This window comes from Salibacterium aidingense DSM 18341 (genome assembly GCF_000429685.1).
Classification (GTDB): domain Bacteria; phylum Bacillota; class Bacilli; order Bacillales; family Marinococcaceae; genus Salibacterium; species Salibacterium aidingense.
The window spans coordinates 1-41283 of sequence record NZ_AUCI01000029.1; the positions used below are offsets into that span (position 1 = coordinate 1).

Genomic DNA, 41283 nt, shown 5'->3' on the forward strand with positions numbered 1-41283 from the left:
AAAATCGCCAGTTCTTCTTCTTTATCCGCCAGTTCCTTTTCTTTGGCTTTCAACTGGCGTTCCAGGTCTTTGACGTGTTGGTGGTCGACAACCGGTTCGTCGTCAAATTCGCGGTATTGCTTCATCCATTCATACAACGCGCTTCGAGGAATCTGTAAGTCCTCGGCAATGTCGGTGATGTTTTTCTGTTGTTTGTGCTGCTGGACATAACGGACCGTGTCCTTTTTAAAAGCTTCGCTGTACTGTTGACGCTGTTCACCCATGGGGGAACCCTCCTTGTTGGTTTTATCATGCCATGTCCATGAAGAAGGTGTCCACTTTTTATTCTAAATTTATTTGTTCCGTTATTGCCTTAATCGTAAAAAAGGCGCTCTGATGCCCGGATAGCGGAATAGATGTCCGAAAAAGCCGCCGAAAGCCCCTGTTTCTGCCATGTAACGGAACAGATGTCCACAAGGGTACTGCCTGTAGTACACGATTGAACATCTGGCGGAGACCCTTCCTTTTTTTGCTACGGTTGAATCCACCTTTTGAGCCGGTCGAAGAATTTTTCCTCCTGTTCGGGGAGCTCGTCTTCTTTTTGGTTTTCCGGGCTGCCGGCCCCGGAGGATTCTTCTTTTTCTATTTCCTCGGTGCAGGAACGCTGCGGCTGGGTTCCTGTTTCAAAAGCAACAGTGCGGGAGGCGCCGCATTCTTCTGAAGCAAGAAGTCCGGTTTCTGGATCTATGTCCACTTTGACGATATTATCCGGCGGAGAAAACGCTAATTTTAATTCATCCTCTAACCCTTCCTCCATAAACTGGGCCCAAATTCTCTTCGAAATCTGCCCTTCCTGCGAATGATTCATCTCTCTGTTATCATCGTAGCCGACCCATACAGAGGTGACAAGCTGCGGGGAAAAACCGACCATCCAGCTGTCAAAGTCCGTTGATCCGCTTTTGCCGGCAAGCGGCCGGTCGATTAAATGAGCAACAGAGCGGCCGGTGACGGAGGTATAACTGTCCATGGACACATCAAAAACTCCCTGCATCATATCGGTGACGACATACGTTTTTTGAGGGTCAAACACCTGTTTCGTTTCGGGCTCGGTATCTAACAGTACATTCCCTTCGGCATCGACTATCTTCTGGATGAACCGGGGTTCTGCTTTTTTGCCGCCATTGGCAAAGGGAAGATAACCGGCAGCAAGATCCATTACTTTTACGTTTTGGGTGCCGAGGGCCAGGGAGGGAATAGGGGAAAGCTCTGCCGTTATACCGGCTTGTTTCGTTGTTTCCACGAGCGCCTCCGGTCCCAGGTATAAATGGGTTTTTACTGCAAAAATATTGTCTGATACCGCTAATGCTTCATACATTGGAATAAAGTCATCGGCGTATATTTCTCCATAATTACCAGGGGCGTATACATTGTTATTTTCTCCAACTTTAAATTCCGTGGGTTGACTGCGGAATGAAGTAAGAGGGGTGAACCCATCCTCCAGGGCGGCATAGTATAAAAATGGTTTTAACGCAGAACCTGGAGAGCGCGAGGCGTTTATTACTCTGTTAAATGTACTTTCTTCGTAGCTCTTTCCACCCACTAAGGCACGAACGTCTCCACTTTGTGGATCCATGGCAACAAGCGCACTCTGCAGCTCCGAATCCTTAGGAATTTCCAGTCGCACCCATTTTTCCGCCTTTTTCTGCAGCTCCGGGTCCATGGTTGTATATATCCGCAGCCCTCCCTTTTCCAATAATTGTGGATCGATATCGTATTTCCTTTCCAGCAGTTGTTCTATATAATCCTGAAAGTAAGGACCAGTTCTGTCATCCGCCAATTGCCCCGGCGGCTGGAGAGAGAGCTCAGCGTTTTCCGCCTGTTCTCTTTCTTGCGTTGTAATCATTCCTGTGTCTTCCATGGAGGCCAGCACAAGCTTTTGTCTTTCCTTGGCCCGTTCCGGATAAGAGAAGGGAGAATAATAAGCAGGGCCTTTTGGTACCCCGGCCAGGAGAGAGGCTTCTGCTAAAGACAAAGAGTCAACCGATTTATTAAAATAAAGACGTGAAGCGGCTTCAATGCCATAGGCACCGTGACCGAAATAGATAGTATTTAAATATCCTTCCAGTATCTCTTCTTTTTCGTAATGCACTTCCAGCCGGAGAGCATAAAATGCTTCCTCCAGCTTCCGGGACCATGTTTTTTCATGAGTTAAAAACAAATTCCGGGCATATTGCTGCGTAATGGTGCTGGCTCCCTGTGATTTAGATAATGTTTTAATGTTGGTTGCGACCGCGGAAGCGATACGGGAAAGGTCAAAACCATTATGTTCATAAAACTCCCTGTCTTCAATGGCAATGGCAGCCTGGACAAGATAGGGAGACATGTTTTCAAGATCCTCCCAATACCGCTGCTGTCCATTATGGTGTTCCCCAATGACGGAATGATCTGCACCATAAAACACGGTGGACTGTTCCACCTGGATAGGAGGCGGCTTGAGCAGAAACGCGAAGCAAATGGCCGCAAGCATTCCGCTTATTCCCAGTATCCCGAGCAACAGCATGCTTCTGAAAAACAGCCGTATGATTCCTGGTTTCCGCCGGTCGCTCCGGCGCACCGCTGTGTTCATTTTTTCCCCTCCTGCCTTAAAACGTGTTTTTATCCATTTTGGGTTATTTTTTTCTCTTTTAAACTTAAATCATCGTTCTGCCCCTCATAAGTTCTAATTTTTGGTGTATACTGGAAAGAGAAATGATGATAAAGGAGTAGTATAATATGGCGCAATGTATCGCTCACCGCGGATGGTCCGGCCAAGCACCGGAAAATACATTAGCCGCTTTTGAGCGGGCCTGGTCTTCTCCAATAGTAGATGGCATCGAACTGGATGTTCATCTTTCCAGGGATAAAGTTCCGATTGTCATTCATGATCAAACGGTAGATCGAACGACAAATGGACACGGCCTGGTTAAAAGCTATACGGTCAATGAATTGAAAGAACTCGATGCCGGATCCTGGTATAAAAGCAGCTTCGCCGGGGAAACCATTCCGACATTGGAAGAAGTGCTGCGGGAGATGGATGGGAGCACGTCTTTGACGATAGAACTCAAACAAAGAAGAAACATCTACCCGGGGCTGGAGGAAAAAGTAAGCCATCTGCTGCGAAAATATGATATGGCCGAAAAAACATTGGTAGGTTCTTTTGATCATGTCGCTGTCCAGAAAATAAAACAGATGGATCCTGCGCTTCATACGGGTTTAATAGTAATGAGCAGCCCCCTCCTTGTTCTGGAGCAGATGTTGACGGCAGATGCCGATCATCTTATGATCTATCATGAAATGCTGACACAGGAATTAGTAGAGAGGATACATAACCAGGGCGGCCGGGTGAACGCCTGGACAGTAGACAAAACAGCAGCCGTCCAGCGGCTGTATGAGCTGTCACCGGAGCTGCTTATTACGTCCAATCATCCGGATATCGTCTGGGAAGCTGTAGAACAAGGAAATAACGACAAAACAGACGTTTAGCACAGGCCAGGTCTAAATTAAGGTTCTTTTTCTGCCCGTTTTTTAAAGGTCTTAGCGGTGAAAAAAAGTAAGGAAATGCTGGGAGAAACATTTTCTATAGATTGTAATCTTTCTATTTTCAGGATCAAAAAACCGCGCTATCGGCTGTGTGCCATTTACCAATAGCGCGGTTTTATTTGCTTTATTTAGCTTTACGAACCTTAATCCCTCCAGCTATAACGTCCCATAATAAACCAAATATCAAAAGAATCAGCATCCAAAATGTAAGTTGTTCCCAGATCAGACGAATGGTCTCATAACTTTCGCTGCCCTTTATTACAAAACCATGCTGTACAAGCTCGTTCATGAAATTCGGATTCCAGAATAGAGCGTCTGTCATGATGAAAAGGACTAGTACAATGGAAAATAGATTAACAGCAGCAGTGAACCCGACCAATGAATACGTCCACTTTTCATAGAAAAACTTTAAACATTCCTTCACAATACCAAACCCAAAAACAATGAGAATAACCACCAGGAACGAACCGTATGTGTCTTCGTTTAAAAATGAAACAATACCGGCAAACCTATCTTCACGAAAGATCCAGATGCCAAAATAATCATTTGAAAACGCTAGTATCACAATAACCAGCACGTAAAATACAATCCCTGCAATTGGTTCCCTTCTTTTAATCTGTCTTTTCGGGTCGGGAACCGGCGGCAGATTTGATGGCTTCCATTCCTTATCTTGCTGCAGTTTTTCCAACGCCCCGTTACCGAAATATTCTGCCAGGGCAAATCCTAAGGTGATCCAGCCAAAGACCATGGGAAGGATAGTAAAAAAGGAAACGAGGTAGTTGACAAAATAATCAACAATGTTAATTGGATTTAAAATCACCTGGATAATGAAAACAGCAGAAAATGCTGCAACCGTCGAGATCAAACTAATCTTTAGAACCATCGTATACAAATCGTACAGTTCCGGGCCGATGACATACTTTTTTGTGCCTCTGTATTTCCGTGCTAAATTCTTTGGAGGACCAAGTTCCAACAATACGTCTTCCACATCTTCTTCTGTAACATCCCTGTCTTGGACACGCTCATAGACCATATCTTCTATCAAGCTGCGAAGTTCGTCTGCAACATCTTTTCTTTGCGCGTCCGGCAGTCTTCTGGTGACCGCATAAACGTACCGGTCAATCGTTTTCATCTTCTCCGCCTCTTTTCATCATTAGATTATCCATACTTGCGACAATGTTTAGCCACTCGACTCGCACCAAATCTAACACTTCTTTTCCAGTATTACTTAATACGTAATATTTCCTCGGTCGTGCCTCATTCGTATCCCAATTGCTTTCCAAAAGACCTTGTTTTTCCAGTCTTCTCAGCAGCGGATATAAGGTCCCCGCTTCCACCTGAATTCCTTTCTTTTTTAATGTTGTGATAAGGGAGTACCCATATCGAGGCTCATAAAGCTGACTCAGAGCTCCAATTGTAATGGTCCCCCGCCTCAGTTCCTGCATCAATTTGTCTATATGATCATGTGCATCGCTCATAGCATCAACTCCTGAATTTATTATACTATATGACACACACTATTGTAAGTGATAAATTATTATTTATGTAACTTTATATTATGACTCAAATAGTAAGATGCTTGATGAGTCTTTTATTTTGGCGGGAAAACAACGTCACTCATTGCAATGCGGAATAAGGCGGATAATACAAGAGGATAGTGTGAACCAGCTGATGGTTTCCATTGACTTGAAAGAGGAAGACGGGATAAAATTGGTTTGAACATAAGTTTATAATTAAAACAAATGTTTAGGGAGGTGAGGGGCGTGACAAATGAGGACCGAGAACCCTTGACAGGGAACGAACAAAGAATTTTACAGCTTATAAAAAAAGACCCATATGTCTCCCAGCAGGAGTTGGCAGAGGTGATGGGGCTGTCCCGGCCTTCGGTGGCTAACATCATTTCCGGTCTGGTACGAAAAAATTTTATTTTGGGTAAGGCGTATATTTTAAACGAATCTGAACCGATTGTATGTATTGGCGGGGCTAATATTGACCGTAAGTATTACGTGAAAGATTCACTTCAATGGAGTACATCCAATCCGGTAACGTCCACAGACAGTGTAGGAGGTGTCGCTCGGAACATTGCAGAAAACCTGGGCCGTCTCGATATGGAGACGATCCTGCTCACTGCTGGAGGAACAGATGCCGCCTGGACTCATATCAAGGAATCTTCGTCTTTATACATGAATGTGAGTTATGCTGCATTAATTCCCGAGATGACGACTGGCTCTTATTCAGCAATACTGGATGCGGACGGTGAAATGATTTTTGCTCTGGCGGATATGGATGTGTATGAAGCAATCACCCCGCAGTACATTTTGAAACATGACCGGCTGCTCAGCCGGGCAAAATGTGTAGCTGCGGATTTAAATTGTCCGAAAGAAACACTTCAATTACTGTGCCATAAAGCCAATCAATATAATCTGCCATTAATGCTGGTTACCGTTTCAGCCCCTAAGATGACCCATCTTCCTGAAGATTTAAACGATGTAACCTGGTTGATTACAAATCGGGAAGAATCCGAAGCTTCTCTCGACAGAAAGATTACGGATAATGAAGAATGGAGAAAGGCAGTAACGCGATGGTTGGAAAAGGGTGTATCCAATGCTGTCATTACCGATGGAGGAAAGGGTGCCATGATTGGAAATGAAGAAGCAGGAATCTACCACGTCCCAGCCGTTCCTATGGAGAACGCTGTCGATGTTACAGGAGCCGGGGATGCTTTTTGTTCTGCTGTCCTTTATGCATGGCTTGAAGGAAAAGATTTACCCGCAATTGCCAAGGCTGGTATGATAAATGCCGCTGAGACCCTTACTTCTGCTTATACCGTTAGAGAGAATTTATCAGCAGCCCAGTTAAAAAAGGAAATGGAGGAAAGATCTTGAATAAATATATTAGATTATCAGAAGAAGTTCAACGAGCGAAAGAGGAGGGAAAACCGGTCGTAGCCCTGGAATCCACGATCATTTCCCACGGGATGCCGTATCCGCAAAATGTCACCACCGCCCGGGAAGTTGAACAGATCATCCGCGACGGCGGAGCGGTTCCGGCAACCATCGCCATATTAGAGGGAGAAATTAAAATAGGACTTTCCCGGGAAGAACTAGAAATACTGGGCCGTGCTGAAAATACGGCAAAGGCCTCTAGAAAAGACTTGCCGTATTTGATGGCAACGAAACAAAATGGAGCTACAACGGTGGCAGCGACGATGATTTGTGCAGCCATGGCCGATATTCCTGTTTTTGTAACCGGAGGAATCGGCGGAGTACACCGGGGCGCCGAATATTCGATGGACATCTCAGCAGATCTAGAAGAGCTTGCCCATACGAACGTGGCGGTAATATGTTCCGGAGCAAAATCCATTCTAGATCTTGGATTAACGATGGAATACCTGGAAACGAAAGGTGTCCCGGTGATGGGCTATCAAACGGATAGGCTGCCGGCCTTTTTCACACAATCCAGTGAATTTCCTGTTCACTTTAGAGTGGATGATGCAGCCACCGCAGCAGCCACGCTGAAGGGCAAATGGGAAATGGGAATGAACGGCGGAGCGGTGATAGCGAATCCAATTCCGAAAGCGTATGCGATGAAAGAAGAAACGATCGCTGCCGTCATTGATGAAGCTGTCAGAGAAACAGAAGAACAGGGGGTCACCGGAAAAGAGGTTACGCCGTTTCTGTTACAGAGGATAAATGAAGCCACGGGCGGGCAGAGCCTGGAAGCAAATATTGCCTTAGTAAAACACAACGCAGCGGTTGGAGCCGAAATTGCTGCAACCTTGAATCAAAAACGATAAAAATAAGAGAGGACCATTTCATCATCAGCTGTGAAATGGTCCTTCTTTCGCTTGATTATGCTGCTTTCGATTTTTTTGCCTTACTTTGTTTTCGTTCGTCGCGGACGGTTTTGAAGAAGGAGCCTCCCATTAGCAGCACTACGACGGAAAAGGGCAGGGCGGCAATAATCAGTGTATTCTGAAGGCCCTGGGTTCCGCCGAAATACATGACGACAGCTGCCACAAGTGAAAGCGCCACGCCCCATGAAATTTTTACGATACCGGCAGGGTCGATAGAGCCGTTGCTGGAAAGCATGCCAAGAACGAACGTGGCTGAGTCAGCAGAAGTGATAAAGAACACAGCGATGACGACAATGGTCACAAGGGACATGAGAAATCCTAATGGGTATTCCTGAAGTACAGCAAAGGTCGCCGTTTCCATTGGATACTGGGAGATTTCTGCAATACCGTTTTGTTCCAGATTCAACGCGGACACGCCGAATACTGTGAAGAAAATAAAGCATACAAGGGACGGTACAAACAGCACGCCGAGCATGAATTCCTTGATAGAACGCCCCTTAGAGATACGGGCGATAAAGATCCCGACAAACGGGGACCAGGAAATCCACCAGGCCCAGTAAAAGATCGTCCATGCATCGATCCAATCCCGCGTTCCTTCATCGAGCGGGGCACTGCGGAAGCTCATATTGAAGAAATTGGAAATATAATTTCCGGTCGTACTTGTAAACATGTCTAAAATATACAATGTGGGCCCGACGATGAACAGGGCGATCAGTAAGATAAAAGCCAGCCACATGTTTAAATTACTTAAGTATTTAATTCCTTTGCTGATTCCTGACCAGGCGGAAATAATAAACAATACGGTGGCAATAACGAGCACAATCACCTGTACAAAAAACGTATTCGGTGTGTTAAATAAAAAGGCAAGTCCTTCGTTGATTTGAGCCGTACCAAACCCAAGGGTGGATGCAACCCCGACAACAGTAGCGAACACAGCGAGGGAATCGATCAATGTCCCGGGCAAGCCGCGCATGCTTTTTTCCCCAAAAAGCGGTACAAGGGTAGCGCTGATAAGACCAGGATAGCCTCGATGGAACTTGAAATAGGCCAGGGTTAACGCCACTACAGCATAAACAGCCCAGGCATGAATACCCCAATGAAAGAAGGCATACTGCAGGGAGTCCTGTATGGCCTGGTCCGTGCCAGCTTCTGCCTCCGGAGCATTGATGAAGGCATGGGAAATAGGTTCAGCGGTCGTCCAGAATACCATTGCCATTCCCATACCGGCAGTAAACAACATAGCAAACCAGGTAGGCAGATTGAATTCGGGTTTTGTATCTTCCTCCCCTAATTTAATTCTTCCGTATGGAGAGAAAATTAAATATACACAGAATCCAAGCATAAATACGACAATAATTAAGTAATACCAGCCAAAACCAGTGGAAAACGTTGATGTCAGAGTGTTCGTCACTGACTCCAGCTGATCAGGCGAAGATGCCCCCCAAATAACAAGGATGGCACAAATTGCAATCGAAATCCAAAATACTAACGTTACATTCTTCACATTTTCACCTCTTACTTCTGCTTAAAAATAAACTCTTTTAGTATTTTCTAATTTAACTTAAAACTCCATTCTTAAATGAAAAATAGAAAACCCCTGCTATGCTTTCAATAGTTTATATCGTAATAATATCTCATGAAATTTTCAACACCGGTAGGCCGGGAAAAACTGAAGGAAGAACGCTCTAATGCGCGTCTGAAGGGATATTTAATAGTTTAAAAAAATTAAATTTTTTCTTTATAAATTGAACACCGATGTTGAAATTTGGAATAATGTGTTAAAATCAGAGATGAGTTTTTGTAGTGGAAAGGGGAAAGATATGTTTTTGGATAGGTCTCCTTATGAAAAATCAGAGCAGGAGAAAGAATGGAAAAAGAAAGGCATACAGGACAGGCCGCCAATGACCGGGAAAGGCAATAAAAAAAGGAAGTCGGGCGTGCCGGCTTCCTAGTTTAAATCGATTCTGTAACCGGATGAATCCTCCAAAGAATCTCTTGTTTTTGGTATTTTTAAGGTGAGTAGTCCATTGCTGAAATTACCGTCAATGTTTTCTTCATTCACATCACCTACATAAAAGCTTCGTTGGAATGAGCCGTACGAACGCTCTTTTCGAATATAATTATTATTCTCATCGTTCGTTTCTGTAGACTGCTCTTTCCTGCCTTCCAGCGTAATATAGCCATTTTTGTACTCTACGGTTACATCATCTTTGGAAAAACCAGGAAGTTCTGCTTCGACCAGATAATGATTGTTTTCATCTTTCACATCAACTTTCGGGTACTGCAATCCAAACGGCCGTTCAAACAAATCGGTAGTACTGTCTTTGTCAAATAGATTTGGCAGCCAGTTGAAAAAGTCACGGTTGCGTTTAGGGAATAAATCAGCCATATTAAACACCTCCAAAAGTTCATGATGTGTTGTTTTCATTTATACTATACCAAGCTGATTTGACTTTTAAACATCATTTTTACGATACTATATGAAAATTTAAGTCTGAACGTTTCACGTGAAACAAAATAAAAGAAATAAAGAACTTTTCGTATTTGCATTAGAGGAGCGCTATGCAGGACTTATGTTGACGCAGCGATAACAAGACGCAAAAATTTTCAAGCATAGAAGAAGAAATGTCATTAATCGCGCAACACAGGCTTTCCCTATTCTTTTTTAATTCAGCAGATTTCCTCATAACAATAATAATCTTTTATTCACTTTAGGGTATAACATCCGGCTTTTTGCACATATAAAAAATATCGCTTAAACTGAAAAGAAAGTCAATAAAGGGGGAGGAGCCATGGAAGAGCGGTATCAGGCAGCTGAAACAACGAAACTGGAAACGGCGGTCTTCGGACTGGGCTGATTCTGGGGACCGGATGCCCAGTTCGGGCAGCTGTCAGGTGTTTATCGGACTCGTGTCGGCTATACCGGCGGCACTACCTCTGAACCAACATATCGGAATATGGGGGATCATACGGAATCGATTCAAATTGTATTTGATCCGGAACAGATCAGCTATGAGGAATTGCTGCATAGGTTCTGGAACAGTCACAATCCCACGATAAAAAGCTTGTTCAGAGACCGCCAGTATATGTCTCTGTTGATATATCATGATGAAGTGCAGAGAGAGAAGGCGCTGGCTTCTAAGCAAAAACAAGAAGAAGCACTGGGAGTTTTGATAAAAACGGAAATGACCAAAGATGCTGAGTTTTACCCGGCCGAACATTACCATCAGAAATATTTTCTGCGACGCTATAAAAAAGCGGTGGAAGCGCTCTCCAGGCTGTATCCAACGGAGGAGGGGTTCCGTGATGCTGCTGTGACGGCAAGGCTGAATGGGTTTGTGCGGGGACGTTCCTCCATGCAAGAACTGAAGCAGGAAATACAAACCTGGGGATGGAGTACGGAAACCGAAAATCAAACCATCGAGGTATTGGACTCAATCCGCTGGTAGCGCATTTAGGGGCGCACTTTTAAATCACATGCTTTGCTTGCGCCCTTGTTTATCGATTCTCCCATATACCCAAAGAAATCAAGGCCAGCTGCATTTGCAGCTGGCCATTTTTTAGAAGATAAGAAATTGTCATGAAGAATAAAGATTGAAAAATTCCGGCAAACGTAAAGAAAATGTTTGTGAATAAAAAAAAAGAGGAAGAAGCTAAAATAGATACTTACTGATAGAGGGTTGTATCCACAGACCCTCTGGTTCTCTAATAAAAAAAGGAGGAAAACATAGTGAGTCAACACGTTTTATTTATTGGAGCCGGACAGGCGAACTTATCTGTATTAAAAAACTGGCAGAAAAACGCCCCAAAGAATGCGGAATGGACATTGATTTCTCCTTCGAGGTATCAATATTATACCGGGATGTTCTCTAGATTTATGGAAGGCCGCTGTGAGTTGGAAGATATCCGTATTGATTTGAAAGATTTCTGTCAAAAGCATGAAGGCCGTTTTATTGAGGAAAAAGTCACCGCGGTGGACAAAAACAGAAAGTTTGTTTTGACAGAAAACGGAAAATCTGTATCATATGATCTTCTCTCCGCCAACATTGGTTCCCAGCATGTCGACGGGTCGACCCCGGGTGTACGGGAGCATGCTTTGTTTTTGAAACCAAATGAAGAATTTCCAACTGTGGCGGCGAGTATGCAGCACACGGAATATCCAGTTATCGCCGGCGGAGGTATTACCGGAGTAGAGCTGGCCTTATCCCTGCAGGCATGGAGGCAGGCGAACCATAAGAAAACTCCGGTTACACTAATCACGGAGGAGTCCATTCTTCCGGAGGAAAAGAAAGAAGTTCGGGAGAAAATGCGGACGCTGCTGGATGAACGCGGGTTGCTTGTATATGAAAATACACCGGTAGAGAGTATAGATGCTGATGTGGTTTATGCAGGCAGCGAAGTGATTCCGTACGGGGAAGTGCTGTGGGCAGCAGGTCCTGAACCACCGCTGATCTTTGATTACGCTAATCTTCCCGTTGATGAAACCGGATTTTTACTTGTATCCTCTACGCTTCAGTCCATTCATGAGCCCTCGATATTCGGAAGCGGGGATGGCGTCACCATAGATGAATATCCAGACCTGCCCAAAAATGGAGTTATTGTTGTTCAGGAGGCAAAGGTGTTAGAAACGAATATTTATCGTAAACTTCAGGAGAAAAAATTAAAAGCCTTTAACCCCCCAAAAAAATACAGACAGATAGTAAATATCGGCCGCAAGCAGGGGCTTTATCTTCACGGCAGCCAGTACAATATCGGAAAAAGAGCGTGGAAAATAAAAAAACGGACGGATAAGAAATTTATGAAACAGTTTGAATGACATTAAAACAGCCCTGCAGGATCTCGTTATCCTGCAGGGCTGTTTTTATGCTCAGTTGAAATTATATTTTTAAGAATGCAGGTAAGGGGCCACAGCCTGGTAATGTTCCCGCACGCCAATACTGTTTCCAGTGACCACAACGACAGCCGGCCCTTCCGGCTGAACGGCGCCATCAAGAAGGGCACTGACTCCTACTGCAGCAGCTCCTTCCACGACAAAACGGTGGGTTTCATATAAAAATGCCATGCCCCGTGCAATCGATTCCTCCGAAAGACGTAGACGTTCATCCACATACCTGGTGATCATAGGCAGGGTATAGCGGTTATTGAGACCGATTCCGCCGAGAAGACTGTCGGCATACGTAGGATGTTCCGGCGATTCGACCGGTGTTCCGGCTTGAATACTGTCATCCATTGCTGCGCCTTTTTTTACGGACAGGCCGCTGATACGAATCGAAGGATCGGTTTCTTTTAAAGCCAGGCCCATTCCGGAAAGCAGTCCTCCGCCGGATAATCCGGCGAGTACGTTTTTCACTTCCGGCAGTTCTTCCAGTATTTCCAGGCCGATGGTGCCCTGACCGGCAATGATTTCCGGGTGGTCGAAGGGAGGTATGAGAATAAACCCTTTTTCCTGCTGTAATCTCCGGCAGACTTCTGCCGCTTCATCCTGACTTTCCCCTTCAATATGAAGTTCCGCTCCACTTGCCTGAAGGGCTTCTATTTTTGCCGGCGGCACGTATTCCGAGACACAGACCACGGCACGTAACCCAAGCTCCGCCGCTGCATAAGCCACAGCAAACCCATGATTGCCTGTAGAAAAGGTAATAACACCGCGGGCCCGTTCCTGGGGTTCCAAAGAAGCCATCATATTAGCAGCGCCCCGCAGTTTAAATGCACCGGTGGGCTGCATCTGTTCCAGCTTCAAATAGACCGGGACCCCTGTTTTTTCAGAAAGAACGGGAGAGGAGACTAACGGGGTTTTCGGAAGCAACTCCTGTAGTCGTTTCTTGGCAACCCATATGTCGCGGACTGTCATGGTCTTCATAAAACCCGCCCCTTTATTAAATATTTAGTCATGAATCCCTCTCTTCTTAGAATAAAGTGATTAATAAGCAAATGTCTATCATAATTTGACAGACGAACCTGGCAGAAGCAGCACGGAGTTTGTCGGAAAAAGGGGAGATGGAGGGTGCGGTCCTTAACATTATTTTCGAAAAACGAATACCTGGAACGTATCACTAAGGTGAAAAAAAAGATGGAGGAAAAAGGGCTGGATGTCCTTTTTATCAGTGACCCGGCCAATATCAATTATCTTACCGGCTATGATGGCTGGTCCTTTTATGTACCGCAGATGGTTATTCTTTTTTTAGAAGAAGACGAACCGTATTGGTTCGGAAGAGCACAGGACGTAAACGGGGCCCGGGCTACCTCCTGGCTGTCTCCATGCCGGCTGCTTTCTTATGATGATGAATATGTGCATTCCAGGATAAAGCATCCCATGGAAGTGCTGGCTTCGTGGATGAAACGATATAAAACGAAAGTGAAGCGGGCCGGGGTGGAGATGGAAGCCTATTATTTTTCTCCTCGTGCGCTGCAGCGGTTAGAAAGAAAATGTTCCTGGCTGCGCTTTAACGATGCACATTTGCTGGTAAACGAAGTACGTATGATAAAGTCCAATACGGAAATTATGTATATGAAAAAAGCTGGAAACATTGCAGAACTTGCCATGGAAGCGGGATACAATGCCGTACAGGAAGGAGCGCGGGTATGTGATGTAGCAGCTGCTATTTCTCAGGCGCAGATCAGCGGCACCGCAGAATTTGGGGGGGATTATCCTGCGATTGTTCCACTGCTTCCAGCCGGTGCTTTAACGTATGCGCCCCACATCAGCTGGACCGATGAAGCATTAAAAAGCGGAGATCCGGTTATTATAGAACTGGCAGGTTGTTACGGCCGTTATCATGCTCCTCTTGCCAGAACTGTTTCCGCAAACAAACCGAATGACATCATGACACGGTTAGCTGAAGCGGTTACAGAAGGGATCGAGACCGTGCTGGATCAAATCAAACCAGGACTAAGCTGTGAAGAAATTGAGCAGTTGTGGCAGGAAACGATTGCCCGCCGCGGGTATTGTAAGGATTCGCGCATTGGCTATTCCATCGGTGTCAATTACCCACCCGACTGGGGAGAACATACCGCTTCCCTTCGTCCCGGAGATAAAACCATTTTAGAACCTAATATGGCTTTTCACCTTATCCCGGGCATTTGGCTGGAAGATGTAGGAGTAGAAATCAGTGAAAGCTTTGTCGTAACCGAGGATGGCTGCGAACTGCTCTGCCGCTTTCCCCGTTAATAATAACCTGTCCTTCCGCTACACGCTTTATGCTTCCTATACGCATCTTTGCCTGTGTCTTTCTGCAATTACCAAAAAGTGTGCAGAAAATGTGAATCCGTATGAAGCATACTAAGGCTAAAAGGAGAAAGGAAGAGTCAGGTGAAAACAAACGATTTTTTTCAAAATATAAGAAAACAATTACTCGAACAGTTGAAAGAGCTCCCGGATTATGAGGAGCGGGATACGGAATTTGCTCAGGAAACCATAGGGGAGTTATCCAATTACGACAATCATCCCGCAGATCAGGCGACAGGGTTATATGAAAGAGAAAAAGACATGGCACTCGAACAACACTCTGACAGGGAAGCCATGCGGATTAAACAGGCCCTGCAGGCGATAGACGAGGGCACGTACGGAACCTGCGAAACGTGCGGGGAAGATATCCCGTATGAACGGCTGGAAGCTGAGCCCACTGCTCTTCAATGCATTCAGCATTCGTATGAAGAAACAGGCTGGGACGACCGGCCGGTGGAAGAAGAACGGCTGATTCCAGGAAAGGGCGGGTTTACGGAGACTGAGATGGAAGAAACAACACATGATCGTTTTGATGCAGAGGAAACCTGGGAACAAACCGCTTCCTATGGTACGTCGGATACCCCTCAGGATACGTATAATCCCGCGGAGGAATTCGAAGGTCTTTTCGGTAACAACCAGGATGAAACTGGGGCGGAAGAAATGCTGGACGGCTTTTCCATGACAGACAGCGAGGGCAATCCCATTGATTTTGATCATGATGTAGACTTTTCCAAGGTGTATCTGCGCAGGTAGAAAAAAACGGAGGTGGGGATATCCCCATCTCCGTTTTCTTAAAAAATAAAAAAGTATTTGATTTTTCGGGATTCTTATTGATTTTCACAGCCTTGTTTCAGCTGTATCTCCTGCTGGTAATTGGACAAATGCAGCGGCTTTCCAATGCACAGCTGAAGGGCTGGGTCTTCTCTCTGATTTTCGTTTCGTGTGCCGTGCCGGCGGACATTCCGTTATCGTCTTGATTTTTTCCATGTGGAAGGGAGAGTGACATGTGTTTTGTTATTTCCCTTTTCAGCGTAAAAGGTCCAGAGTCGGAGTACGGAACAAATGTCCGTGAAAACCGTCCCAGCTCCCTCATTCGGCCATTTAACGGAATATATGTCCCTACGCCAAGTCCGCTGTCTATCATCACCCCTTGGAACCTGACGAAAAGCATTTGCCTGAACCGGACAGCAGCCGTGGTGGAGGACACAAACCCCTGGAACGAAGCTCTTCGGATCCTCAACTTAGCTTTTGCCCCCATTAGCAAAGGGAGAAGAAAAAGGCTCGGCCTCCAAACGTTTTTCGGAGCCACGCAAAACAAAAACGGAAAGCGTAGTGTACTCCATCCACTGGATACCACGAAGGCAATATAACACTGCGCTGCTATCCGTCACTTCCCCTGCCTCTTTTCCGTCAGCATGGCAATCGGATGGCTCCCCTGTGCTGACAGCTTTGGAAAACACAGCAGAAAGCTTCAGCCTGCAGCAGGATATGCCTGCAAGAAAGGACTTAGCCTGGAACTGGGCGGGTTTCCGAGGTTAAGTTTTTCTTAATACCTGATTTCCCTTCTTACTGTATCCATTCGTTTACGAGGTCGCGGTTCTCTTCAATCCATGCCTCAGCGCCGGCTTCCGGGTCATCCATTTCATTAATGGTTGCCATCAGAGAGCCAAGTGAGTCATCATCAAACTGCCAATTGTTCATCCACGTGACAACTTCCTTATTTTCATCTTCAAAACCCTCTTTTGTAATATAAACAATATCATCGGCTTCGCCATACACGTTATCTGGATCCTCCAAATATTTCAGGTCATATTCAGAGAAAGCCCAGTGCGGGCTCCATAACGTCGTAACGATGGGCTCTTCATTTTGGTAGGCTTGATCCAATTCGGTCATCATTGCCTGTTCTGAAGAAGGCTGCAGTTCATAATCAAGCTCGTAATGCCCGATTACATCTTCCGTTAATTCCATAAGGCTTGCGCCTGGTTCGATGCCGACAATATTGCCGTCCAGTTCTTCTGTATGATTATTTAAATCATCGATACTGTTTACCTCCTCCATGTATGCCGGTACGGTTAAGCCAAGCTGTGTATTTTCATACCAAGGTTCTTGAATAGTGAAATCTTCTCCATACTTGTCAACATAACTTTTATCTGTATGAGGGATCCAAACCTCCATGCCGATATCTAATTCTCCATCCGCTACTCCTGAAAACAATGCCGCTTTTTCTAAATTAACCAATTCCACCTTATAGCCTTCTTCTTCCAATAAAATTTTCCACATGTTTGAAGATGCTACATTTTCCGCCCAGTTGTTATAACCAATTTTAATGGTGTCACTACCACCAGAGGATTCTATTTCATTGTTCTCTTCCTGTGCATTTTCTCCGCTGTTTTCATCATCTTCTTCTCCATTTTCCGGGTTTTCTCCGCCTCCGCAGGCAGAAAGCAAAAGCGCTCCTGTTAACATTGCGGTAATACCTGACGTAACGTTGATTTTCATTCATCAATTCCTCCTTTTACGCTTGTATTTTATCGAAGCAGCTCTTCTTCATATGGAAAGTGAGAAAGGGCTGCTGCTCCATCTTTTGTGATCAGCATCTGTTCTTCCAGCTTCACGCCTTCTGTTCCATTTTTGGCTCCAATATAACTTTCTATGCAAATGATCATATTTTCTACAAATTCTCCATCGTACCCTTTTTGTTCGAAGTCTTCCGCATGGGCAATGATCGGATATTCGCCCGTGAAACCGGATCCGTGGGCGTTGCAGAAATAACGATTTGCAAAAAATTCTTTCGGAATCTTCCAGCTTTTTTCGGCATATTCCCGAAAGCTCACTCCGGGCTTGAGCAGTGCTTTATTGGTCATAACCTGTTCATAGGCTGTTTGATATAAGCGTTTTTGTTCTTTGGTTGGTTTGTCTCCCACGACGAAGCTTCGGGAAATATCGCAATAATAACCGAAAGGGCCGCAGGTATCCGTATCGAAACTCAGCATGTCTCCTTTCTGAATGGTCCGGTCACTGCATTCCTGGAACCATGGATTGGTACGCCGGCCGGAGCTGAGAAGCCTGGTTTCAATATAATCTCCTCCCATGGCAATATTTGACTGATGCAGGATAGACCATAATTCATTTTCAGTCATACCGGGTTTTGCTGCTTCATACATGTTTCGTATGCCTATTTCTGAAGCTTTGATTGATATTTTAACTGCTTCAATTTCATCTTCGGATTTTACTGCCTTTGCATGCTCTACTGGGCGCTGGGCATCGACTGTTTCCAGGCCGTATCTGCGTAAAGCGAGATGTCCGGAGACCGGGAGCTGATCAACGGCGAGTTTTTTTTCTCCTCCTGCATATTGCTTCATTAATGCTGTAATTTCAGCAGCAAAATGACCTGCGTCCCGGTTCAGGTTATCTCCTGCTGCAGCATAAGACAACATATACGCAGGCCTGATTTCATCCACTGTTTCTACTCCTTCAAACAAGTGTTCACAGTTATCGAAATCAAATAAAATCACCGGTCCTTCTACCGGTATAAATACATACCGTCCTGGATTACGACGTATGTATACCTCCATGTTCCGGGTCCCTGTAGCATAACGAATATTCATGGCATCAAATAAAAGACAGGCCGGATATCCGTTTTCCCGCAGCTGTTCTTTAATGCGGTGCAGCCGGTACTGACGCATCCTTGCAATATTAATTTGTGATTTTTCATATTGCAGCTGTGTCACTCCCGGGGTGTGTTGATCTGTAAACAATATGTTCACCTCCTGCTGAATTTTTGTTTGGTATTAGAATTCTTGTATGGTTTTAAACTTAACATAACAAGTTTTAAATTAATAGGGATAAGTTAAAATGTTTTTTAAGATTTTTGGGTTTGCCATATTCCGATTATGAACCATGCCCTTTCTTTTTCCTGCCGCGGTATTTTTTGATAAGATAGAAAAATAGGGACAGCAGGGAAGGAGAAGTTTGATGGAAGATCAAAACAAAGAGACAGGACGAATTCCTTTATACCGGCAGATTAAGCAGTTAATTATTCATAATATCCAGACAAAGCATTGGAAACCCGGTGATTTCATTCCTTCCGAATCCAAATTGCTTGATGAATTTAATGTAAGCCGCACTACTTTAAGACAGGCTATAAACTCATTGGTACAAGAAGGAGTGCTTGAAAGCAGGCAGGGGAAGGGAACCCAGGTGAAAATTCACCCGCCGGGCAAATTGGGGGAGCATTCTACTATTATGTTCCAGGAAGAAGGAGACCAGTTTTACTCCAGAATTCTGCGTATGGAATTTTCGTTTACCTTTTTTCAGGCTCAAAAACATTTAAACGTCCCCGAGAATGAAAAAGTTTTCCTGTTTGAACGGGTAAGAATGGCAGATGGTGATCCGATCGCGATTCTCCAGTTTTACACCCCGCAGCATATAGGAGAGCTGCTGATTAAAAGCGATCTTCATGAACATGAACCTTATGCTGTGATAGAAGAAAATAATGGGATTCTTAAACAGGCCACAGACTGGGTCTCTGCTGTTAATGCAACTCCACATGAAGCGGATCTTCTGGGTATCCGGGGCGGGGAGTCTTTAGTAAGCATCTCCCGTTTAAGTTACGGCATCGATGAAAAGCCGGTTGAATTTTCCCGGACGATTTACCGGGCCGACCGTTTCAGCTACCGAGTGGAACTCGCCCACAATTAAACAACAAATTATTGATTCTCTTGACAGTTTGGGAGGAATCGAATGCCTATCTATCGTTATTGGAGAAGGATTCGTCTATAGGTGACGTTATAACACCGTCCCGAATATGGTAAAGACCTGGCTCGATGGTGTTAATATTGCTTTGCGGATCGAGGCAGCTTTGCATCTCGGGTGTCATTTCTAACACCATAAGATAGCCGGAACGGTTGAGATCTTCGCGTAAAGTCTGTTCTTCCTCTTCGGACGTACACATCGTGTGAATGTAAGTATTTGCCGTCATGCGTTCATAACGCATGACATGTCGTAAAAATCCTCTATCGGATTCGCCGATAGCGTGAATGAGGGTCAGCCGCGTATTCCCGGAGATATTCTCCTGCTGGCGCAGCTCAGTCAACATGGAAGCAGCAGGGGGCCTGGAAGATGCTGCTGTATTTTCCTGGTTGAAAAATCCCTGGGCCCCGCCTGCAAACGGCAGCAATACACTGATTCCAATAAGTACGGGTGCTGCCTTCTTTAGAACCCTCGATAAGGCAGGATGCTCGTTTTCCATCCATTCTTTTAATAGAAAGACCATCACGACCCCGAGGAAGAAAATGACGGCGGACGATTGATATCGGTCAAATCCTGCCAGGTATTCGGCCTCCACTTCTGGCATTAAGTATAAGTAAAGGAGATATAAAAGGCCCGTATATAAGAAATAAAATATATTCATAAAAACCGCGGCACTCAGAAGAGAGGCCGGCCATTGTTTAGAAAAGCTTCTTACGGCTGTAATCGTGAGAATAGCAAAAATATCGATCCATATGATCCCTTGAAATAAGGGGGAAGACAGATCAAAAGACGCGTGAAAAATCATAGGCAGCAAGTTTTCAATAAATTCCGGAGATTTATTAATATCCGTGAGTGTATCCCTTGTTATGGCAAATTTACTATCCTCGTATTCCGAAGTATAAGCTTTCGCGATATAACGGGACCATAACAGATTCACAAATAACGGGACCAGCAGTGTACATATTCCTGCCCGGCCGGCGGAGGCAAGTTTCTCTGTCCATGAGTGATCTTTGCGCAGGTATCGGAAAAACAAGCCTATAATCCAAAGGATGCTGAAAGCCAAAAAGATTTTGCCGCTGTCTTTGAGAAGGACAAGCGTTGATAGTATCGGCAGCAGCAGAAACGCCATTTGTCCCCAATTGTCTCGATAATACCAGGCGGTGACAAAAACGGCTGCTGAAATATACCCAAGCAGCGGATCTACCAGCAATGTATAAATACTTGTGCTGTTTACCAATAACAATACCGCTGGAATAAATAAAAAAGCGGCAGCATGGACCGGTTTTTTCCAGGAACAGAAGATAAACAGGGGAGCAAGGGCCCCTGCAATAAAAATCCCCTGGGCGATGAGGGCCATACTTTCGGAAAAACCGGTGATGGAGACGATGTAATACACGAACAATGCGGCTCCCGGCGGATAGGTGGTATAGGTAATAATGCTCGATTCATCAGGAAGGCTGTTCGATTGCACCAGTTCTTTTACAATCAGCCCCCAATGGCTGAAATTGTCATAATGGAGAAAGACTGCTTCTTTTAATAAAACAGTGAAAAAAACACTGGCCGCGATAAAAAATATCAATCCAGGACTTAGGAGAGCAGATGCCTGCCATTTCTTCTGGGTGTATTGGGACACGCTGTAAACAAACAACAGAAGGCCCCCGGCAAATAGAACATAAACCGTTTCTGCCAGCACATTCAACAGTCCTCCGAGAAAAAGGACAAGGATCGTGCTCGTGAAAAGAAAGAGGGGAAGGACCGCCGGGGCGATACGATATTTTACATATACACTTATCGCGTATCCTGAAAAGGATAAAAATAAGAGCGCCAGCAGGAGCAGGACGTTAATAATCACTCACCTCTTCTCCGACATACGATGTTTCATTTTTGAATACCCATGTACGCTGGATATAAAAACTGAGTAAAAACAACAGGGAGTCCACGCCGATTTTAATCGGTACTTCATGGCCCCCTAGTGTGTGATAAAGCATGTACACCCCGCCGGCGGACGCCCCCATCTGCAGGGCAGCCAGGGTGTAGTATTTCATCAGGGTCCGTGCTGGATACTGATAGGACCGGAAAACGACATTCCGATTCATGAGATAGTTAAATAAAGACGATAACACCCTGGCGAAAATGGTGGCTGCAATGATAAACCCCATCGGCATCAGCGCTTTAAACAGGGTGGAAAATAAAGCAAATAAGCCCACATCCACGACAAAAGAAGCCAGCGACGAAAACAGGAATCGAAGAAAGACATAATATATTTTTATCGAATCCAGAAGAGGATGGAAGTGGGAAGATTCATTGTCGTCGATATAAATGGTATCAACCGTTACTTCCGCGATCGACCGTTTATACGTTTTGCAGGCCAGAATCATTTTCATTTCAAATTCGTACCGCTCTCCGCTGACCTGCAGCAATTCTTCGGTAAACGTGCGGGGGATCCCGCGGAGGCCTGTCTGGGTATCCGTAATTTTCATGCCGGCAGCGGCTTTGACTACCATCTTTGTCATGACATTTCCGAAACGGCTGCGCAGGGGGATGTCCTCTTCAGAAAAATCCCGGACACCCAGTATTAACTTATCAGGCTGGCGGATTAGTTCCTCCGCTGTTTTTTTTATGTCTTCCGGCCTGTGCTGACCATCCGCATCTGCTGTTACAACGCCGAGCCCTTTTGGGTGATGCCTGCTGTAATAGGCAAAAGCGGTTTTCAGTGCTTTTCCTTTTCCGCTGTTTTCCGCATGCCGAAGCACGCTGCACGATGGCATGCGGGCCAGGGTCTCAAATACAGGGGCGGAAGCTTCGCCGCTCCCATCGTCTACAATAATGATGTTTTCAAACGATTCCCGGCTCAACTCCCGAGCGATATAAATTAATTGATGATCCGGGTTGTAGGCCGGGATCACGACCGAGATGTGCTCATATCTATCTGCCATAGGACGCTCACCTTTCATTAACCTTTGCGTATTGAGAATCAGGCTTGATAAGCAAAACACCCATGACCTGCACAGAACATGAGTGTTAAAGGATTTTCCGTCTTGTAATGAAAGCATTCCCTTGTTTTTGTCTATTTACACGTTTCCCTCTTAATGATAACGGATGGAAACGGGTGCGGTTACGAGTGCAGCTCAATATTAACTAAATCTTTAAAATGTAAATATTGAACGCCGTCTTTCGTCTGCAGATGAAACTGCTGCTGTTCATGATTAATGTAATGGCAGGTGCCGATGATCTCATAAAAGAACCCCTCCTTCCAATAGGTAAAACGAAGCAGGTGATGGCGGCGCATAGCATCTCCGAGAAGCCATTCCAGTTCTTCCCAGCGCTGAGGATCCAGCTCCGGCTTTTTTACCCTTTCCTGCTTTTCCTGATGTTTCAGCCATTGTTCCCGGTGTTCGGGCAGGATCATTCGGGAAGATTCCCAGCGCATGTTTGATCCTGGTGTGAGTTTATTTCCTTTCATCGGTCATCCCTCCTGGTATTATTGTATGGGAACGTTTGTTCTTTTAAAACCTTTAATATTTTCCAATTGATAGGACAGGAAGTAAATTACTATTAGTAACCGCGAAAAGTGTATTATAATAAAAGAAAGAAAAAGGATCGGAGGTGTCGGCATGGCTGCCATGGAATTGTGCCCGAAATTTGAAGAAGCGTTTCAACTTCTCGGGAAACGATGGGTCGGCATTATTATCCGGGTGTTGGAAGACGGACCGATGCGTTTTAATAAAATCGCTGAACAAATTCCGGAAATTAGTAAAAAAATGCTGACGGAACGCCTGAAAGAGCTGGAGGAAGAAGGAATGGTGCAGCGGGAAGTGTTCCCGGAAACCCCGGTGCGGATTATGTATTCCTTAACCAATAAAGGAGAAGCAATTACTCCGGCACTGACTGAAATACAAAAATGGGCGGATCACTGGGTCCATGTAAAAAGAGAAGAGAAATAAAGACAGGGACACATCTATCCCCTTCCTGCTGCAATAGAGAATGTGAAAACCTCATGTCATAAGAGGTTTTGGTTTTATCTGTTGACTTACTAAAAGTAACCTGATATATTTTAGTTACTAAATGGAAGGAGGTATCATTATGTCTTTATTCGTTAGTATAGGGCTGTTGTTAATCCGGCTCGTTATCGGAGTGAGTTTTGCTGCCCACGGGTCGCAGAAACTGTTCGGCTGGTTTGGCGGACACGGGTTGAAAGCAACCGGCGATTCTTTTGATTCAATGGGGATGAAGCCGGGTTATACGATGGCATTGCTGGCCGGACTGGCTGAGTTTGGAGGAGGCCTCCTGTTTGCGCTTGGTCTGCTGACGCCGGTAGCGGGGATTTTAATTGCGGTTACAATGCTTGTTGCAATTATAAAAGTACACGGCCCAAACGGATTTTGGGCAACACAGGGCGGCTACGAATATAATCTCATGCTTTTTGTTGTCGGAATTGGTGTGGCCTTTACCGGCGCAGGATTGTTTTCTCTTGATGCCGTTATTTTCTAACCAGAGAGAGGATGAAGGAGCATGCAGGATGTTTTGCCCCCGGAAACGATGATTGGGCGGGTCACTCTCATCGTGTCCGATTTAACAGCTTCCCTGCATTTTTATAGAGAAATGCTCGGATTTCACGTCTTGGAACAAACCTCCGGCACCGCGGTTTTGTCTGCTGATAACAAAAATGCGTTAATGGTGCTGGAGGAACGGACGGATGCGGTTCCAAAGCCGGCGGGAACATCGGGACTGTATCATGCTGCGATTTTGGTGCCGGACCGTCCGAGCCTGGGACTTACACTGCGTCGGCTGCTCGAAAGGGGGTATCCCCTGCAGGGAGCAGCGGATCACGATTTCAGTGAAGCCATTTATCTCGGTGATCCAGATGGAAATGGACTTGAAATATACAGAGACCGGGACCGGAGTCAATGGAAATACGACAAGAAGGGCTGGATACACGCTCCAACGGTTCCATTGGATGCAGACAGTGTACTGCGGGAAGCCGAAGGAAAAGAATGGACCGGTATGCCCTCCGGCACCGTAATTGGCCATATCCACCTGCAAGCAGGAGATTTAGAGAAAAGCCGAACGTATTATGTGAATGGCCTCGGCTTTGAACCGACCGTTTATATGGGCTCCCATGCGTTATTTGTGGCGGCCGGCGGCTACCATCATCATATCGGCCTCAATATTTGGGCCGGCAAAGATGCCCCGCCCCCGCCGGAGCATGCAGCAGGTTTAAAGGAATACACGGTACTTCTTCCAGATGTGCAGACACTCGCTAACGTGCGGCACCGCCTGGAACAGGAAGGAATTTCATATCAACAAGAGAAGGCATCTATTGTCAGTCGGGATCCCTCTGGAAACCAGGTGCGGCTTCTGTCACGCTGATTCCTTTCATTTCTTAACCAAACAACTTTCTGAAAAAGAAGTTGTTTGGTTTTTTTACATACCAAACTTAATTTTTGGCCCCCAAGAGCCAAAAATTCATAAGCGCCTCAACCGATTAAAAGAAATGAGTTTGAAAATTTACGTAAAAGTAGAAGCTTACTAGATCATACAGGGAGGGATCCATGGCATCTAAGTCCAAATAACGATCTCAATATAATATGAAGAATATATACAATCATGTTAGTCTGTTTATAGCTGGAAGGGGTACGAGACTTCTTATTATAGGAGCCAATAAATGTAAGTACAGAAGAACCAACGGTCGAGACAATGTCATACAAGCTGAAAAGAGGGGAATATCGATTGGCCAATGAGAAACAGACCTGTTCGTGTGGTGGAGTTTAAGGACTTAAGTAAAAGGCATCAAACAAATTCCCTATATCTCTTATTTGTCTGTAGCGATTCCTGAGCACATTTATCTTAACTTCATTGTGGGAACTGCTGGTATATCGATGGTTCTCACGTTATTTATATGCTGTATTGCTGCGGCATTCGTGTGAAATGCCGCTCATAGAAGGTCAGGAGGATAAGAGGCAATGCAAAGATGGTACAAAATTGATAATGCTGGAAAAATTTTTCATGCGGTTAAAAAAGCCACAAACTCATCTGTTTTTAGAGTATCCATGCTTTTACATGAAGAAGTCGAACACGAGAAATTGCAAGAGGCAGTAGATATTGTGTTAAAAAGATTCCCCACGTTGGCTGTAAGGCTGCACAAAGGTGTTTTCTGGGACTTTATGGAGGGTAACGAAAACAGGCTGGTCACCGAGCAAGAAACAGATTATCCCTGTCAACCTATCGATCCTTCCAGCAACAATGGGTATCTGATGAGGGTGCTTTATTACAAACGAAGAATTTCTGTTGAAATGTTTCATTCTCTGACCGATGGCTCAGGGGCGGTTGAATTTTTAAAATCGTTGGTTTATCAATATTTATCTCTTAAAGGAAAAAATGTCGAAGCAGAGGGCAAGGTAATGTTGCCCGGAGAATTGCCGAGTAGATATGAAACCGAGGATAGCTATGAAAAGCATTATAAAAAAATCGAGGGGAATAAAAAGAAGGGAGCCAGAGCTTTTCATATTGAAGGGACCCCTTTTGAGCACCCGGGAAACAATGTGATTCATGGCGTGTTAGATAGTACAGCAGTGAAGACAGCGGCGAAACAACACGGTACCACGATCACGGGATTTTTAACAACGATTTTGATTAACGCTATCTATTTAGAGGCGACTCGTTATGGAAATAACGAAGACCCGGTAAAGATTGCAATCCCGGTTAACTTGCGTCGATTATTTCCATCTAAAACCATACGAAATTTTTTTGGAATCGTTAATATTGGCATGTTTGTTTCGGAAAACATGCCTTTTCAAACGGTATTACAAGAAATCTCTACACAATTAAAACGAAAGACGGAAAAACAGCATTTGTACGAGCAAATTTACGATAACATGAAGCGGCAGAAAATGCTTTCGGCAAGATTTATCCCTGTATGGATCAAACATATTGCCATGCGTTATGGGTTTAAGCATTTAGGGGAGCAATTGAAAACAATGACGCTTTCCAATCTCGGTCACATCCAGTTGCCAACAGCCATGAACGAACAAGTGGATCGGATGGAACTTGTGATGTACCCGACAGACAACAGTCCAATCAATTGCGGCATCTGTTCGGTCAATGATCAATTAACGATTACGTTTTCACGATCCATTATCGAAACAGATATTATTAAAAGTTTTTTTCGTTACCTTACTCAAACCATTGGTCTAGAGGTTAAAGTGTATTCGAACAATTGGGGGATAAACGGTGAAACAATGTAAGGATTGTCAAGTTATGATCGAAGACAACAGCGTAAAATGTCCCTTATGCTTTAAATCCGTTGTTGAAAAAAGGTCAACTTCCGACTGCACTTTTTATCCCGTAGGCCATAGACCCGAAGCAATGGCTGCGGGACGTTTATTTCCAAACATTAATTTATTTGTATCCGTTTTGATTATCAGTACGTGTTTGCTAATCAATATACTGACGACCCCCAATCATTTGTGGTTTATATATGTAATCGCGCCGGTTCTTTATCTTTTGCTTTTGTTTAATCACACCTTGTTGTCAAAATCCCATGTAGGTTCCAAAATCATTCTGCAAGTCTTGGGGCTTTCCAGCCTGCTATTTTTTCTGGATTACAATACGGGTTTTGAACGGTGGTCTGTGAATATTGTGCATCCTTTTCTAGTTATTGGCGCAACGTTGCTCATTACAGTCATTATCATCGTACAAAGAATGAGGTGGCGGGACTATGTCGGCTATATCACCACAATGATCCTGTTGGGCTTCATGCCCCTTGCCCTATATTTAACCGGAATATCGAGTTCCCTATGGGCGAGCGCGGGGGCGGCTTTATACGCATTACTGACACTCATTGGTATGTTTTTGTTTTCTGATCAAAGTTTTAAAAATGATTTAAAACGACGATTTCACTTTTGAAGCAAAAGAACATAAATGCTCTATCCGAAAACTTATAAACAGTCCATATAAAATGATGCGCAGCAGAAGCAGGAATAAATGGCCGCGGTGACGAATGGTAAAGACAGAAGGAGCGCGGTACGTGATGCAGGTGTTTGATGCTCATTTTCATATTATTGACCCCGATTTTCCACTTCAGTCCAATCAGGGATATACCCCGCTGTTGTACCGCACGGAGGATTATCTGCAGGAAGCAGAGAAATACTCCATGACAGGAGGAGTGGTCGTTTCTGGTTCATTTCAGGGATATGACCAGTCCTATCTGATACATGCTCTCGAGAAGCTCGGCCCCGGATTCGTAGGTGTAACGCAGCTTCCCCCGTCTGTCACAGAAGAGAAAGTGCTGGAGCTTCATGAAAAAGGAGTCCGAGGCGTTCGTTTTAATATTAAAAGGGGCGGTCGGGAACAGCTTAGGCATATGGAAGAATTGGCCCGGAAGGTGCATCGCTGGACGGGGTGGCACGCCGAATTATATGTGGAAGCTTCCATGCTGGAAGAGTTAAAGCCCGTAATAAAGCGGCTCCCAGCTATTTCGGTGGACCATCTCGGATTAACAGCAGCAGGTTTCGAAACGCTGCTTGAATTAGCCGCAGAAGGGATGCGGGTGAAAGCCACTGGTTTTGGCCGCGTAGATCTGAATGTACCAGAAGCCCTTGCGCGGATTTATCAGGCTAATTCGGAAGCGCTTCTGTTTGGCACCGATCTTCCTTCCACCAGAGCACCACGGCCGTTTCAAGCGAGTGATATAGAGATTATAAAAGAAGTGCTGGGGGAAAAAGGGCAGAGAAACGTTCTTTATGAAAATGCGAAAAAATGGTACCGTATCGAACCTGACAAGGAATGATAGCTATGCCGATCATTTGTATAGAAGGTCCGCCGGCTGCCGGAAAAACCACGGCCGCCCTGGAGCTGGAAGACAGGTACGGGGCTTATGTCGTGCCGGAAACCCCTTTTCAGCAGGGGGAAAGCAGCTGGAATCAATGCGTGAATCAGGTAGAACGCTGGCGTCAGGCGCTTGAAAAATCAGGGCAGTATGCCGTCGTCGTGTTGGACGGAGATATTTTTGCCCCGCTGGTGTATGCTTCCTTGTGGAAGGATGCAGTGTCGCTGCAACAGTTAAATGAGCATTTTCAGTCAGTCTTTTTGGAACAGAAAATAGGACTGCCGGATCATTATGTTTATCTCTATGCTTCTCCTGCCACTCGTCAAAAAAGAATGGCCGGTGGGAGGGGAGTTCAAAGGGAAATACCGGCCGAAACCCATCACCGGTATTACACACGTTTTTTACAACGAATCCCGACAAGTATGCAGGAAATCCGGGCAGGACATGAAGAAACAGCAGCCCGTGAAATCATGAGAAAGCTTTCTCCCATCCCGGAGCACCGGTATGAGATCCAATCATTTCAGTGTATGCAGAACATTTTACGGCAAGTGTAATCGCAGTCCATAATGATATGATAAAATAAAACAATGATGCCATTTTTACATAAAGTGAAACTTCCATCAGGGGGGGATTTTTACCCCCTTGATGGATAGTTAAACCAATCGGGGAGTTAGTCGTCCGTTATCTCCCGCTTACGGAGTTGAAGCGGGAGTTTTACGGACGCTTAGCACCGGGATAAAGAAAGGACGATGGAGATGGGTGAACCAGATTTTAGAGCACGATCCCCATGGGCCGCGTTAAATGATGTGGAGAATGTATCCATTGCCCCGCTTAAAGAGAGCCGGGTGCAGTCCAACATAACCATTCCAGGAAGCAAAAGCTTCACTAACCGGGCGCTGATTATGGCAGCATTGGCTGAGGGGAAGTCTACCCTTTCCGGAATATTGAAAAGTGACGATTCGTATTGGTGCATCGATGCGCTGCAGAAACTTGGAGCGGCAGCGGAAGTGAGCGGAGACACGGTCGTAATGGAAGGGTGCGGCGGCAGCTGGCCGGCAGACAACGCTGATCTTTACATAGGAGCTGCAGGTACCATTGCCCGCTTTCTACCCGGAGCGCTGGCTGTGGGAGACCATGGCACCTTCACGGTGGAAGCCAGTACGCGTATGAGTGAACGGCCGGTCCAGCCCTTGATCGAAGCATTGCAGACCCTGGGGGCAGAGGTGGAATATCTGGAGAAAGAAGGGTTTTATCCTCTCCGTCTGCAGGCACGAGGACTAAAAGGCGGGAATGTTTCAATTTCCGGCAAAGTCTCAAGCCAATTCATCAGCGGACTGCTGCTTGCCGGTCCTTATGCAAAAGAGACCCTTCAGTTGACGATTCCGGATTATATTGTGCAGCACGCTTACGTGAAAATTACGATTGATTTGATGAAGCAATTCGGAGCAGATGTGGAATATAACGAAGATCTGACAGAAATGAAAGTTCCGGCGGGAGGATACACGGGGCAGAATATGGCCCTGGAGGCAGATGCCTCGACCGCCAGTTACTTCATGGCCCTAGCAGCGATTAATAACGGCCGGATCCGCATTAATAACTTGACGATGCAGACGAACCAGCCGGATATTTACATGGTGGATATATATGAAAAAATGGGCTGCACGGTCATTAAAGGGGAAGAATTTATTGAAATCCAGGGGGTTCCGCAGCTAAAAGGAGATTTTGAAATCAGCATGAAGGAAATGTCGGATCAGACTCTTACTCTTGCTGCTATCGCTCCCTTTGCAGACGGTCCGATTACCATCACTGATGTCGAACATATTCGTCATCATGAATCCGACCGTATTCACGCGGCGTGTACAGAACTCCGGAAAATGGGGATTAAAGTGCAGGAATTCTCCGACGGGCTGAAAGTGTATCCCGGCACTCCGGTCGGGGTGGAACTGCATTCCTACGATGATCACCGCGTCGCCATGGCCTTATCTCTGATCGGAACAAAAGTACCTGGTGTCTCTATTGAAGATCCCGGCTGCGTTTCTAAAACCTGCCCCACCTTTTATGATTTACTCGCGCAGCTCGGTGTGGCTGTTTCGTATAAAAGGAAAAAAGCGTAATCAACAGGATACTGCCAGTGTAAACAGCCCCGGGAACTTGGAATGAGGGTCTGAAGCGTTATCATTGAAAATTTGCCTATCGAATATAATAAAGGCAGAGACATCGACGTGCCTCTGCTTGAGAAAGAAGTGAACAATCCCTCCATGAGGATAGTTAAAGAATAGTCTAAAGAAAACCCATCCTTCATTAGAGTGGCCGCTCTAAAGGATGGGTTTTCACTTTCTATGGCCAGACACGAGAACAAGCAGTACGGTCAGCACGACCATCAGGATCTTGAAGCTGAAAATGGAGAATTGGACATAATGCCCGCATTCAAAAAGATGGCATAACTTTAGAGAACTTTTCTTTCGTCAGCTCTACGATTTTTGATCATCTTCTGGTTTCGTTACATTCGTTACTCCGATAAACGCTTCTCCGCCTTCTCCCTTTATGTCAGAAGATATTTTTTGAAGGTGATTTTCCCGACGAGTTGCCAAAGCTGCTTTAGCCCCTTTACTTGCTAATAGTTTGACCGTTGCTTCGCCAATACCTGAAGAAGCACCTGTGATAATAACGACTTCAACCTGTTCCTTCATTGATTGAATTTACAATAAACAGGGGGGCTGCACTTTGGTGCATCAAGAAAGTGTCTGGTTAGAAATTACCGAAACGGCTTCCTGCGGCTACGCCTTTGGGAGATATGCGTTCAATCTCTGCCAGATCATCAGCTGTTAGCGTCACTTGCAGCGCGCCAAAGTTTTCCTGCACACGTTCCAATCGTTTCGTTCCTGGAATCGGAACGATCTGCTCACCTTGACCCAGGAGCCAGGCCAGACTCAGTTGGGCGGGGGTGCAGCCTTTCTGTGCGGCCATTTTCACGATCAAGGAGACGACCTCAACATTCTTGACGAAGTTCTCGCCTTGGAACCTCGGGAAATGGCGTCGATAGTCATCTTCCGGCAAATCCTCAAATTTCTTGATCTGACCGGTCAGGAAGCCACGTCCAAGAGGGCTGTAAGGGACTAAGCCGATATCCAGCTCCTTTAGAGCCAGGAGGACTTCATCCTCCACTTCCCTGCTCCATAGGGAATACTCGGTTTCGACTGCGGTAATCGGATGCACCGCATGCGCTCTTCGGATGATATCGGCTGGCGCCTCCGACAACCCAATATATCGGATTTTCCCTTGCTTGACGAGATCGGCTAACGTTTCGACCGTTTCTTCGATGGGGGTATCAGGATCGGGTCGATGTTGGTAATAGAGGTCAATATAATCCAGTCCCAGGCTATAGAGGCTGGCATCAACGGATTTCTTGATGTAGGCAGGGTCTCCTTTCGGACCTTGACCGTGCGTAATGCCAAATTTGGTGGCTATAACGGCCTCGTCGCGTCGGCCTTTTAGCGCTCGCCCAACTAATTTCTCATTTCCACCGAACTTCCCGAGCGAGAACTCACCGTATAGATCAGCCGTATCAAACATCGTCACACCCAAATCCAATGCCCCCCGGATCGTGCGCACAGATTCGTCGTTATCAGGCATCATCATCGTTCCGAGGCCGATGGCCGACACTTCTAACCCCTCGTTACCCAATTTTCTTCTCTGCAACATAAAGCTTCCCTCACTTCAACAAATCTATCTTCTGATTTTGATACACCCTTATTCTAAACGGTCCTGAATGAGGGAGCCACACTTCGTTTTTACTGGTAAAAAAATTACCTGTCAGCATTTTTTTCATCTGTTATCGGCGTGTAGATACATATGTGAAGTTCAGGGCTGTCGGACAGATTCACCAATGAATTGATGTCAAAAGTAACGGTTTTATTGACGCCGGGGCGCTGTAGAGTAATACGTTTTACTTTTTTGAGTTGTACATCGTAGGCCTTCCACATCCGATCAAATTCCACACTGTTCATGCGAAGATGCTTCACCGTATCCTCAAACCAGGGATCGTCTCGGTGTTTGTCATAATATGTCCTGAAGACGGCAACCGAATAACTTGCAAACTCTTCTATATTCACGATGCGACGGCGCATTTCCATATTTTCAAATAACAACCGAATAAAATAACGGTCTTCAACAGGAATGGAAGGAAAGTCAGCTACCCTTTCTTTGGCTGCTTCGTTCCAAGCGAGAACTTCCGTCCTCTCATTGGTAATATAAGAAGGGTAATCTACTTGATCGATAACCATCTGCATTTGGGGATCTACTGCCATCGGGACTGGATGAGGCGTATTAGACGAGTGTGGATTCCATAACTGAAATAAATGACTCTTCTCCTCCGGTGATAATTGGAGCGCTTTGGCGATGCTATCGATCACATCCCTGGAAGCGGTATATTCCCTTCCTTGTTCCAGCCAGGTATAGTAAGTGACACTTACATCTGCCAGTATGGCGACTTCCTCACGCCGCAGTCCGGGCGTCTTCCGTTGCCCGTTGGAGAAGCTAAGCCCCACATCCTTGGGTGAAAGACGTTCTCTGCGTGATTTGAGAAACGATCCCATCGTTTTTGCTTTGCTGTTACTAACAGTCATAAGACGATCATCACCTCCATGATTGCAATGAAGATATCCAATTGAAAACAAATCAATTCTCGTGATTCGGAACATGGTTTATTATAGGTAGCGGCAATTACTAAGGTTTTTATCTATTTAAGTGTAGCATACCCTAATATAAAGGATAATACCTTTCTCTCTTACTCCACTAAGGGATAATCTCTTGTCAATGCAAAAGAAATAATCGACTTCAAGGACGTCGCTCAAATGGTTTATTACTTTTAATTGAAACCGCCATTCACGCGCAGTGTCTGTCCCGTGATCCAACCGGATTGTTCACGAACCAGCAGTTCCACAGCATCGGCGATATCTTCGGGTTCCCCCAATCGTTGAAAAGCATTCATTTTGGACAAATTTGCAATCATCTCTTCGGATTTGCCTCTTGTGAACAGTTCAGTATTCACGGGACCCGGTGCAATGCAGTTGATTGTAATTCCACTGGGTGCAAACTCTTTGGCCAATTGCCGGGTAATTTGCTCCACAGCTCCTTTCGTTGCGGCATAGACACTGTATGCTGGGAACATGCCGCCCAATACGGAAGTGGAAACGTTCAAGATCCTGCCCCCTAGCTCCATATGATTCATTGCCTGCTGACAAGCGAAATAGGTGCCCTTTACATTCATGGCAAAATGCCGGTCAAAATCCTCTTCCGTCACATCCTTTATCATTTTGTTTTCCATAATGCCCACATTGTTGATCAAGATGTCGACCCGTCCCATCTGTTCAACGGTTTCCGCAAACAGCCTTTCCAACGCGCCGATGTTGCCAATGTCTGCCTGCACGGCAATGGCGTTTCCACCGGCGTTTACGATCGAATTGACCGTTTCTTTAGCCTTCTCCCGACTTGCCGAATAATTGACGACCACGTTGGCGCCACACGCAGCCAATCTTATGGCAATGGACTGGCCGATCCCTCTTGAGGCTCCGGTTACGATTGCGACTTTCCCTTGCAAATCCATGTTTTATCCACCCTTCCTACTCAAATTGCTGTATGACCTGCAAGTTCATTGTAGGGGGTATGCTTTGCGACCCGGTAGATCAATCATGGATGATCATTGCCTGATCCTCTTCCATTTGATAAGATAACTTTCACATACTGGCGACATTTGAATTTGAAAGGAGTAATGAAATGGAACAAGGGAAAGTACAGGGTCATCAGAAAGAACTGGCCGATCAGGTTGAACGTTTCACCCGTTTTGACGCCACGCATGATACCGACATTCCTTTTCTACAAATGATGCGTGCGTCTCGAAATTCCGCTCCTATGCATTCAGTCTATTCTTCTTCCCTTTGCTTTGTGGCGCAAGGCGCTAAAATGGCGATGTTGGGCAAAGAAAACTATCATTACGATCCGACCTCCTTTCTAGTCACTTCTGTGCATCTGCCCATCGCCAGCAAAATTATCGAAGCTTCGCCGGAAAGGCCGTTTCTGGGGGTTAAAATATATTTTAGTGCGGATGACATACTGGACATTATAAAAGAGTCGAATTCCTCCTGGGGGAAAGGCGGGGAATCAGAAAGGGGCATATTTATCGGTCAATCGACCTCTTTGTTGTACGATGCGATCATGAGGCTTGTTCGACTTCTGGATGCGCCTGATGAGATTCCGGTTCTTGCCCCGCTCATCAAAAGGGAAATTATTTACCGCGTCCTGCAGGACGAAAAAGGCGACTGGATCAAGACGATTTTCAACAGCGGCAGCCATGCGCATTCGATCTCCAAAGTTATTCAGCTGATCAAGCGGGACTATGACAAGCCGCTTCGTATTGACCGGTTGGTGAGAGAAGCCAATCTAAGCGCGTCTGCTCTTCATAAGCATTTTAAAAAAATCACCTCCATGAGTCCGCTGCAGTATCAAAAAAGGATTCGGCTGCAGGAGGCGCGTAGTCTATTAATCTCCGAATCGCTGGAAGCCATTGATGCGGGGTTTCGGGTCGGCTATGAGAGCCCCTCCCAATTCAATCGGGAATATGCCAGAATGTTCGGACTCCCGCCCATAAAGGATGCCAAACAAATGCGGGAAGTCTCGATCCCTTCGACACTTTGATTTTTTTGCTCTAGAACACGATCGCGTCTCACATGATCGGTATAATAGATTCTAGATGCAACGGAGTACCCTTTAAGGATGGGGTTTATAAAACCACATTTTGTTTTGTTGCCCTCTTTGAAGGCCGTTTGCATCGCTAATGAGGCAGGGGCAGTTCACCGCTGCCCCTTAAGGATAAATGTTTTTAAGGCTTCCACAGACTATTCCCAAGGGATATCTATACCCGTCTGTCCCCGCTGTGCCAAGATTTCAAACGAATTTCCTCGTCATTTTGCCATGTAACCCTGTCACGGAGAGGAAGGCGGTGGTTAGTAAAAAACCGGCAGCCAGCTGCCATGGGCTTCGATAAGATCATCACAGAGAGAAATGATGTCATCGATAGAAAGCTCTGCGGCGGTATGAGGGTCGAGCATAGCTGCCTGATAAAGGTGTTCTTTTTTTCTACTTACGGCAGCTTCTACGGTAAGCAGCTGTGTGTTTATATTGGTACGGTTCAACGCAGCAAGTTGTTCAGGCAGGGCCCCGACAGCAGTTGGTCTTACCCCGTTTCCATCTACAAGACAAGGGACCTCTACGCAGGCCTTTTCCGGAAGATTGCTGATTAACCCACCCGTATTCATCACGTTACCCCCAATGCGAAACGGTGTATCCGTCTCCATCGCTTCTATCATACCGGCGGCATACTCATCGGTACGCTCATGGGTAACCGTCTGCTCCTGTACCAGCTGACTTCGCACCGCTTTCCAGTTATTAATTTGTTCCACGCAGCGGCGAGGGTATTCATCCAGTGGGATATTATAACGGTCAATTAACTCCGGATACTGGCTTTTGATGAAGTAAGGGTGGTATTCCGCATTGTGTTCGGATGATTCTGTCACGTAGTATCCAAAGCGCTGCATGAGTTCAAAACGGACCATGTCCTGATGGGGATGCTGTTGTTTTTCAGCAGCTCTCTGCTTAATCTCGGGGTAGAGATCTTCGCCATTTTGATGAATCTCCAGCAGCCAGGCCATATGGTTAATGCCGGCGATGGTAGACTGTACGTTTTCTGTGGATAGGCCGAGAGAATCCAGGAGTTCTGGTACACAGCTCTGGACACTGTGACATAAACCAACCGTTTTCACCCCGCCTTCTTCCTTCATAATTTTTGTCAACGCTGCCATTGGGTTCGTATAATTGAAAAACCATGCGTCGGGGCAGACTTCCTGCATGTCGTTGGCGATATCAAGAAGAACAGGAGCGGTCCGCAGGGTACGGAAGATGCCGCCGATGCCGGCCGTATCTCCAATCGTCTGGCGCAGGCCGTACTTCTTCGGAATCTCAAAGTCTGTTATTGTGCAGGGTTCATAGCCGCCGACCTGGATGGCATTAATGACATATTTAGATCCCCGGAGTGCTTCTTTTCGATCTCTGTAAGGGGCAATATGAACACGGCTGTTGGTGGTATGTTTCAGCTTATTCAGCAGGGTTTCTGAATCTTTTAAACGTTGTTCATCGATATCAAACAGAGCAAATTCAAAATGCTGCAGAGCAGGAATGAACATGCAGTCGCCCAGGATATTTTTCGCAAATACCGTACTTCCCGCCCCAATAAACGTTATCTTATCCATTTCTGTTACCTCCCCATAGAATAAATTTGCTTTGTATAATTTTATAGTAATGAATGATGAAAAGGGATACAATGGTAATATCATGCGTATGGAGGGTAAAAAATTGCTTATTGATGAAAACAGATTTGGGACATACGGCATTCGGTTTCATGACACAAGCAAAAAAGACACCGCCAATATCTGGTCCATTGGGTTAGAAAAGCAGACCTCCACCACCTATGACTGGGATGGAAGAAATCGAAAGGAGGAGGATGTATATGTGTTTCAATATACGTTATCCGGAAAGGGTGTAATAGAAGCCGAAGGACGCTTATTTGTGTTAAAGCCGGGGGATGGTTTTTTTGTACACATCCCGGGAGATCACCGCTATTATTTACCTGAATATGCCGAAGGGCCATGGATCTTTATTTATATCACCCTGTTTGGCACAGAAGCCGCCGCCTGCTGGCATGCTATTTACGAACAGGCGGGAATGATCGTTTCCATTCCTAAAGAAAAAACGGTCATACAGAAGCTATTTCATTTGTATGAACAAGTACAAAGGGAAGAAATGACAGATATGTATACAGCTTCGGCCAGAGCCTATGAATTTTTGATGGAATGCCGGCGGTATATTTATGATATGGATGCTCCGAGAGCAGAGCTTCCCCCTGCTATTTTACGAGCATTGGATTACATGGCATCCCATTATTATGAAACGATGGGGCTGGAAGACTGTGCCCAAGCAGCTGGTTTAAGTAAATATCATTTTAACCGGAAATTCAGGGAGTACACCGGCCTTACTCCTTCCCAGTATATAACAAAACAGCGGATTGAAAGGGCAGTGGAATTGCTGCACAGTACTTCGTTTTCCGTGAAAGAAATTGCCGCAAAAGTCGGTTATGCGGATGCAAACTATTTTCATAAAGTATTTCGAAAATATGTAGGCACGTCTCCCGTGGAATTGAGGAAAGGAGAAATCATTCCGCCGATGGACCGTTTATTTATTCATTGACGGAGGTTTTTAAAAAAGCTGGGTGGAGGGTTTCAGAGTTCATCATCGGCAGCAAGGATAGGTACACTTACATCAAAGGCTTCGGGAGATTTAATCCCCATTCCCGTATTCACACAAACCACGGTATCCTCAGGATGAAGCCATGCTTCTTCCCGAAGACGGCGAACACCGGCAAAAGCAGCGGCACCTTCAGGAGAAATAAATGTTCCTTCTTTGCGGGTAATCCATCGTTGTTCTGCCAGAAGATCGTGCTCACAAACCGCAACAGCACATCCCTTTGTCTCATAAATCGCATTTAATACAAGAAAGTCACCGATCGAAGCGGGAACGTTAATATCAAAGGCAGCCGTGTAGGATTCCGGGTGGTTGTCTGCAGTTGTCTGGTGTTTTTCATAGGCCTCCACAATCGGGGCGCAGCTTTCGGCTTGAACGGCAACGAGCCTGGGTATTTTTTCTGAATCCACCCACCCCAGCTCCATCAATTCCTGCATTGCTTTATATATTCCTATAAATTCTGCTCCTTCGCCGACAGGGCAGGCAATAACGTCGGGAAGCTTCCATTGGAGCTGTTCTGCCAGCTCCAGACCCATCGTCTTTTTTCCTTCAATACGGTAAGGCTCCTTGAAAGGAGAGGCATCGAACCACCCATATTTCTGAACCGCATGGCTGATGATCGTTCCGGCGTCGTGGATCAATCCATTAACAAGGTGAAGATCGGCCCCGGCAGCGGCACATTCCTTCCTGGAAATAATCGGAGCTTCCACCGGCATGACAATATGAGAAGTGATGGAAGCGCGGCTGCCATACAAAGACCAAGCAGCCCCCGCGTTGCCGTTGGCTGGCATAGCAATATCTGTTATCTTCCATTCTTTTGCTTTGGAAATACCGGCTGCAGCGCCGCGGGCTTTGGAAGAACCGGAAGGAAGCAGGCTTTCATCTTTCATGAATAAATGATCCACTCCATAATTTTTTCCGGTTTTGATCATTTCCACCAACGGGGTCATCCCTTCGCCTAATGAGACAATATCGTTTTCCTTTTTAACGGGCAGTAATTCATGATAACGCCAAAGCGAAGGAGGCCTTGCCATAACGGTTTCTTTCCGAAATTGAACCTTCAGGGCATCCATGTCATAGGCTGCCAGAAGGGGAGAGCCGCATTGGCATAGATGGGCCGGCTCTTTTGCGGAGTATTCCTGGCTGCAGGTAGGACAATACAGATGGGAAAGGTAGCTGAAAGCTTGAAACACTAAACATTCCCTTCTTTCTCTATCCAAAAAGGACATTAGGATTGGATATAATTCATAATGGTGCGCTGATTGAACGGCAGGCTTTCATAAGGAGCGTGTACACTAAAGGAGATCTCATCGTTTTCCAGATCAAATTGTTCGGCCCGTACTTGAATATTGCCGTTGCTGATATCGGTGACCGCAACATAAATATTTTCCCGCCCCGGATTCACTTCTATCCATTCAGGCATCTCATAATTACGCTTAATATACTGCAGCACTTGACTATTTGGGAGCTGGAGCCGTCCCAGACGTATCGATTCCTGCTGCAAAAGAAGGTCTCCATTTTCCTGGACTTCGGGTTCGAGCTGAACGGTGGCAGGAATTTGTTGATTAAAAGCCTGCACCGAACCTGAGAGTTCAACGGTGTTATTTAAATCTACGGAATAGGAAACCTTTTGACTTTGTGGCAGTTGACTAATGTACTGTTCGATTAACTGGTTCAAATTCTCCTTATCCGATTCAATCGTAAAAGCTACATCTTTTTCCTCGGTTTCGTTTGCGGAAGGAGAAATGGGGTCGGCCGGGGGGACATTGAGTACAAGGAAAAGCCACAAAATAACGCCCAAATTAATCGTTAATAGGGAGATAAACAACCATTTCCATAAAACTGCAGCTTTTATTTTTTTATTCATTCTGGCTCGCCTCGTCAGATTCCGTGTTATCCTGATACTGTTCTATTCCGGGTTCAATATAATCCAAGACCCGGTCCGCGATAGAAGCGTACCCTCGTTGGTTTGGATGGAAATTATCCTCCGAAAAATACCCTGTTCCTGCATACTGGAAAATGTCCTGTATGGGAATGAAGACGGCATTGTCCTGTTCGGCGGTGACGTCTCTGCCTATCGTATTCCAGTCTCCTACTATTTGGTTTAGTTCAGGAATATTAGAGAAGTACATATTAAAAGGATTATATATTCCCACGAGATAAATAGGCACCTCTTCATTTTGTGCTCTTATACGGTCAAATATTAATTCCAATCTTTCCTCGTAATTATCTTTTTCATCGGCAAAAGCTTCATAGGTCAAATCTGTCATATTGGCTCTAACGATTTTCATGATGTCATTAGCACCTACGGTAAGCAGAATCATATCTGCATCTTTTACAGAAGAGGAGATATTAGGTTTTTCCAGGCGTCTCAATATCTGATCGCTGCGGTTGCCCCGTTTTCCGTAATTTTTAATGGTTATAGAAGATTCTAATTCGCTCTTTTTCAAGGACTTTTCCAGAATTCCCACGTAGCCGCCATCTTTGGTGGAGTCCCCCACTCCCTGGGTCAACGAATCACCGATGGCTACAATATTCATATCTGATTCAATCAATATGTGCCGGGTTTCGTTGATGACAGACGCTACGGCTTCCTGTATATCATTGTCAAACGAGGTTTCCGCTTCTTCTTGGGCAGAAGAGGTTTTATTTTCCATAGAGGCCGGGTTATTTTCCTTACGGGACCCGTCTCGTTCCTCAGAGATATGGGATTGTATTTCCCCCGGGGGCTGTCCTGACAAGGAACTGCTGATGAGCCATGCGCCGGAGGGCATCATTAGTAAAAAAACAAGCCCGAGTAAGATAAGAGCCTTTTTTTTCATGTGGTATCACACCTAAAAATATTCATTCCTGCGGTTCAAAAAATAAACGGGAATCGCGTGATTTTGTTATATGAGAATATCATAATTTCGTCAGATTGAAAAACAGTAGAGATGAAAAGGGGATGTTTTCTTATTTCCAGTATATCAGGTAAAGGGCTCAGGTGGGAAAAGCTTTCCCTTTTTAAGAAAATAAAAAACGTCCATCTTTCAGGGGACGCTGAGTGTAAAACTGGAGGCTGAATACCTACAAAGGATGGAGCTTGAGCTTTTTCTTATCGTTTGGTGACAGGTTTTATTGGGATCGTTTCCGAGGGAAGTCAGGGAGACCGGCATGCCACGCTCAGCACAAAGCTCGCAGACTCCATTTTCTGCTGATATGCGGACGACGCCTCTCTTTCACTGAAGCGGGAGGACATTTATTCCGCTATTTCTTCCATTTTTCGTATTTTGGAGGGGGAATCGGACATTTATGCCGTTATTTTCCCTTTTCAATGTAAAAAAAGCAGGCCGGGGGCCGAATAGCGGAACATATGTCCGAAAAAGCTGCTTCAGTCGGTCACGTCAATAATTTTGTGTAAGATGGCAGGGACCCTTTATGAACACTAGAATTATTTCTTTTATTCCTCCCACCTTCCCCTAGGGGAAGGTGGGAGGAATTTTTCATTTTAGCTCGTGGTTCCATATTTTTCCCAAAACTTTTGTTGAAGCTCTGCCTTCTTCTTCGCAAAGCCGTGAGCCGTTTGTTGTTTGTTCTCATTAAACCGAATGCATTGGAGATAAATCATTTTCTCCACCGCCCGTTCGGTAGGGAAGGTGACACTCTTTTTGCTTCGGCGTTTGATTTCCGACATGAAGCGTTCTATCATGTTTGTACAATAAAGCTGCCGCTGCA

38 protein-coding genes and 1 pseudogene are annotated in these 41283 nt (G+C 45.4%); 18 read left to right on the forward strand and 21 right to left on the reverse strand.

Features of this window, described 5'->3' with window-relative positions:
- Nucleotides 1-263 (reverse strand): transposase (locus tag G475_RS0119200; protein ID WP_026702475.1); only part of this gene is annotated, 263 nt, incomplete at its 3' end.
- Between the two features lie 248 nt (nt 264-511).
- Nucleotides 512-2605, reverse strand: a complete 2094-nt coding sequence (locus G475_RS0119205; RefSeq protein WP_026702664.1) for a transglycosylase domain-containing protein — start codon at nt 2603-2605, stop codon at nt 512-514.
- Nucleotides 2606-2751: 146 nt separating this feature from the next.
- Between G475_RS0119205 and G475_RS0119210 the strand changes: the two genes are divergently transcribed.
- Nucleotides 2752-3501, forward strand: a complete 750-nt coding sequence (locus tag G475_RS0119210) for a glycerophosphodiester phosphodiesterase (RefSeq protein WP_026702665.1) — start codon at nt 2752-2754, stop codon at nt 3499-3501.
- A gap of 181 nt (nt 3502-3682) precedes the next feature.
- Here the strand turns inward: G475_RS0119210 and G475_RS0119215 are convergent, their stop codons facing one another.
- Nucleotides 3683-4690, reverse strand: coding sequence for an HAAS signaling domain-containing protein (locus tag G475_RS0119215; protein WP_026702666.1), 1008 nt, complete (start codon nt 4688-4690; stop codon nt 3683-3685).
- On the reverse strand, nt 4677-5036 hold the full coding sequence (locus tag G475_RS0119220; RefSeq protein ID WP_026702667.1) for a PadR family transcriptional regulator: 360 nt from the start codon (nt 5034-5036) through the stop codon (nt 4677-4679). The genes G475_RS0119215 and G475_RS0119220 overlap by 14 nt, the downstream gene beginning before the upstream one ends.
- 264 nt (nt 5037-5300) lie before the next feature.
- On the opposite strand from G475_RS0119220, the gene G475_RS0119225 reads away from it, so the two are divergent.
- Nucleotides 5301-6443, forward strand: coding sequence for a carbohydrate kinase (locus G475_RS0119225; protein WP_156911806.1), 1143 nt, complete (start codon nt 5301-5303; stop codon nt 6441-6443).
- The gene (locus G475_RS0119230; RefSeq protein WP_026702669.1) at nt 6440-7354 is read left to right on the forward strand and encodes a pseudouridine-5'-phosphate glycosidase; all 915 of its coding nucleotides are present in this window, start codon (nt 6440-6442) and stop codon (nt 7352-7354) included. Before G475_RS0119225 ends, G475_RS0119230 begins: the two co-directional genes overlap by 4 nt.
- A 55-nt stretch (nt 7355-7409) precedes the next feature.
- On the opposite strand, the gene G475_RS0119235 is transcribed toward G475_RS0119230, so the two are convergent.
- Together G475_RS0119235 and G475_RS0119245 are read right to left on the reverse strand one after the other, a co-directional pair.
- Nucleotides 7410-8918 carry a BCCT family transporter gene (locus G475_RS0119235; RefSeq protein WP_026702670.1) on the reverse strand — a complete coding sequence of 503 codons (1509 nt, stop codon included), beginning with the start codon at nt 8916-8918 and terminating at the stop codon, nt 7410-7412.
- A 444-nt stretch (nt 8919-9362) separates the two neighbouring features.
- On the reverse strand, nt 9363-9803 hold the full coding sequence (locus G475_RS0119245; RefSeq protein WP_026702671.1) for an Hsp20/alpha crystallin family protein: 441 nt from the start codon (nt 9801-9803) through the stop codon (nt 9363-9365).
- A 481-nt stretch (nt 9804-10284) separates the two neighbouring features.
- Between G475_RS0119245 and G475_RS25710 the strand changes: the two are divergent.
- Nucleotides 10285-10863 (forward strand): annotated as a pseudogene (locus G475_RS25710) (peptide-methionine (S)-S-oxide reductase); the annotation flags it as partial.
- 281 nt (nt 10864-11144) lie between these two features.
- Nucleotides 11145-12230 carry an NAD(P)/FAD-dependent oxidoreductase gene (locus tag G475_RS0119255; protein ID WP_026702672.1) on the forward strand — a complete coding sequence of 362 codons (1086 nt, stop codon included), beginning with the start codon at nt 11145-11147 and terminating at the stop codon, nt 12228-12230.
- A gap of 69 nt (nt 12231-12299) precedes the next feature.
- Here G475_RS0119255 and eutB read toward each other — a convergent pair whose 3' ends face one another.
- Nucleotides 12300-13274, reverse strand: coding sequence for a hydroxyectoine utilization dehydratase EutB (gene eutB / locus G475_RS0119260; protein ID WP_026702673.1), 975 nt, complete (start codon nt 13272-13274; stop codon nt 12300-12302).
- Nucleotides 13275-13418: 144 nt separating this feature from the next.
- On the opposite strand from eutB, the gene G475_RS0119265 reads away from it, so the two are divergent.
- Together G475_RS0119265 and G475_RS0119270 are read left to right on the forward strand one after the other, a co-directional pair.
- Complete coding sequence (locus G475_RS0119265) at nt 13419-14582, forward strand: M24 family metallopeptidase (RefSeq protein WP_026702674.1); 1164 nt, start codon at nt 13419-13421, stop codon at nt 14580-14582.
- Between the two features lie 141 nt (nt 14583-14723).
- Nucleotides 14724-15392 (forward strand): TraR/DksA C4-type zinc finger protein, encoded by a 669-nt coding sequence (locus tag G475_RS0119270; RefSeq protein WP_026702675.1) that lies wholly within the window; start codon nt 14724-14726, stop codon nt 15390-15392.
- Between the two features lie 813 nt (nt 15393-16205).
- Here the strand turns inward: G475_RS0119270 and G475_RS0119285 are convergent.
- Together G475_RS0119285 and G475_RS0119290 are read right to left on the reverse strand one after the other, a co-directional pair.
- The gene (locus G475_RS0119285; RefSeq protein WP_084414212.1) at nt 16206-17138 is read right to left on the reverse strand and encodes a glycine betaine ABC transporter substrate-binding protein; all 933 of its coding nucleotides are present in this window, start codon (nt 17136-17138) and stop codon (nt 16206-16208) included.
- A gap of 29 nt (nt 17139-17167) precedes the next feature.
- Complete coding sequence (locus G475_RS0119290) at nt 17168-18397, reverse strand: M24 family metallopeptidase (RefSeq protein ID WP_233275820.1); 1230 nt, start codon at nt 18395-18397, stop codon at nt 17168-17170.
- Nucleotides 18398-18614: 217 nt separating this feature from the next.
- On the opposite strand from G475_RS0119290, the gene G475_RS0119295 reads away from it, so the two are divergent.
- Nucleotides 18615-19340, forward strand: coding sequence for a GntR family transcriptional regulator (locus G475_RS0119295; RefSeq protein WP_026702679.1), 726 nt, complete (start codon nt 18615-18617; stop codon nt 19338-19340).
- Nucleotides 19341-19386: 46 nt separating this feature from the next.
- On the opposite strand, the gene G475_RS0119300 is transcribed toward G475_RS0119295, so the two are convergent.
- The 3 genes from G475_RS0119300 to G475_RS26515 all read right to left on the reverse strand — a co-directional run bounded on the left by G475_RS0119300 (nt 19387) and on the right by G475_RS26515 (nt 22854).
- Entirely contained in the window at nt 19387-21243 is a 1857-nt protein-coding gene (locus tag G475_RS0119300; RefSeq protein ID WP_026702680.1) for a hypothetical protein, read from the reverse strand.
- Entirely contained in the window at nt 21233-22327 is a 1095-nt protein-coding gene (locus G475_RS0119305; protein WP_026702681.1) for a bifunctional glycosyltransferase family 2/GtrA family protein, read from the reverse strand. Before G475_RS0119305 ends, G475_RS0119300 begins: the two co-directional genes overlap by 11 nt.
- 179 nt (nt 22328-22506) lie before the next feature.
- On the reverse strand, nt 22507-22854 hold the full coding sequence (locus G475_RS26515) for a YolD-like family protein (RefSeq protein WP_051302737.1): 348 nt from the start codon (nt 22852-22854) through the stop codon (nt 22507-22509).
- A 151-nt stretch (nt 22855-23005) separates the two neighbouring features.
- Between G475_RS26515 and G475_RS0119315 the strand changes: the two genes are divergently transcribed.
- The 8 genes from G475_RS0119315 to aroA all read left to right on the forward strand — a co-directional run bounded on the left by G475_RS0119315 (nt 23006) and on the right by aroA (nt 30332).
- Nucleotides 23006-23335 carry a winged helix-turn-helix transcriptional regulator gene (locus G475_RS0119315; protein WP_026702682.1) on the forward strand — a complete coding sequence of 110 codons (330 nt, stop codon included), beginning with the start codon at nt 23006-23008 and terminating at the stop codon, nt 23333-23335.
- Between the two features lie 139 nt (nt 23336-23474).
- Nucleotides 23475-23882 (forward strand): DoxX family protein, encoded by a 408-nt coding sequence (locus G475_RS0119320; protein ID WP_233275821.1) that lies wholly within the window; start codon nt 23475-23477, stop codon nt 23880-23882.
- 21 nt (nt 23883-23903) lie between these two features.
- Nucleotides 23904-24761: a VOC family protein gene (locus G475_RS0119325; RefSeq protein WP_026702684.1), complete on the forward strand. Its 858-nt coding sequence runs from the start codon at nt 23904-23906 to the stop codon at nt 24759-24761.
- A gap of 593 nt (nt 24762-25354) precedes the next feature.
- Nucleotides 25355-26635, forward strand: coding sequence for an alcohol acetyltransferase (locus G475_RS0119330; RefSeq protein WP_026702685.1), 1281 nt, complete (start codon nt 25355-25357; stop codon nt 26633-26635).
- The gene (locus tag G475_RS0119335; protein ID WP_026702686.1) at nt 26622-27296 is read left to right on the forward strand and encodes a DUF6320 domain-containing protein; all 675 of its coding nucleotides are present in this window, start codon (nt 26622-26624) and stop codon (nt 27294-27296) included. The genes G475_RS0119330 and G475_RS0119335 overlap by 14 nt, the downstream gene beginning before the upstream one ends.
- A 124-nt stretch (nt 27297-27420) precedes the next feature.
- Entirely contained in the window at nt 27421-28179 is a 759-nt protein-coding gene (locus G475_RS0119340; protein ID WP_026702687.1) for an amidohydrolase family protein, read from the forward strand.
- A gap of 5 nt (nt 28180-28184) precedes the next feature.
- Entirely contained in the window at nt 28185-28772 is a 588-nt protein-coding gene (locus tag G475_RS26520; protein WP_051302738.1) for a nucleoside/nucleotide kinase family protein, read from the forward strand.
- A 195-nt stretch (nt 28773-28967) separates the two neighbouring features.
- On the forward strand, nt 28968-30332 hold the full coding sequence (aroA, locus tag G475_RS0119350) for a 3-phosphoshikimate 1-carboxyvinyltransferase (protein ID WP_035712021.1): 1365 nt from the start codon (nt 28968-28970) through the stop codon (nt 30330-30332).
- Between the two features lie 357 nt (nt 30333-30689).
- Here the strand turns inward: aroA and G475_RS0119360 are convergent, their stop codons facing one another.
- The 4 genes from G475_RS0119360 to G475_RS0119375 all read right to left on the reverse strand — a co-directional run bounded on the left by G475_RS0119360 (nt 30690) and on the right by G475_RS0119375 (nt 33823).
- Nucleotides 30690-30908 (reverse strand): SDR family NAD(P)-dependent oxidoreductase, encoded by a 219-nt coding sequence (locus tag G475_RS0119360; protein WP_026702689.1) that lies wholly within the window; start codon nt 30906-30908, stop codon nt 30690-30692.
- Nucleotides 30909-30966: 58 nt separating this feature from the next.
- Entirely contained in the window at nt 30967-31917 is a 951-nt protein-coding gene (locus G475_RS0119365; protein WP_026702690.1) for an aldo/keto reductase, read from the reverse strand.
- A 107-nt stretch (nt 31918-32024) separates the two neighbouring features.
- On the reverse strand, nt 32025-32843 hold the full coding sequence (locus G475_RS0119370) for a helix-turn-helix transcriptional regulator (protein ID WP_026702691.1): 819 nt from the start codon (nt 32841-32843) through the stop codon (nt 32025-32027).
- 242 nt (nt 32844-33085) lie between these two features.
- Nucleotides 33086-33823, reverse strand: a complete 738-nt coding sequence (locus G475_RS0119375; RefSeq protein ID WP_026702692.1) for an SDR family oxidoreductase — start codon at nt 33821-33823, stop codon at nt 33086-33088.
- Nucleotides 33824-33993: 170 nt separating this feature from the next.
- On the opposite strand from G475_RS0119375, the gene G475_RS0119380 reads away from it, so the two are divergent.
- Nucleotides 33994-34911 carry an AraC family transcriptional regulator gene (locus G475_RS0119380; protein ID WP_026702693.1) on the forward strand — a complete coding sequence of 306 codons (918 nt, stop codon included), beginning with the start codon at nt 33994-33996 and terminating at the stop codon, nt 34909-34911.
- Nucleotides 34912-35219: 308 nt separating this feature from the next.
- On the opposite strand, the gene melA is transcribed toward G475_RS0119380, so the two are convergent.
- Nucleotides 35220-36521, reverse strand: coding sequence for an alpha-glucosidase/alpha-galactosidase (gene melA / locus G475_RS0119385; protein ID WP_026702694.1), 1302 nt, complete (start codon nt 36519-36521; stop codon nt 35220-35222).
- A 103-nt stretch (nt 36522-36624) separates the two neighbouring features.
- Here melA and G475_RS25725 point away from each other — a divergent pair, with 103 nt between their 5' ends.
- Nucleotides 36625-37515 carry an AraC family transcriptional regulator gene (locus G475_RS25725; RefSeq protein WP_051302740.1) on the forward strand — a complete coding sequence of 297 codons (891 nt, stop codon included), beginning with the start codon at nt 36625-36627 and terminating at the stop codon, nt 37513-37515.
- 32 nt (nt 37516-37547) lie between these two features.
- Here G475_RS25725 and G475_RS0119395 read toward each other — a convergent pair whose 3' ends face one another.
- The 4 genes from G475_RS0119395 to G475_RS0119410 form a co-directional block, all read right to left on the reverse strand.
- Complete coding sequence (locus tag G475_RS0119395; RefSeq protein WP_051302742.1) at nt 37548-38798, reverse strand: threonine synthase; 1251 nt, start codon at nt 38796-38798, stop codon at nt 37548-37550.
- Nucleotides 38798-39436, reverse strand: coding sequence for a YpmS family protein (locus G475_RS0119400; protein WP_026702696.1), 639 nt, complete (start codon nt 39434-39436; stop codon nt 38798-38800). The genes G475_RS0119395 and G475_RS0119400 overlap by 1 nt, the downstream gene beginning before the upstream one ends.
- A complete protein-coding gene (locus tag G475_RS0119405; protein ID WP_026702697.1) occupies nt 39429-40391 on the reverse strand; it encodes an SGNH/GDSL hydrolase family protein in 963 nt (320 codons plus the stop codon). Before G475_RS0119405 ends, G475_RS0119400 begins: the two co-directional genes overlap by 8 nt.
- 665 nt (nt 40392-41056) lie before the next feature.
- Nucleotides 41057-41283: transposase (locus tag G475_RS0119410; protein ID WP_026702698.1), on the reverse strand; the 227-nt coding region annotated here is incomplete at its 5' end.

Excerpts from the sequence above, each read along its gene's own strand:
- eutB (WP_026702673.1), bottom strand. The coding sequence starts at position 13,274 with ATGAAGACCATGACAGTCCGCGACATATGGGTTGCCAAGAAACGACTA.
- G475_RS0119210 (WP_026702665.1), top strand. The coding sequence starts at position 2,752 with ATGGCGCAATGTATCGCTCACCGCGGATGGTCCGGCCAAGCACCGGAA.
- G475_RS0119375 (WP_026702692.1), bottom strand. The coding sequence starts at position 33,823 with ATGGATTTGCAAGGGAAAGTCGCAATCGTAACCGGAGCCTCAAGAGGG.
- G475_RS26520 (WP_051302738.1), top strand. The coding sequence starts at position 28,185 with ATGCCGATCATTTGTATAGAAGGTCCGCCGGCTGCCGGAAAAACCACG.
- G475_RS0119205 (WP_026702664.1), bottom strand. The coding sequence starts at position 2,605 with ATGAACACAGCGGTGCGCCGGAGCGACCGGCGGAAACCAGGAATCATA.
- G475_RS0119400 (WP_026702696.1), bottom strand. The coding sequence starts at position 39,436 with ATGAATAAAAAAATAAAAGCTGCAGTTTTATGGAAATGGTTGTTTATC.
- G475_RS0119305 (WP_026702681.1), bottom strand. The coding sequence starts at position 22,327 with ATGGCAGATAGATATGAGCACATCTCGGTCGTGATCCCGGCCTACAAC.
- G475_RS0119225 (WP_156911806.1), top strand. The coding sequence starts at position 5,301 with ATGTTTAGGGAGGTGAGGGGCGTGACAAATGAGGACCGAGAACCCTTG.
- G475_RS0119380 (WP_026702693.1), top strand. The coding sequence starts at position 33,994 with ATGGAACAAGGGAAAGTACAGGGTCATCAGAAAGAACTGGCCGATCAG.
- G475_RS0119340 (WP_026702687.1), top strand. The coding sequence starts at position 27,421 with ATGCAGGTGTTTGATGCTCATTTTCATATTATTGACCCCGATTTTCCA.
- G475_RS0119245 (WP_026702671.1), bottom strand. The coding sequence starts at position 9,803 with ATGGCTGATTTATTCCCTAAACGCAACCGTGACTTTTTCAACTGGCTG.
- G475_RS0119220 (WP_026702667.1), bottom strand. The coding sequence starts at position 5,036 with ATGAGCGATGCACATGATCATATAGACAAATTGATGCAGGAACTGAGG.
- G475_RS0119325 (WP_026702684.1), top strand. The coding sequence starts at position 23,904 with ATGCAGGATGTTTTGCCCCCGGAAACGATGATTGGGCGGGTCACTCTC.
- G475_RS0119405 (WP_026702697.1), bottom strand. The coding sequence starts at position 40,391 with ATGAAAAAAAAGGCTCTTATCTTACTCGGGCTTGTTTTTTTACTAATG.
- G475_RS26515 (WP_051302737.1), bottom strand. The coding sequence starts at position 22,854 with ATGAAAGGAAATAAACTCACACCAGGATCAAACATGCGCTGGGAATCT.
- G475_RS0119215 (WP_026702666.1), bottom strand. The coding sequence starts at position 4,690 with ATGAAAACGATTGACCGGTACGTTTATGCGGTCACCAGAAGACTGCCG.
- G475_RS0119315 (WP_026702682.1), top strand. The coding sequence starts at position 23,006 with ATGGCTGCCATGGAATTGTGCCCGAAATTTGAAGAAGCGTTTCAACTT.
- G475_RS0119285 (WP_084414212.1), bottom strand. The coding sequence starts at position 17,138 with ATGAAAATCAACGTTACGTCAGGTATTACCGCAATGTTAACAGGAGCG.
- G475_RS0119330 (WP_026702685.1), top strand. The coding sequence starts at position 25,355 with ATGCAAAGATGGTACAAAATTGATAATGCTGGAAAAATTTTTCATGCG.
- G475_RS0119370 (WP_026702691.1), bottom strand. The coding sequence starts at position 32,843 with ATGACTGTTAGTAACAGCAAAGCAAAAACGATGGGATCGTTTCTCAAA.
- G475_RS0119320 (WP_233275821.1), top strand. The coding sequence starts at position 23,475 with ATGTCTTTATTCGTTAGTATAGGGCTGTTGTTAATCCGGCTCGTTATC.
- G475_RS0119295 (WP_026702679.1), top strand. The coding sequence starts at position 18,615 with ATGGAAGATCAAAACAAAGAGACAGGACGAATTCCTTTATACCGGCAG.
- G475_RS0119395 (WP_051302742.1), bottom strand. The coding sequence starts at position 38,798 with ATGTCCTTTTTGGATAGAGAAAGAAGGGAATGTTTAGTGTTTCAAGCT.
- melA (WP_026702694.1), bottom strand. The coding sequence starts at position 36,521 with ATGGATAAGATAACGTTTATTGGGGCGGGAAGTACGGTATTTGCGAAA.
- aroA (WP_035712021.1), top strand. The coding sequence starts at position 28,968 with ATGGAGATGGGTGAACCAGATTTTAGAGCACGATCCCCATGGGCCGCG.
- G475_RS0119360 (WP_026702689.1), bottom strand. The coding sequence starts at position 30,908 with ATGAAGGAACAGGTTGAAGTCGTTATTATCACAGGTGCTTCTTCAGGT.